Origin of the sequence: Pseudomonas sp. 22490, assembly GCF_052044465.1 — a bacterium.
GTDB lineage: Bacteria > Pseudomonadota > Gammaproteobacteria > Pseudomonadales > Pseudomonadaceae > Pseudomonas > Pseudomonas aeruginosa.
The window spans coordinates 172,572-228,545 of sequence record NZ_JBQENS010000001.1 but is presented as its reverse complement, the minus strand read 5'-3'; the positions used below and the strand labels follow the sequence as shown (position 1 = coordinate 228,545).

Annotated in this window: 49 protein-coding genes and 2 tRNA genes (1 of these 51 cut by a window edge); 13 read left to right on the top strand and 38 right to left on the bottom strand. The window is 66.7% G+C overall.

Features of this window, described 5'->3' with window-relative positions; genetic code table 11:
* Nucleotides 1-1,190, bottom strand: partial view of a benzoylformate decarboxylase gene (gene mdlC / locus ACTJJX_RS00950; protein WP_003099962.1) — the 5' portion only. The gene continues 397 nt to the left of window position 1, outside the view; only the first 1,190 of its 1,587 coding nucleotides appear in the window; the start codon lies at nt 1,188-1,190; its stop codon lies beyond the left edge, outside the window.
* A 100-nt stretch (nt 1,191-1,290) separates the two neighbouring features.
* On the opposite strand from mdlC, the gene ACTJJX_RS00945 reads away from it, so the two are divergent.
* Nucleotides 1,291-2,187: a LysR family transcriptional regulator gene (locus ACTJJX_RS00945; protein WP_003095545.1), complete on the top strand. Its 897-nt coding sequence runs from the start codon at nt 1,291-1,293 to the stop codon at nt 2,185-2,187.
* Nucleotides 2,188-2,201: 14 nt separating this feature from the next.
* Here the strand turns inward: ACTJJX_RS00945 and ACTJJX_RS00940 are convergent, their stop codons facing one another.
* A complete protein-coding gene (locus ACTJJX_RS00940) occupies nt 2,202-3,536 on the bottom strand; it encodes an MFS transporter (protein WP_016852191.1) in 1,335 nt (444 codons plus the stop codon).
* Between the two features lie 377 nt (nt 3,537-3,913).
* Here ACTJJX_RS00940 and ACTJJX_RS00935 point away from each other — a divergent pair, with 377 nt between their 5' ends.
* Both ACTJJX_RS00935 and ACTJJX_RS00930 read left to right on the top strand, forming a co-directional pair.
* Nucleotides 3,914-4,969 carry an aromatic ring-hydroxylating dioxygenase subunit alpha gene (locus tag ACTJJX_RS00935; protein ID WP_003099966.1) on the top strand — a complete coding sequence of 352 codons (1,056 nt, stop codon included), beginning with the start codon at nt 3,914-3,916 and terminating at the stop codon, nt 4,967-4,969.
* Between the two features lie 14 nt (nt 4,970-4,983).
* Complete coding sequence (locus tag ACTJJX_RS00930) at nt 4,984-5,937, top strand: PDR/VanB family oxidoreductase (protein ID WP_016852192.1); 954 nt, start codon at nt 4,984-4,986, stop codon at nt 5,935-5,937.
* On the opposite strand, the gene ACTJJX_RS00925 is transcribed toward ACTJJX_RS00930, so the two are convergent.
* The 8 genes from ACTJJX_RS00925 to ACTJJX_RS00890 all read right to left on the bottom strand — a co-directional run bounded on the left by ACTJJX_RS00925 (nt 5,934) and on the right by ACTJJX_RS00890 (nt 13,975).
* Nucleotides 5,934-6,647, bottom strand: coding sequence for a GntR family transcriptional regulator (locus tag ACTJJX_RS00925; protein ID WP_003099978.1), 714 nt, complete (start codon nt 6,645-6,647; stop codon nt 5,934-5,936). The genes ACTJJX_RS00930 and ACTJJX_RS00925 overlap by 4 nt on opposite strands.
* Nucleotides 6,648-6,710: 63 nt before the next feature.
* The gene (locus tag ACTJJX_RS00920) at nt 6,711-7,472 is read right to left on the bottom strand and encodes an SDR family oxidoreductase (RefSeq protein WP_003095557.1); all 762 of its coding nucleotides are present in this window, start codon (nt 7,470-7,472) and stop codon (nt 6,711-6,713) included.
* A 356-nt stretch (nt 7,473-7,828) separates the two neighbouring features.
* Nucleotides 7,829-8,761: an ornithine cyclodeaminase family protein gene (locus ACTJJX_RS00915; protein WP_003099980.1), complete on the bottom strand. Its 933-nt coding sequence runs from the start codon at nt 8,759-8,761 to the stop codon at nt 7,829-7,831.
* A 70-nt stretch (nt 8,762-8,831) separates the two neighbouring features.
* Entirely contained in the window at nt 8,832-9,548 is a 717-nt protein-coding gene (locus tag ACTJJX_RS00910; RefSeq protein WP_003095563.1) for an ABC transporter ATP-binding protein, read from the bottom strand.
* Nucleotides 9,545-10,417: an ATP-binding cassette domain-containing protein gene (locus tag ACTJJX_RS00905; protein WP_003095566.1), complete on the bottom strand. Its 873-nt coding sequence runs from the start codon at nt 10,415-10,417 to the stop codon at nt 9,545-9,547. The genes ACTJJX_RS00910 and ACTJJX_RS00905 overlap by 4 nt, the downstream gene beginning before the upstream one ends.
* Nucleotides 10,414-11,691, bottom strand: a complete 1,278-nt coding sequence (livM, locus tag ACTJJX_RS00900) for a high-affinity branched-chain amino acid ABC transporter permease LivM (RefSeq protein WP_003161297.1) — start codon at nt 11,689-11,691, stop codon at nt 10,414-10,416. Before livM ends, ACTJJX_RS00905 begins: the two co-directional genes overlap by 4 nt.
* Before the next feature lie 10 nt (nt 11,692-11,701).
* Nucleotides 11,702-12,616, bottom strand: a complete 915-nt coding sequence (locus ACTJJX_RS00895) for an ABC transporter permease subunit (protein WP_003095571.1) — start codon at nt 12,614-12,616, stop codon at nt 11,702-11,704.
* Between the two features lie 234 nt (nt 12,617-12,850).
* Nucleotides 12,851-13,975 (bottom strand): branched-chain amino acid ABC transporter substrate-binding protein, encoded by a 1,125-nt coding sequence (locus ACTJJX_RS00890; protein ID WP_003116179.1) that lies wholly within the window; start codon nt 13,973-13,975, stop codon nt 12,851-12,853.
* A gap of 619 nt (nt 13,976-14,594) precedes the next feature.
* Here ACTJJX_RS00890 and ACTJJX_RS00885 point away from each other — a divergent pair.
* Together ACTJJX_RS00885 and ACTJJX_RS00880 are read left to right on the top strand one after the other, a co-directional pair.
* Nucleotides 14,595-15,533: a LysR substrate-binding domain-containing protein gene (locus tag ACTJJX_RS00885; protein ID WP_012614609.1), complete on the top strand. Its 939-nt coding sequence runs from the start codon at nt 14,595-14,597 to the stop codon at nt 15,531-15,533.
* Nucleotides 15,534-15,589: 56 nt separating this feature from the next.
* Nucleotides 15,590-17,215, top strand: a complete 1,626-nt coding sequence (locus ACTJJX_RS00880; protein WP_003099990.1) for a methyl-accepting chemotaxis protein — start codon at nt 15,590-15,592, stop codon at nt 17,213-17,215.
* A gap of 46 nt (nt 17,216-17,261) precedes the next feature.
* Here ACTJJX_RS00880 and ACTJJX_RS00875 read toward each other — a convergent pair whose 3' ends face one another.
* Nucleotides 17,262-17,957, bottom strand: a complete 696-nt coding sequence (locus ACTJJX_RS00875) for an NUDIX domain-containing protein (RefSeq protein WP_003095579.1) — start codon at nt 17,955-17,957, stop codon at nt 17,262-17,264.
* Nucleotides 17,958-17,971: 14 nt separating this feature from the next.
* Nucleotides 17,972-18,574, bottom strand: coding sequence for an adenylyltransferase/cytidyltransferase family protein (locus tag ACTJJX_RS00870; RefSeq protein WP_003125444.1), 603 nt, complete (start codon nt 18,572-18,574; stop codon nt 17,972-17,974).
* Between the two features lie 109 nt (nt 18,575-18,683).
* On the opposite strand from ACTJJX_RS00870, the gene ACTJJX_RS00865 reads away from it, so the two are divergent.
* The 4 genes from ACTJJX_RS00865 to choE all read left to right on the top strand — a co-directional run bounded on the left by ACTJJX_RS00865 (nt 18,684) and on the right by choE (nt 22,458).
* Nucleotides 18,684-19,343, top strand: a complete 660-nt coding sequence (locus ACTJJX_RS00865; protein WP_003116175.1) for a nicotinamidase — start codon at nt 18,684-18,686, stop codon at nt 19,341-19,343.
* A 2-nt stretch (nt 19,344-19,345) separates the two neighbouring features.
* Complete coding sequence (pncB, locus tag ACTJJX_RS00860) at nt 19,346-20,545, top strand: nicotinate phosphoribosyltransferase (protein WP_016852194.1); 1,200 nt, start codon at nt 19,346-19,348, stop codon at nt 20,543-20,545.
* 28 nt (nt 20,546-20,573) lie between these two features.
* Entirely contained in the window at nt 20,574-21,401 is an 828-nt protein-coding gene (gene nadE, locus ACTJJX_RS00855) for an ammonia-dependent NAD(+) synthetase (protein ID WP_003099998.1), read from the top strand.
* A 133-nt stretch (nt 21,402-21,534) separates the two neighbouring features.
* Entirely contained in the window at nt 21,535-22,458 is a 924-nt protein-coding gene (gene choE / locus ACTJJX_RS00850; protein ID WP_016852195.1) for a cholinesterase ChoE, read from the top strand.
* A 68-nt stretch (nt 22,459-22,526) separates the two neighbouring features.
* Here the strand turns inward: choE and azu are convergent, their stop codons facing one another.
* On the bottom strand, nt 22,527-22,973 hold the full coding sequence (gene azu, locus ACTJJX_RS00845) for an azurin (RefSeq protein ID WP_003095591.1): 447 nt from the start codon (nt 22,971-22,973) through the stop codon (nt 22,527-22,529).
* A 275-nt stretch (nt 22,974-23,248) separates the two neighbouring features.
* Between azu and ACTJJX_RS00840 the strand changes: the two genes are divergently transcribed.
* Nucleotides 23,249-23,836: a TIGR00730 family Rossman fold protein gene (locus ACTJJX_RS00840; RefSeq protein ID WP_016852196.1), complete on the top strand. Its 588-nt coding sequence runs from the start codon at nt 23,249-23,251 to the stop codon at nt 23,834-23,836.
* Nucleotides 23,837-23,848: 12 nt separating this feature from the next.
* Here the strand turns inward: ACTJJX_RS00840 and ACTJJX_RS00835 are convergent, their stop codons facing one another.
* From ACTJJX_RS00835 to ACTJJX_RS00815, 5 genes are all read right to left on the bottom strand, one after another.
* Nucleotides 23,849-24,544, bottom strand: a complete 696-nt coding sequence (locus ACTJJX_RS00835; RefSeq protein WP_003123562.1) for a peptidoglycan DD-metalloendopeptidase family protein — start codon at nt 24,542-24,544, stop codon at nt 23,849-23,851.
* A gap of 186 nt (nt 24,545-24,730) precedes the next feature.
* Complete coding sequence (locus tag ACTJJX_RS00830) at nt 24,731-25,582, bottom strand: mechanosensitive ion channel family protein (protein WP_016852197.1); 852 nt, start codon at nt 25,580-25,582, stop codon at nt 24,731-24,733.
* A 250-nt stretch (nt 25,583-25,832) separates the two neighbouring features.
* Nucleotides 25,833-26,768: a transglutaminase family protein gene (locus ACTJJX_RS00825; RefSeq protein WP_016852198.1), complete on the bottom strand. Its 936-nt coding sequence runs from the start codon at nt 26,766-26,768 to the stop codon at nt 25,833-25,835.
* On the bottom strand, nt 26,768-29,266 hold the full coding sequence (locus ACTJJX_RS00820) for a circularly permuted type 2 ATP-grasp protein (RefSeq protein WP_016852199.1): 2,499 nt from the start codon (nt 29,264-29,266) through the stop codon (nt 26,768-26,770). The genes ACTJJX_RS00825 and ACTJJX_RS00820 overlap by 1 nt, the downstream gene beginning before the upstream one ends.
* 261 nt (nt 29,267-29,527) lie before the next feature.
* A complete protein-coding gene (locus ACTJJX_RS00815) occupies nt 29,528-31,771 on the bottom strand; it encodes a YgiQ family radical SAM protein (protein ID WP_003100007.1) in 2,244 nt (747 codons plus the stop codon).
* A gap of 211 nt (nt 31,772-31,982) precedes the next feature.
* Here ACTJJX_RS00815 and ACTJJX_RS00810 point away from each other — a divergent pair, with 211 nt between their 5' ends.
* On the top strand, nt 31,983-33,884 hold the full coding sequence (locus ACTJJX_RS00810) for a diguanylate cyclase (RefSeq protein WP_003100009.1): 1,902 nt from the start codon (nt 31,983-31,985) through the stop codon (nt 33,882-33,884).
* Nucleotide 33,885: 1 nt separating this feature from the next.
* On the opposite strand, the gene alr is transcribed toward ACTJJX_RS00810, so the two are convergent.
* From alr to rnr, 8 genes are all read right to left on the bottom strand, one after another.
* Nucleotides 33,886-34,962, bottom strand: coding sequence for an alanine racemase (alr, locus tag ACTJJX_RS00805; protein ID WP_003100010.1), 1,077 nt, complete (start codon nt 34,960-34,962; stop codon nt 33,886-33,888).
* 68 nt (nt 34,963-35,030) lie between these two features.
* Nucleotides 35,031-36,425: a replicative DNA helicase gene (dnaB, locus tag ACTJJX_RS00800; protein WP_003100012.1), complete on the bottom strand. Its 1,395-nt coding sequence runs from the start codon at nt 36,423-36,425 to the stop codon at nt 35,031-35,033.
* 128 nt (nt 36,426-36,553) lie between these two features.
* Nucleotides 36,554-37,000 carry a 50S ribosomal protein L9 gene (gene rplI, locus ACTJJX_RS00795; protein ID WP_003095627.1) on the bottom strand — a complete coding sequence of 149 codons (447 nt, stop codon included), beginning with the start codon at nt 36,998-37,000 and terminating at the stop codon, nt 36,554-36,556.
* Nucleotides 37,001-37,021: 21 nt separating this feature from the next.
* Nucleotides 37,022-37,891, bottom strand: a complete 870-nt coding sequence (locus ACTJJX_RS00790; RefSeq protein WP_003095630.1) for a hypothetical protein — start codon at nt 37,889-37,891, stop codon at nt 37,022-37,024.
* Nucleotides 37,892-37,927: 36 nt separating this feature from the next.
* Nucleotides 37,928-38,158 (bottom strand): 30S ribosomal protein S18, encoded by a 231-nt coding sequence (gene rpsR, locus ACTJJX_RS00785; protein WP_003095634.1) that lies wholly within the window; start codon nt 38,156-38,158, stop codon nt 37,928-37,930.
* A 29-nt stretch (nt 38,159-38,187) separates the two neighbouring features.
* Nucleotides 38,188-38,607 (bottom strand): 30S ribosomal protein S6, encoded by a 420-nt coding sequence (gene rpsF, locus ACTJJX_RS00780; protein ID WP_003095636.1) that lies wholly within the window; start codon nt 38,605-38,607, stop codon nt 38,188-38,190.
* 214 nt (nt 38,608-38,821) lie between these two features.
* Nucleotides 38,822-39,568: a 23S rRNA (guanosine(2251)-2'-O)-methyltransferase RlmB gene (gene rlmB, locus ACTJJX_RS00775; protein ID WP_003095638.1), complete on the bottom strand. Its 747-nt coding sequence runs from the start codon at nt 39,566-39,568 to the stop codon at nt 38,822-38,824.
* Nucleotides 39,565-42,279: a ribonuclease R gene (rnr, locus tag ACTJJX_RS00770; RefSeq protein WP_012614611.1), complete on the bottom strand. Its 2,715-nt coding sequence runs from the start codon at nt 42,277-42,279 to the stop codon at nt 39,565-39,567. The genes rlmB and rnr overlap by 4 nt, the downstream gene beginning before the upstream one ends.
* A gap of 204 nt (nt 42,280-42,483) precedes the next feature.
* Here rnr and ACTJJX_RS00765 point away from each other — a divergent pair.
* Nucleotides 42,484-42,570, top strand: a tRNA-Leu gene (locus tag ACTJJX_RS00765).
* Between the two features lie 129 nt (nt 42,571-42,699).
* Nucleotides 42,700-42,786 (top strand) — tRNA-Leu (locus ACTJJX_RS00760).
* A 155-nt stretch (nt 42,787-42,941) separates the two neighbouring features.
* Here ACTJJX_RS00760 and ACTJJX_RS00755 read toward each other — a convergent pair.
* From ACTJJX_RS00755 to ACTJJX_RS00700, 12 genes are all read right to left on the bottom strand, one after another.
* Nucleotides 42,942-44,234: an adenylosuccinate synthase gene (locus tag ACTJJX_RS00755; protein ID WP_003095642.1), complete on the bottom strand. Its 1,293-nt coding sequence runs from the start codon at nt 44,232-44,234 to the stop codon at nt 42,942-42,944.
* Nucleotides 44,235-44,285: 51 nt separating this feature from the next.
* Nucleotides 44,286-45,470 (bottom strand): ATP phosphoribosyltransferase regulatory subunit, encoded by a 1,185-nt coding sequence (locus ACTJJX_RS00750; RefSeq protein WP_003116169.1) that lies wholly within the window; start codon nt 45,468-45,470, stop codon nt 44,286-44,288.
* A 34-nt stretch (nt 45,471-45,504) separates the two neighbouring features.
* Entirely contained in the window at nt 45,505-45,690 is a 186-nt protein-coding gene (locus ACTJJX_RS00745) for a DUF2065 domain-containing protein (RefSeq protein WP_003095647.1), read from the bottom strand.
* A 95-nt stretch (nt 45,691-45,785) separates the two neighbouring features.
* The gene (gene hflC / locus ACTJJX_RS00740) at nt 45,786-46,655 is read right to left on the bottom strand and encodes a protease modulator HflC (protein ID WP_003106429.1); all 870 of its coding nucleotides are present in this window, start codon (nt 46,653-46,655) and stop codon (nt 45,786-45,788) included.
* Nucleotides 46,655-47,857, bottom strand: coding sequence for an FtsH protease activity modulator HflK (hflK, locus tag ACTJJX_RS00735; protein ID WP_003106427.1), 1,203 nt, complete (start codon nt 47,855-47,857; stop codon nt 46,655-46,657). Before hflK ends, hflC begins: the two co-directional genes overlap by 1 nt.
* Before the next feature lie 94 nt (nt 47,858-47,951).
* Nucleotides 47,952-49,253 carry a ribosome rescue GTPase HflX gene (gene hflX, locus ACTJJX_RS00730; protein ID WP_003095652.1) on the bottom strand — a complete coding sequence of 434 codons (1,302 nt, stop codon included), beginning with the start codon at nt 49,251-49,253 and terminating at the stop codon, nt 47,952-47,954.
* A gap of 12 nt (nt 49,254-49,265) precedes the next feature.
* The gene (gene hfq / locus ACTJJX_RS00725; protein ID WP_003095657.1) at nt 49,266-49,514 is read right to left on the bottom strand and encodes an RNA chaperone Hfq; all 249 of its coding nucleotides are present in this window, start codon (nt 49,512-49,514) and stop codon (nt 49,266-49,268) included.
* A gap of 105 nt (nt 49,515-49,619) precedes the next feature.
* On the bottom strand, nt 49,620-50,591 hold the full coding sequence (miaA, locus tag ACTJJX_RS00720) for a tRNA (adenosine(37)-N6)-dimethylallyltransferase MiaA (protein WP_003106415.1): 972 nt from the start codon (nt 50,589-50,591) through the stop codon (nt 49,620-49,622).
* Nucleotides 50,592-50,648: 57 nt separating this feature from the next.
* On the bottom strand, nt 50,649-52,550 hold the full coding sequence (gene mutL, locus ACTJJX_RS00715; protein WP_003106411.1) for a DNA mismatch repair endonuclease MutL: 1,902 nt from the start codon (nt 52,548-52,550) through the stop codon (nt 50,649-50,651).
* Entirely contained in the window at nt 52,550-53,977 is a 1,428-nt protein-coding gene (gene amiB, locus ACTJJX_RS00710) for an N-acetylmuramoyl-L-alanine amidase AmiB (protein WP_003123571.1), read from the bottom strand. The genes mutL and amiB overlap by 1 nt, the downstream gene beginning before the upstream one ends.
* Before the next feature lie 8 nt (nt 53,978-53,985).
* Nucleotides 53,986-54,453, bottom strand: a complete 468-nt coding sequence (gene tsaE, locus ACTJJX_RS00705) for a tRNA (adenosine(37)-N6)-threonylcarbamoyltransferase complex ATPase subunit type 1 TsaE (RefSeq protein WP_016852200.1) — start codon at nt 54,451-54,453, stop codon at nt 53,986-53,988.
* Complete coding sequence (locus tag ACTJJX_RS00700) at nt 54,441-55,949, bottom strand: bifunctional ADP-dependent NAD(P)H-hydrate dehydratase/NAD(P)H-hydrate epimerase (protein ID WP_003123572.1); 1,509 nt, start codon at nt 55,947-55,949, stop codon at nt 54,441-54,443. Before ACTJJX_RS00700 ends, tsaE begins: the two co-directional genes overlap by 13 nt.
* Nucleotides 55,950-55,974 lie beyond the last annotated feature (25 nt).

Below are 55,974 nucleotides of genomic sequence, written 5' to 3'. Positions count from 1 at the left end.
AAGAAGTAGCTGCCCGGCTCGCGCATCTCCACGCGCTGCCAGAAGGCGGTCACGGTGGAAGTCGACTCCTTGACGAAGATGGCGTCGCGCGGCGCCAGCGCATCGATCACGTCGAACACGGTTTCCGGACGCAGCGGTCCGCCCTCCTCGGCCAGCGCCGGCGGTCGCGGCAGCGCCTCGGGCAACGGCCGCGCACTGGGGCGGACCTGTTCGAGCAGTGCCTCGAGGGTCAGCGCGATGTCGCCGACCAACGCGTCGCCCATCGGCGCCCGTGCCGCTTCGCCGGGATCGCAGGTGACCTGCACCAGCTCGGCGCCGGCCGGCAGGTAATCGCCGGGGGCGAACTGGTGATAGCGGAACACCGGCGCGCCGACCACCAGGATCAGGTCGTGGCCGTCCAGCAGCCGGCTGATCCCGGCGATGGCCGCCGGCAGCACGCCGCGGAAGCAGGCATGACGGGTGGGGAACGGACAACGCGAGGCCGACGGCGCGACCCAGGCCGGCATCCGCAGCTTCTCCGCCAGTTCCACGGCCAGGCCGTTGGCATTCGCCCCGTCGACGTCCGGACCGAGCACCAGCACCGGGTTGCGCGAGCGCGACAGGCGCTCGCCGAGTTCGGCCAGCAATGCCGGCGCGGGCAGCGCGGCGCCGCTGACCTGGCGCGCAGCCAGGTGTTCGACGCCGGCCGGCGCCGGTTGCGCCCAGTCGTCGTAGGGAATCGACAGGTACACCGGCGCCCGCGGCGGCAGGCTGGCGGTCTGGATCGCCTGGCTCAGCGCGCGCGGTACATCCTGGGCGCAGGCCGGCTCGTGGCTCCATTTCACCAGCGGCTTGGGCAGTTGTCCGGCATCGACGTTGGCGAGCATCGCCTCGACCCCGATCATCGAGCGCACCTGCTGCCCGGCGGTGATGACCAGGGGGCTATGGGAGTACCAGGCGTTGGTCAGGGCACCCATACCGTTGCCGGTGCCAGCCGCCGCATGCAGGTTGACGAAGGCCGGGCGGCCGCTGGCCAGGGCGAAGCCATCGGCCATGCCGACCACCGCGCCCTCGTGCAGGCCGAGGATGTAGCGGAAATCCTCGGGGAAGTCCTTGAGGAACGGCAGCTCGTTGGAGCCGGGGTTGCCGAAGACGGTGGTCAGGCCGTGGCGACGGAGGATCTCGTAAGACGCGGAATGGACGGTTTTCATGCAGGCCTTCAAGCTCGTTTCCTGGATTTGCGCTACTGTTGCAGCCGCTCGATAATCAATCAAATCGATACTCTTTCTATAAAAAATAGAACTGGTCTATATGAGTCCGATCGATCTCAACCTGATCCGCACCTTCGTCACCCTCTACGAAGCCGGCAGCGTGACCCTCGCCGCGGAGCGCCTGTTCGTCACCCAGCCATCGGTGAGCTACGCCCTGGCGCGCCTGCGCGAACTGTTCGACGACGCGTTGTTCACCCGCACCCGCGACGGCATCCAGCCGACCTTCGTCGCCGAGCAGCTCTACGGCACCTTCCGTGAGTCGCTGACGCGCATCGAGGGCGCGGTACAGAGCGTTCGCCACTTCGATCCGGCAACCACCGAGCGACGTTTCCGCATCGCCCTCACCGATCTCGGCGAAGTGGGTTTCCTCTCGCTGATCCTCGAACGCCTGACCCGCGACGCGCCGTTCGCCGAAGTGGAAGTGCTGCCGCTGCAGGTGGACGAGGTCGGCGCCTGGCTGAGCAGCGCCAAGGTCGACGCGGCGATCTGCCGCCAGCCGGTGCCCGGCGCGCGCAGCCAGCGGGTCCTGCACGAGCGCTACGTGTGCCTGCTCAGCGACCGCCACCCGCGGATCGGCGACAGCCTGAGCCTGGAGCAGTACCTGGCCGAGCGGCACATCGTGGTGACCCGTACCTCCGGCCACGGCATCGCCGAGGACGTGCTCGAGGCCATGCAGGTGCAGCGCCGCATCAGCCTGCGGGTGCCGCACTTCTCGGTGCTGCCGAAGATCATTCCCGGTACCGAGCTGCTGACCATCCTGCCGGCGCAGATCGCCTATCGCTTCGTCGCCGAAGGCGGCATGCGCATGCTCGAACTGCCCTTCACCCTGCCACCGTTCGACGTCTCCCTGCACTGGCACGAGAGCAGCGAACGCTCGGCGGCGCTGAACTGGTTCCGCACCACCATCGCCGAGGCGATCATCGCCGCCCAACGCTGAAACGCCGGCGGCCCTCACGCAGCGTCTCCCAGCGTCGGCGAGCGCTCGCGACGCCGCGCACCGAGCAGCGGCAACACGGCGGCCGCGGCGACGAACACCGCCGCGAACGCCCCATAGAGGGACAGCGGCTGCCAGCCGTCGTCGAGCAGGAGCCCGGCCACCAGCGGCGAGAGGATCGCCCCGCCGCGACCGACGCCGATCCCCCAGCCGACCCCGGTGGCACGCACCGAAGCGTCGTAGAGGCTCGGCGCCAGGGCATACAGGCCGGCCACGCAGGCGTTGGCGCAAAGCCCGATCAGCAGTCCCAGCGGCAAGGCCGCGCCGGGCAGCCCGGCGCTCAGCGAGAACAGCGCGAGCAGAGCGGCGGTAAGCAGCATGAACAGCGCCAGCACCCGTTCCAGGCGAAAGCGCGCGGCAAGCCCGCCGAGCAAGGCGGCACCGAAGATCCCGCCGATGCTCAGCAGGGTGCCGCCGGTGATGCCCTGGGCGGTGGACAGGCCGGCGGCGACCAGCAGCTTCGGCGTCCAGCTCATGATGAAGTAGAAGCCGAACATCACCAGGAAAAACAGCGCCCAGAGCAGCAGCGTGGTACGTCGCTGGGCAACGCAAAGCAACCGGGCGAGGCGGCTACCGTGCTCCGCTCCGCCACCGGGCGGGCTCGGCAGTTCGGCGAGCGCCGCGCGGCCCAGGTGCCGGGCCAGCGCGTTGACCCGTTGCAACGCCCGCGGCGGCCGGCGCGCCAGGAGGAAGTCCAGCGACTCCGGCAGGCACAGGCAGACCAGCGGGATCACCGCCAGGGTCAGGCCAGCGCCGAAGACGAACACCGAGCGCCAGCCCCAGGCGCCGATCAGCCATACCGCGAGCAGTCCGCCAAGGGTCGCGCCGAGCGCGTAGCCGGTGGATTGCAGGCTTACCGCCAGGCCGCGCCAGCGGCGCGAGGCGTACTCGCTGGCGATCACGTTGCTGCTGGCGAGGATGCCGCCGATACCCAGTCCGGTCAGCCCGCGCAGCAACGCCAGTTGCCAGGCCGCCTGGCTCAGCGCCGAGGCGAGCATGCCCAGGCCCGACAGCGCCAGGCAGGCGAGGATCAGCGGGCGGCGCCCCCAGCGGTCGGCCCAGGGCGCGATGAACAGCGAGCCGGCGGCCATGCCGAAGAGGCCGGCGCTGAGCAGCAGGCCGATCTCGGCGCCGCCAAGGTTCCATTCGGCGGCCACCGAGGATGCGGTGAAGGCCATCACCAGCACGTCGAAGCCATCGATCAGGTTGAGCACGATGCACACAGCCACCGCCAGCCACTGGAACGGCCGCATCGGTTCGTCGTCGAGAGCGCGGCGCAAGTCCCGGTTCATGGGCGGCCCTCCCCGAGCGGACAGGAAAGAAGCGACGGCAGGCGGGAGCGAGGCGCGGGAATGCAGGAATCCATCATCGGGAAGACCCTTTTCTTGTTGTTGTAGGCACGGCAAGCGCAGGCACCCTGGCACCGTTGCGTCGATGCCGCAATCCTATTGGATCCATTTGTGCGACAAGAAAACGGATGGCCAGTGGATATCCCACTGTCAGCGAAATCTGAGAAAGGCTCTGGAACGAGATAATTGAGCGATTTATTCCTGAATTTTTTTATGTGCGACTATCGAACGGATTATTTTTTGTACAGAAGCGGTTGACTTGGAAAAGTTGCCTCGCGAATCATTGGATCCAATTACAAGAACAACGAGAGGATCCGACGATGTTTCCGAAGAACGCCTGGTACGTGGCCTGCACCCCCGACGAACTGGCCGGCAAGCCGCTCGGCCGACGCATCTGCGACGAGCCGATGGTTTTCTACCGAGGCGAGGACGGCCGCGTGGCGGCCCTCGAGGATTTCTGCCCGCACCGTGGCGCGCCGCTGTCGCTGGGCTTCGTCGAGGACGGCGTGCTGGTCTGCGGCTACCACGGCCTGGCGATGGGCGAGGACGGTCGCACCCGCGCGATGCCCGGCCAGCGGGTCCGCGGCTTCCCCTGCATCCGTCGCTTCCCGGTGCAGGAGCGGCACGGCTTCGTCTGGGTCTGGCCGGGCGCGGAAGAACAGGCCGACGCCGCGCTGATACCCCGCCTGGAATGGGCGGAAAGCCCCGATTGGGCCTATGGCGGCGGGCTGTACCACATCCACTGCGACTATCGCCTGATGATCGACAACCTGATGGACCTGACCCACGAGACCTATGTCCATGCGTCCAGCATCGGCCAGAAGGAAATCGACGAGGCCGCGCCGACCACGCGGGTGGAAGGCGACGAGGTGATCACCAGCCGCCACATGCAGAATGTCATGGCCCCGCCGTTCTGGCGCATGGCCCTGCGCGGCAACGGCCTGGCCGACGACGTGGCGGTGGACCGCTGGCAGATCTGCCGCTTCACGCCGCCCAGCCACGTGCTGATCGAGGTCGGCGTGGCCCACGCCGGCCACGGCGGCTACCAGGCGCCGGCGGAGCGCAAGGCGGCGAGCATCGTGGTCGACTTCATCACCCCGGAGAGCGCCACTTCCATCTGGTACTTCTGGGGCATGGCGCGCAACTTCCAGGCCCACGACCAGGCGCTTACCGAGAGCATTCGCGAAGGCCAGGGAAAGATCTTCGGCGAAGACCTGGAAATGCTCGAGAGCCAACAGCGCAACCTGCTGCGCCATCCACGGCGCGACCTGCTGAAACTGAACATTGACGCCGGCGGCGTGCAGGCCCGGCGCATCATCGAGCGCCTGCTGGCGGACGAGCGCCAGGCCGCCGCCCCCAACCGCGCCCAGGCCTGACGGGAGCCTTCGCCATGATCGAGGTCATCGTCGGCGCCATCCGCCTGGAGGCGCAGGATATCCACAGCTTCGAACTGTTCCGGGCCGACGGGGCGGCACTGCCGTCCTTCGAGCCGGGCGCGCACATCGACCTGCACCTGCCCAACGGCCTGGTCCGCCAGTACTCCCTCTGCGGCCCCGCCGAACGGCCGCGCCACTACCGTATCGCCGTACTCCGCTGCCGCGACTCGCGCGGCGGCTCGGCCACGCTGCACGCCGAACTGCGGGTCGGCCAGCGGCTGCGCATCGGCGAGCCGCGCAATCTCTTCCCGCTGTCGCCGGAGCCCGGTCCGCGCCTGCTGTTCGCCGGCGGCATCGGCATCACGCCGCTGCTGGCGATGGCCGAACGCCTGGCCCGCGATGGCGCCAACTTCCAGTTGCACTACTGCGCGCATTCCGGCGAGCGCGCGGCCTTCGTCGACTATCTTGACCGGTGCGCCTTCGCCGACCGCGTGTACTGCCACTTCGACCACGGCGACAGCAGCCGCCGCGCGGACCTTCGCGCCCTGCTGGCGGCCAGTCCACGCGACGCCCAGCTATACCTTTGCGGGCCGGCGGGCTTCATGCAGTGGATCGAAGAAAGCGCCCGCGAACTGGGCTGGGAAGCAAGCCGCTTGCATCGCGAGCACTTCGCCGCCGCGCCACGGGACGCCAATGCGGACGGCACCTTCGAAGTGCAGTTGGCGAGCAACGGGGCGCTGATCCGGGTCGCCGCCGGGCAGACCGTGCTGGCGGCCCTGCGCGAAGCCGGGGTGGACCTGCCGGCCTCCTGCGAGCAGGGCATCTGCGGCACCTGCCTGACCCGCGTGCTGGACGGCGAGCCGGAGCATCGCGACCTCTACCTCAGCGAAGAGGAGCAGGCCGCCAACGATTGCTTCACGCCCTGCTGTTCGCGTTCGCGCAGCCCACGGCTGGTGCTGGATCTCTAGTCGGCGGCGACGTCGCCGTGAAGCACGGTGACACCCTGCCGCGCCGGATCGAAGTAGTCGGCGTAGCGCAGGGTCGCGTTGGCGTGCTCGCGCATGATCGCCTCGGCGCGCGCCCCCTGGCCGTTGACCAGCGCGTCGACCACCGCGTGGTGCTGCATGTGGGCGAAGTTGAAACGGCGGAATTCCTGCTCGAGATTGTCGCGATCCACCGCCAGGGCGCTCACCGAGGCGAACGGCAGGTGGTCGTTGCGCGCCAGCGCCACGGCGATCGCCGGGTTGCCGCTGGCCTCGATGATGGTGCGGTGGAAACGCATGTTCATGCGCTGGTAGCGCTCCAGCTCCTCCAGCAGGACCTGGCCGTTGGCGAACAATCGGTCGCCCTCGGCCAGGCATTCCTCCAGGGTCGCCCGTGCCTCGGCGGACAGCCCGCGCTCGGCCGCCTGGCGTGCCGCCAGGCCTTCCAGAACGCCGCGCACCTCGACCGCGCCGGCGATATCCTCGCGGGTCACCGCGCGCACCCTGTAGCCGCGCCCGGTCTTGCACAGCAGGCCTTCCTGCTCAAGGGTACGCAGGGCGATGCGCACCGGCATGCGCGAGACCTGCAGGCGTTCGGCGGTGGGAATCTCGACGATGCGCTCGCCGGCGGCGAGTTCGCCGGAAGCGATCAGCTTGCGTAGCTCGGCCAGCACGCGTTGGCCCGGTTTGCTCATGGAATTCGCTTATTCGATCGGGACGACCGGGGCATCATAGCGTGCCCCGGCCGCCTCCGCCGGTCAGCTTTCGCGGTGGATGGCGAAGCCGGCCCAGGACTGGCTCACCGGCATGATCTCGAGGCTGTTGATGTTCAGGTGGGCGGGCTGGTTCATGATCCAGAAGATGGTCTCGGCGATGTCTTCCGGCTGGATCGGATGGGCTCCGGCGTAGGTCTTGTCGTAGCGCGCCTGGTCGCCGCCGAAGCGGACCAGGGAGAACTCGCTCTCGCACAACCCCGGCTCGAGGTTGGTCACGCGCACCCCGGTGCCCTGCAGGTCGCAACGCAGGTTCAGGGAGAATTGCTCGACGAAAGCCTTGGTGCCGCCGTAGACATGGCTACCCGGATAGGGCCACTTGCCGGCCACCGAACCCAGGTTGACGATGCTCGCCCCGGCGCCGTGGGCGATCAGCCGCGGCAGCAGCAGGCGCGTGCTGTAGAGCAGGCCCTTGATGTTGGTGTCGACCATGGTGTCCCAGTCGTCCAGGTCGCAGGACTGCGCCGGGTCGGTGCCCAGCGCCAGGCCGGCGTTGTTGATCAGGCCGCGCAGGGTGGCGAACTCTTCCGGCAGGTTGTCCACGGCCGCGCTCATCGCCGCGCGGTCGCGCACGTCCAGGGTCAGCGGCAACACCCGGGTCTTCGCCGAAAGCTCACCGGCCAGGGCTTGCAGACGCTCCTCGCGACGGCCGGTGAGCACCAGCGACCAGCCGGCCTCGGCGAAACGACGGGCGCAGGCTTCGCCGAAGCCTGAGGTGGCGCCGGTGATGAACAGGGTGGACGACATGGGCATCTCCTCGTACGGGGCGGAAAAACGATGTCCGGGGATTCTAGAGCCTCGCCGTGCCCGGTTGGCCATACAGTTGCGCACGAGTTTGCCGAGGCGTCTGCTCAAAAAACGACCAACCTCGCGGAACCCGCACCGTGCCTGGGCCGCAGCGAACAGCCACCAACTTGTCCACAGGGCGTCGCACAGTTTTCCTGAACAACTGTGGCAGCGGGATGACCACGCGTTGGGGATAAGTACCTGGCGCGAGCGCTGTTCATTTTCTGACCAGCCACGCATAACCCTCGCCGATTCGGGGGTTTGGCGGTTCTTACCCACCTTATCCACAAGCCCCCGCACAGAAATCCTGAACAACCTCAGGCGGCGTTATCCACAACCCGGCGCGCGGCGACCAGGTCCTCCAGCGCATAACCCACCGACTTGAACAGGGTGATTTCCCCGGGATCGCCGCGCCGCCCTGCCCCGCCCAGCAAGTCGCGCAGTTCGGTGGATATCGCCTCGCGCCCGATGGCGCCTTCGGCGATCGCCTGCAACAGGTCGCCGGCCTCTTCCAGCGCGCCTGCGCGGGTATCCACCACGACCCGCGCGCGCGCCACCGCCAGGGCGTCGGTCTCGCGCATGGACGGCAGGAAGGCGCCGACCAGGTCGAGATGGACGCCCGGCTTCAGCCATGCGCCGCGCACCAGCGCTTCGCGGGAGGTGGTAACGCAACTGACGCAGTCGGCCGCCTCCACCGCCGCGCGCAACCCGTCGGCCGCTCGCGCCGGGTAGCCCTCCTCGCGCAGCCGGGCGGCCAGCGCGGCGGCCTTGGCCGGATCGCGGCCCCAGATGTCGATGTGGCGATAGTCGCGCACGCAGGCGTGGGCCCGCACCATGTGCGCAGCCAGGGTTCCGCAGCCGACCACCAGCAGGCGCCGCGCATCGTCCCGCGCCAGGTAGTCGGCGGCCAGCGCCGAGCTGCAGGCGGTACGCCGGGCGGTCAGCTCCGAAGCCTCCAGCAACGCCAGTGGGCGACCGTCTTCGCCGTCGAACAGAGCGAACACCGCGGCCACCGCCGGCAGGCCACGCGCCCCATTGCCAGGGAACACCGTCACCAGTTTCACGCCGATCCCCGCGCCGGCTTGCCACACCGGCATCTGTAGCAGCGAGGCCTGCGCCGGCAAGGCATGGCAGTTGCGCAGCGGCGCGCTGCAAGGCTTGGCCAGGCCGATGCGCAACGCCTCGATCAGTTGTGGATAAGCCAGGCGCTCGGCGACCTCGGCGTTGCTGAAAAAGCGCAGGCTGTGCATAAGTCGAGTTTCCTCCGTGGCTCCAGGGCAGCGCCCGCCCCGGCGGCCAGGCAGCCGGGGCGGGGCGCGCTCAATGTCCGCCGAGATAGGCGTTGCGCACCTCCTGGTTGCCGAGCAGTTCTTCGCCGCTGCCGCTCATGCGGATTTCCCCGGTGACCATCACGTAGGCGCGGTCGGAGAGCTTCAGCGCATGGTTGGCGTTCTGCTCGACGAGGAAGATGGTCATGCCGCTCCTGGCCAGCTCGCGCAGGGTCTGGAAGATCTGCTTGACCACGATCGGCGCCAGGCCCAGGGAGGGCTCGTCGAGCAACAGCAACTTCGGCCGGCTCATCAGCGCGCGGGCGATGGCGAGCATCTGCTGCTCGCCGCCGGACATGGTCATGGCGCGCTGGTTGCGCCGCTCCTTCAGGCGCGGGAACAGCTCGAACATGCGCTGCATGTCCTCCTCGGCGTGGTCCATGCCGATGGGAATGGTACCCATCAGCAGGTTTTCCTCGACGCTCATGTCGGGGAACACCCGGCGTCCTTCCGGCGACTGCGCGATGCCGTTGGACGCCACGTAGTGCGCCGACTTCTGGCGGATGTCCTGGCCGCGATAGAGGATCTGCCCGGCCGCCGCACGCGGCTGGCCGAAGATCGACATCAACAGCGTCGACTTGCCCGCGCCGTTGGCGCCGATCAGGCTCACCGTCTCGCCCTCGTTGACCTGCAGCGAGACCTTCTTCAGCGCCTGGATCGGCCCGTAGAACACGTCCACCTCACGGAATTCCAGCAACGCCGCGCTCATGACAGCTCCTCTTCGTCGGCACCGAGATAGGCGGCGATCACCTTCTCGTCATGGCGGATCTGTTCGGGGTTGCCACGGGCGATCACGTCGCCGTGGTCGAGCACGATGATGTGGTCGGAGATGTTCATCACCATGCCCATGTCATGCTCGATCAGCAGTACGGTGATCCCGTGGTGGTCGCGCAGGTAGCGGACGATGTTGCTCAGGGCGTGGGTCTCGGCCGGGTTGAGGCCGGCGGCCGGTTCGTCCAGGCAGATGAGTTCCGGCCGCGTGCACATGGCCCGGGCGATCTCCAGGCGCCGCTGCTGGCCGTAGGACATCTCGCCGGCCAGGCGGTTGGCGCAGTCCACCAGGTCGACCACCTCCAGCCAGTAGAACGCGTGGTCCAGCGCCTCGCTCTCGGCGCGGCGATAGCCGGGAGTGTTTAGGATGCCGGCGAGCAGGTTGCGGTTGACGAACATGTGCTGCGCCACCAGCAGGTTCTCCACCACCGACATGTCCTTGAACAGGCGGATGTTCTGGAAGGTCCGCGCCAGCCCGGCGCGGTTCACCAGGTGGGTGCCGCCGAACATCTTGTAGTAGAGGCGACTGCCCAGTTGCGGCGGCTTGACGAAGTCGTCCAGCTGGAACGGCTCGCCGAGCACCTGGATGACGTCCGTGGTGCGCCCCTGGGTGTTGAGCAGGATGTTGCCGCCGGTGGCCTTGTAGAAGCCGGTGAGACAGTTGAACACGGTGGTCTTGCCGGCGCCGTTGGGGCCGATCAGCGCGGTGATCGAACCGCGCTCGACGTCGAGGTTGACGTCGTTGAGCGCCTTGATGCCGCCGAAGTGCATCATCAGGTGCTCGACGCTGAGGATCTTGTCGCTCATGGCGCCACCCCCTTGCGCGGGGCGAAGCCCACCCGGCTGATGCGGATCAGCCCGCGCGGCCGCCAGATCATCATCACCACCATGAGTATCCCGAGCAGCAGCACGCGGATGTCGGCGAAGCTGCGCAGCAGCTCCGGCGCCACGGTGAGGACGAAGGCGGCGATCACCACCCCGACCGTCGAGCCCATGCCGCCGAGCACGACGATGGCGAGGATCAGCGCCGACTCGAAGAAGTTGAACGAGGACGGGTTGACGAAGCCCTGGTAGCTGGCGAAGAACACCCCGGCCAGTCCCGCGGTGGAGGCGCCGAGCATGAACGCCGAGAGTTTCACCAGCACATGGTTGAGGCCCATCGCGCGACAGGCGATCTCGTCCTCGCGCAGCGCCTCCCAGGCGCGCCCGACCGGCATCCGGGTCAGCCGGTGCTTGATGTAGAGCACCAGCAGCACGACCAGGAACAGCACCACGTAGATGAACAGGAACTTCATGTTGGGGTTGTAGGCGATGCCGAGGAACTCGTGGATCGGCACCCCGCCATCCTTGGCCCGGCGGCCGAACTCCAGGCCGAGGAAGGTCGGCGCCGGCGCCGGCATGCCGTTCGGCCCGCCGGTGAAGGACAGCCAGTTGTTCAGTACCAGGCGGATGATCTCGCCGAAGCCCAGGGTGACGATCGCCAGGTAGTCGCCATGCATGCGCAACACCGGGAAGCCGAGGATCGCCCCGGCCACCGCGGCGGTCAGCGCGGCCAGCGGCAGGACGGTCCAGAAGCCCAGGCCGAGGTACTGGTAGCCCAGCGCCAGGCCATAGGCGCCAATGGCGTAGAAGGCCACGTAGCCGAGGTCGAGCAGCCCGGCGAGGCCGACCACGATGTTCAGGCCCAGGCCCAGCAGCACGTAGATCAGGCCGAGGATGACCACCGCCAGCAGGTACTTGCTGGCGAAGAACGGGAAGATCACCGCGGCCACCAGGATCAGCGGCACGATCCAGCGCAAGCGGGTCTTGTAGCCCGGCGGCAGGACGTGGACGCCGCTGCCAGCCCCCTCGAAGCGCTCCAGCACGGCGCGCCCGCCGCGGGTCTGCAGGTAGAGGCTGAGCAGGAAGCGCCCGGCCATCACGATCGCGATGATCCAGCCGACCCGCTCGTAATGCAGGTTGAAGCCGTAGCCGTCGAGGACCACGCCGACGATGGGACCGAACACCACCAGGGCGATCAACCCGGAGAGCACGGCATCGACGACGCACTGCTTGAGATCGATGGAAGTCTCGTTGCTCATCGTCGTCCCCTTACACCTTGGCGATCTGCGGGCGGCCGAGCAGGCCCTGGGGACGGAAGATCAGGATCAGTACCAGCAACGAGAAGGCGAACACGTCCTTGTAGTCGGTGTTGACCATCCCCGAGAACTGCGCCTCGGCCACTCCCAGCACCAGGCCGCCGAGCATCGCCCCGGGCAGCGAGCCGATGCCGCCGAGCACCGCCGCGGTGAACGCCTTGATGCCGATGATGAAGCCGGCGTAGAAGTCGAAGGTGCCGTAGTTCATGGTGATCAGCACCCCGGCCAGGGCGGCCATCGCCGCGCCGATGACGAACACGTAGGAGATCACCCGGTCGGTGTTGATCCCCAGGATCGAAGCCATCTTGCGGTCCTGCTGGGTCGCCCGGCACATGCGCCCGAGCTTGGTGTAGCGGATCACGTAGGTCAGCACCGCCATGCCGATCAGCGAAGCGATCAGGATGAACAGCTTGGTGTAGGTGAGCTGGACGAAACCGTCGCCGACGTGGAATTTCAGGGCGCCGTCGAGCAGGGTCGGGATCCCCTGCTGGCGCGGTCCCTGCGCCACCTGCACGTAGTTCTGCAGGATCAGCGACATGCCGATCGCCGAGATCAGCGGCGCCAGGCGCGTGGAGTTGCGCAGCGGCTTGTAGGCGATGCGCTCGATCACCCAGCCGTAGGTGCAGGTCACCAGCACGGTGAACAGCAAGGTGCCGAGGATCAGCAGCGGGAAGTTCTGCAGGCCGAAGAAGGCCAGCAGGGCAAGGGCGATGGCCGACAGGTAGGCGGAGATCATGTACACCTCGCCGTGGGCGAAGTTGATCATGCCGATGATGCCGTAGACCATGGTGTAGCCGATGGCGATGAGGCCGTAGACCGAGCCGAGGGTCAGCCCGTTGATCATTTGCTGGAGGAAGATGCCGTCCATTTTTCAGTCTCTTCAGGGCGAATCGCGACGGCCTTTGTAAGGCGCGCCGGCGCTCGCCGGTGAAAGCGGACGGGTGCTACTGAAACGGCCCCGGATCGCGGGACTCCAGACCGACCACACGCAGACGTCTTCGGTGAATCCGCACTACGGCGGCAAGCACGGGCGAGCACTTCAGCAGCTCCCGGACTTACCCATGCGCCGGGCCTGTGCCCGGCGCATGGCGGTCGAGCGCGATCAGGGCAACTGGTGGTACTTGCCCTTGTCGTCCCACTCGTAGACCACGTAGTCGGAGACTTTCAGGTCGCCCTTCTTGTCCCATTCCTTCTTGCCCATCACGGTCTGCACCGGATGCGACTTCAGCCACTCGGCGGCCTTGGCCGGATCGTTGGCGCCGGCGCCGTTGAAGGCCGCCGCCAGGGACTGGATCGAGGCGTAGGAGTAGAGGGTGTAGCCTTCCGGCTCGAAACCGCCGGCACGGAATTTCTCCACCACCGCCTTGCCGTCGGGGATCAGCCGCGGGTCGGCGCCGAAGGTCATCAGCACGCCCTTGACGTACTGCGGACCGCCGGCGGTGGTCGCCAGTTCGTCGGTGACCACGCCGTCGTCGGACATGAACTTGGCGGTCAGTCCCTGTTCGCGCATCTGCCGTACCAGCGGACCGGCTTCCGGATGCAGGCCGCCGAAGTAGACGACCTCGGCACCGGAGGCGCGGATCTTGGTGACCAGCGCGTTGAAGTCCTTCTCGCCGCGAGTCAGGCCCTCGTAGAGAACCTCTTTCACGCCGAGCTTGTTCAGTTGCGCCCTGGTGGCGTCCGCCAGGCCCTGGCCGTAGGTGTCCTTGTCATGGATCACCGCGACCTTCTTGGCCTTGAGCACGTTGACGATATAGTCGCCGGCGACCACGCCCTGCTGGTCGTCGCGGCCGCACATGCGGAACATCCCGGAGAGTCCGCGCTCGGTGACCTGCGGGTTGGTGGAACCGGGGGTGATGGCGATGATCCCGGCCTCGTCGTAGACCTCGGATGCGGGGATGGTCGAAGAAGAGCAGAAATGGCCGACCACGGCGATGGCCTTGTCCTGGTCCACCAGGCGGTTGGCCACGGCCACGGCCTGCTTCGGTTCGCAGGCGTCGTCGGCCTTGACCAGCTTGATCTTCTCGCCGTTGATCCCACCCGCCGCGTTGATGTCTTCCGCCGCCTGGGACGCGCCGCGCCAGTATTGCTCGCCGAAGGAGGCGTTGGCGCCGGTATGCGGTCCGGCCACGCCGATCACGACGTCGGCCAGCGCATGCGTGGAAAGACCCATCACGGATGAAACCGCGAGAGCCAGGATGCCTTTTCTGAACAGCTTCTTGGACATGGGGTGTTGCTCCTGAGGATGATGTTGGCGCTCGTAACTACGATGTTGTTGTTGTGTTTCGCTCAACAGGCAGAGCAAGCGGCGTGCCATTCGTTTTTTTCCTGAGTGGCCGGCCACAAGAACTTTAGCCCTCCTTTCCGTTTTTATCTTTGTTATTGGAAATCAGTCATTTAGGCATTTCTCCGAATCCCCTTCGGAGAGCTACAGCCCAGGCTTCACAAGGCCTGAACCGTTCCTAGGAATAACTCTACAACGATATTGAAGCGGTTAGAAACTGCACGTCACTGGTGCGTTCCACGCACTAATTGAGGTCCTCTTTTTCAATGAAAGTGCAGGACAGAGCGGTTTTTAAAATTAATATGAACATGAACTTCCCGTAATTCGGTACTTGGCGGAAAAAGTCGATTCGAATACGACATGAACATATCCGTTAGCGACGCCACGTTCGGCGCAAAACCCTGTGACGGATTCGTCATAAGCCAGCGAATGCTCTATCGCGAGACTTGCCGGCAGTAATAAGCGTCGCGCGGCACTCCGGCAAGCGAGCTTTCCTCCCCACGTCATTCCGTTTATTCATATAACGCGTTCCGCCCGCTCCACCCGCGCCAGGAAACCCGCCATGCTGAACAAACGCCGCCTGCCGTCGATGACCGCCCTGCAATGCTTCGAAGCGGTAGCCCGGCACCTGAGCTTCACCCGCGCCGCCGAAGAGTTGAGCCTGACCCAGAGCGCCATGAGCAAGCAGGTCGCGCAACTCGAGGAGCAACTGCAGCACGCCCTGTTCCGCCGGGTGCGCAAGCGCTTGCAACTGACCCCGGCCGGCGAGCTGTACCTGGCCGAGGTACGACGCATCCTGCAACAGGTAGAGCTGTCCACCCGCTTCCTGCTTTCCTACGGCGGCGAGACCGAAGTGCTGCGAGTGGCGACCCCGCCGACCTTCGGCGCGCGCTGGCTGATCCCGCAACTGAACGGCTGGCGCCACCGCCACCCGAACATCCACCTCGACCTGCGCCAGGAACTGGAACCGGACGACCTGCGCCAGGGCCATTGCGACCTGGCGTTCTTCTTCGGCCCCGGCACCCTGCCGGGCGCCGAGTGCATCCGCCTGTTCGGCGAACAACTGGTGGCGGTCTGCGCGCCATCCCTGTTGCCGGCCGGCGGACTGGACGAACCGACCCAACTGGCGGAGCTGGTGCTGCTGCAGAACGCCAGCCGCGCGGAGGCCTGGCACGACTGGTTCGCCAGCCTGGAGCGAAATTGCCAGGGTTGCTACCACGGTCCACGCTTCGACACCTTCTACATGTGCATCCGCGCCGCCCAGGCCGGTTGCGGGGTAGCCCTGCTACCGCGCTTCCTGGTCGAGGAGGAACTCGCCGAAGGCAAGCTGGCGATCGCCTGGCCGCACGCCCTGCCCAGCCAGGAGGCCTACTACCTGGCCTATCCCGAGCATGCCGCGGAAGTCCCCAAGGTGCGCCATTTCATCGAGTGGATGGTAGAGCGCCTGGAGCAGGAGCAACCCTCAGCGGGCCCCCGCCAGACGCGCCACGGCCCGGTTTGACGTTTCCGCTGCGCGGAACCATCTTTACTCTCACTCGGTTCACCTCGGAACGTCCCATGCTCACTGGCGTCACGGTTCGAATCCGCCTGCTGGTCCTGGCGCTGCTACCGCTGACGATGCTCGTCACGGTCATCGCGATGGCGCTGGCCAACGCCAGTCGACTCGATGCCAGCTTCCAGGACCTTTTCAACAACCGGATGAAGCCCATCAGCCAGCTCAAGATCGTCGCCGACGCCGTTGCGGTCAGCGTGGTCGACGCCCTGCACAAGTACCGTGCGGGGGTCTTCGATGAAGAGCGCCTGCAGCAGGAGTTGAGTGGGGCGCTGTCGCGCATCGAGAAGTCGTGGGCCGACTATTCCGCAGACCACCGGACTGCCGCCGAGAAGGAAATCATCGAGTCGCTGGTCCCCACCCTGGAACGGGTCAAGCGGATGACCCTGGCATACGGCGAGCAGGCCAGGGCCGGAAGCCTGCGAAACGTCGAGGCCGGCACGTTCAATCGCGAGATGTATGGTGCGTTCGATCCGCTGGGAACCGCGCTGTCGACGCTGATCGACCTGCAGCTCAGTGAAGGCGCCAAGCTCAACGAGCAGATGGAGAAACGCTACGACTCCATGCGCACCACCTTCCTGCTCATCGGCGCCGCAGCCCTGGTCCTCATCGTCGCCGCGGCCTGGTTCATCAGCCTGTCGATCATGCGCCCGCTTTCCGATCTGCGCGGGGTGATCCGCCGCGTGCAGGACTCCTCGAATCTCACGCTCCGCGCCGATGCGCGCGGGCGCGACGAAGTGTCCGATACGGCGCGCGCCTTCAATATGATGCTGGAAAGCCAGCAGGCGCTGCTTCGGCATCTCGCCGAGACAGCCAGGAAGCTCACCATCACCTCGGACGAGATGAGTGCCATCAGCAACCAGGTCAGCCATGTCGCCACGTCCCAGGGCGACCAGACCGACATGGTCGCCACGGCGGTACACCAGATGAGCATGGCGGTCCAGGACGTGGCGCGGAACGCCCAGGCCGCCGCAGCCAGCGCGGAATCGGCGAACAGCGAGGCGCACACCGGAACCGGACTCGTGCATGCGAACCTCGACGCCATCCAGGGCCTGTCGGTCATGGTCGGAGAGGCGGGAGCCGTCATCGACACGCTACGCAACAAGACCGAGGAAATCAGCACCGTTCTGGAAGTCATCCAGAACATCGCCCAGCAAACCAACCTGCTCGCCCTCAATGCCGCGATAGAAGCCGCACGGGCGGGCGAGGCCGGACGCGGGTTCGCGGTGGTCGCCGATGAAGTGCGCAGCCTGGCCACCAATACGCACAAGGCCACCGAAACCATCCGCGAGATGATCGAAGCCCTGCAGGCAGGCGCCAGCAGCGCGGTCAGCGTGATGCAGCAGTCACGCGAGCAGGCCCAGGTCAGCGTCCAGCGCGCCCACGAGGCGGGAAAGGCGCTCGGTCTCATCGCCCAGGCGGTCGAAGGTATCGCCCAGAGCAACGCGCAGATATCCACGGCGACGGAAGAACAGACCGCCACCGCGAGCGAGGTCAGCCAGAACATCGACTCGCTCAATGCCAGCATCGGCGAAGTCGCCGAGGGCGCGGTGAAGACCTCCACCTCCAGTGTCGAGCTGGCGAAGCTGGCAAACGGACTGGAGCAGCAGATCCAGCGCTTCACCGTCTAGCAAGCGCGGCAGGGAGCGGCCTCACCGGCCCTGCCGCACCCGTTTGTCAGGACGCCAGCAGGCTGCGGTCGAAAACGAAGGCGCCGCCCGGCTTCGGGGTGAAATGCAGGACGTGTTGCGGGCGCCCCATGGGCGGACGCTGGCGTTCGCCGGTGTCCTCGACCCAGCCAGCCTCCTTCATCCGCTCCAGGCGCCCGCGCAGGCTGGAATGCTGGACTTCCTGGCCGATGGCGCACTCGAAGGCCTTCAGCGCCTCGGCCACGGTGAAGCGCGGCGCCAGCAGGAACAGCGGCAGGGCGCTGTACACCGACTTGCTCGCCAGGCGCTCGCAGGCCTGCTGTACCAGTTGGGCGTGGTCGAACGGCAGGGCGAAGCGCTCGCTGCGAACGTCGCGCAGCGGCACGAAGTCGAGGTCGTCGTCCTCCACCCGGGTGTCCGGACCGACCAGCACCAGGTAGAACACGCTCAGCGACCAGCCGCGCGGGTCGCGTACCGCGTTGCCGACCGTGGCCACCTGCTCGATGTAGGCCGGCTCCAGCCGCGCCTTGTCGCGCAGGGCGCGCACCGCCGCGTCGTCGAGGCTGTGGTCGGCGCTGCGGCCGTTGACCAGCACGCCGGGCAAGGCCCACTGGCCGGCGAAAGGCGCCTGGGCGCGGCGGATCAGCAACAGCTCCAGTCCGTGCCCGGGGTTCAGGCGCAACGCCACGATATCCACGCTGGCCAATACTTCCGCTGAACTCATCGTCACTCCTCTCTTCAGCCCGCCTGGCGTTCGCCGCCATAGCAGTGCAGTTCGTCCTTCACTTCCGGCAGGCACCAGGCCTCCGGTACCGCCAGCCCTTCACGCAGGCGCTGGCGGATCATCGAGCTGTGCAGCGGCAGCCGCTCCTCCGCCACCAGCCGGCCGAAGCGCCAGCACAATTCGGCGGCGCGTTCGAAGCGCGGCAGCTCCGCCTCGTTGTCGGCGCCGATCAGCAGGGCGATCCGCGGTGACGCCAGGCCGCTACGCGCGGCCAGCGCTTCCAGCAGGTCGATGCTGTAGACCGCCGGACAATCAGGCATCAATCCTGCTTCGATCGGTTCGCAATACACCCGCCGCGGATCGATCCGCCGGGCCAGCCGCGCCAGCCAGCGGCAGCGCAGCTCGAAATCGCCCATGCGCTTGCCGAAGGCGTGGCGGTGGCTCGGCACCAGGGCGACCCGTTCGGCGCAAAGCAGCGCCCGGCGGATCACCGACTCATGGCCGGGGTGCGGCGGGTCGAACGCCCCACCGTAGACCGCGAGGGCGAAGTCGGGGGCGCGTCCGCCGCTCATCCCGGCAGGCAGTCGGCGAATCCGGTAACTTATTTCATCACGCATAGAAAATACCTTCCACTGCGAAATTTTGTAGTACAAGTGCTTGACGACTTATTTCACGTGATGAATTATGTACCCACATTCAGCCCCAACCCGTCAAGCGGAGGCTTCCATGAATCGTCCCAGCAAGATCGCCAGCTTCGATGTCGACGCCCAGAAAGGCTTCACCCCGCTGTGCCCGGACGAACTGCCGGTGCCCGGCGGCGACGCCATCGGCGCCGCCCTCAACCAACTGGCCAGCCGCGCCGCGCTGCGCCTGGGCAGCAAGGACGCGCACAGCCCGAAGGCTGCCTGGGTAGTGGAAAGCGCCGAGCAGATGCTGCGGCCGCTGGCCTATCCGGATGCCGACCTGACCTGGGTGAACCACTGCGTACCGGGTACGCCGGGTTTCGAGCTGCTCGACGAACTGCCGCGGCCGATCGACTACGACTTCTTCGTCTGGAAGGGCGTGGAGCCGGACCTGCATCCCTACGGCGCCTGCTACCACGATCTGGCGGAACGCCGCAGCACCGGGGTCATCGAATACCTGAGGCAGAATGGCGTGAGCCATGTGCTGGTGGGTGGCCTGGCGCTGGACTACTGCGTGAAGAACACCGCCCTGCAACTGCGCCGCGCCGGTTTCGAGGTGCTGCTCTACCTGCCCGCCTGCCGGGCCATCGCCGAGGACACCGCGCAGCGGGCCTGCGACGAGATGCGCGACGCCGGGGTGATCCTCTGCGCCGACCTGGAACGACTGGATAGCGCCCTCGCCGGCGCCGACAAGGAGAAGTGAACATGGCCGAAAGCGTCTTTGCCGAGCGCATCGTGCAGAACCTGCTCGATACCGATTTCTACAAGCTGACCATGATGCAGGCGGTGCTGCACAACTACCCCAACGCCGAAGTGGAGTGGGAATTCCGCTGCCGCAACGCCGAGGACCTGCGTCCGTACCTGGCGGAGATCCGCTACCAGATCGAGCGCCTCGCCGAAGTCGAGGTAACCGCCGACCAGCTCGCCTTCCTCGAACGCATCCCGTTCATGAAGCCGGACTTCATCCGCTTCCTCAGCCTGTTCCGCTTCAACCTGCGCTACGTGCACACCGGCATCGAGGATGGCCAACTGGCAATCCGCCTGCGCGGCCCATGGCTGCACGTGATCCTCTTCGAGGTGCCGCTGCTGGCCATCGTCAGCGAGGTGCGCAACCGTTATCGCTACCGCGAGGTGGTCCTGGAACAGGTCGGCGAGCAGCTCTATCGCAAGCTCGACTGGCTCTCCGCCCAGGCCAGCAGCGAGGAACTCGCGGAATTCCAGGTCGCCGACTTCGGCACCCGCCGGCGCTTCTCCTACCGCACCCAGGAGGAAGTGGTGCATATCCTCAAGCGCGACTTCCCCGGGCGCTTCGTCGGCACCAGCAACGTGCACCTGGCCCGCGAGTACGACCTCAAGCCGATCGGCACCATGGCCCACGAATGGCTGATGGCCCACCAGCAACTCGGCCCGCGGCTGGTCGACAGCCAGCAAGCGGCGCTGGACTGCTGGGTCCGCGAGTACCGCGGACAGCTCGGCATAGCCCTGACCGACTGCATTACCATGGATGCCTTCCTCGACGACTTCGACCTGTACTTCGCCAAGCTCTTCGACGGCCTGCGCCACGATTCGGGCGACCCGCTGGCCTGGGCGGAGAAAGCCATCGCCCACTACCGCCGCCTGGGTATCGACCCGCTGAGCAAGACCCTGGTGTTCTCCGACGGGCTGGACATGCCCAAGGCGTTGCAGCTGTTCCGCGCGCTACGTGGCAAGATCAACGTCAGCTTCGGCATCGGCACCAACCTGACCTGCGACATCCCGGGGGTCGAGCCGATGAACATCGTCCTGAAGATGACGGCCTGCAACGGCCATCCGGTGGCGAAGTTATCCGACGCCCCGGGCAAGACCCAATGCCGCGACGAGAACTTCGTCGCCTACCTCCGCCACGTCTTCAACGTGCCGGCCTAATCCTTTCGCACCTAACGGGAGCCCGAACATGCAACAGATCCAACGCGACATCGCCCAAGCCCTGCAGGTCCAGCCGCCGTTCCAGTCGGAGGCCGACGTGCAGGCGCAGATCGCCCGGCGCATCGCCTTCATCCAGCAGTGCCTGAAGGATTCCGGGCTGAAGACCCTGGTGCTGGGGATCAGCGGCGGCGTCGACTCGCTCACCGCCGGCCTGCTGGCCCAGCGCGCCGTCGAGCAACTGCGCGAGCAGACCGGCGACCAGGCCTACCGCTTCATCGCCGTGCGCCTGCCCTACCAGGTGCAGCAGGACGAGGCCGATGCCCAGGCCTCGCTGGCGACCATCCGCGCCGACGAAGAGCAGACCGTCAACATCGGTCCGTCGGTGAAAGCCCTGGCGGAACAGCTGGAGGCCCTGGAAGGACTCGAGCCGGCGAAGAGCGACTTCGTCATCGGCAATATCAAGGCGCGCATCCGCATGGTCGCCCAGTACGCCATCGCCGGCGCCCGCGGCGGCCTGGTGATCGGCACCGACCATGCTGCCGAGGCGGTCATGGGGTTCTTCACCAAGTTCGGCGACGGCGCCTGCGACCTGGCTCCGCTCAGCGGCCTGGCCAAGCATCAGGTACGCGCCCTCGCCCGCGCCCTCGGCGCTCCGGAGAACCTGGTGGAGAAGATCCCCACCGCCGACCTCGAGGACCTGCGCCCCGGCCATCCGGACGAGGCTTCCCACGGCGTCACCTATGCCGAGATCGACGCCTTCCTGCACGGCCAGCCGCTGCGCGAGGAAGCTGCGCGGGTGATCGTCGACACCTACCACAAGACCCAGCACAAGCGCGAACTGCCGAAGGCGCCCTGAGCCTCCCGGTCCGTGCGGCAGGCCCGTCGTCGACGGGCCTTTGTCGCGGGCGGGAATGTGCCTGTCGCAACCAGGTCTTCAAGTCCGCGCGGCGGCGCGCTAGAAGGAAGCTGTATCCCTGCGAAGGCCAGCCATGCGCACCCGTCTCCCCGCCCTGCTCCTCGGTGTCCTGCTGGCCGGCCAGGCCTGCGGACACACATCCCCGCTGCTCGCGCCGGTACGGCAGATCCACGCCTTCGGCGACAGCTATTCGGACAACGGCGAAAGCCAGCGACTGACCCGCGAGATGCTCGCCAAGGGCATCGCCGGCGCCCAGGCATTGCCCGGCGAAGTCTACTGGCAGGGCCGCTGGAGCAACGGCCCGACCGCCGTCGAGGTGCTCGCCCGCCAGCTTGGTGCGCAACTGGCCGACCATGCGGTGGGCGGCGCCAAGAGCGGAGCGGACAACTACTACAGCTGGATGAGCGCCTACCGCCATACCGGCCTCGCCGGCCAGGTCGACGCCTACCTCGCCACGCTGGACGGCAAGCCGGTCGATGGCCAGGCGCTGCACTTCATCTTCGTCTCCGCCAACGATTTCTTCGAGCACGAGGATTTCGCCGGCGAGCAGCCCCTGGAACAACTGGCCGGCAGCAGCGTGGCGAACATCCGCGCCGCGGTGCAGCGTCTCGGAGAGGCCGGCGCACGACGCTTCCTGGTGGTCAGTTCGACCGACCTGAGCGTGGTCCCGGCGGTGGTCGTCGGCAACCGGGTCGAGCGTGCGCAGCACTACCTGCAAGCGGTCAACGCCAGCCTGCCGATCCAGCTCGCCGCCCTGCGCAAGACCCGCGGCCTGGAGCTGAACTGGTTCGACCATCTCACCTTCAGCCGCCACTTGCGGCGCAACCCGGCACGCTACGGCCTGGTGGAGCTGGACGCGCCCTGCCAGCCGACCCAGCCCAGCGTCCGCCCGGCCTGCGCCAACCCGGACCAGTACTACTTCTGGGACGAGTGGCATCCGACCCGGCGCGTGCACCAACTGGCCGGCGAAGCGATGGCGGCGCGCTACGCGCGCTGAGCCCGGCGCGCGCCCATGAAAAAGCCCGGCAGCGGCCGGGCTTTTTCATGCAGCGGATCGCTCGCGCATCACTTCAGGGTCAGGGTGCCCTTCATCAGCGCGGAGTGGCCCGGGAAGGTGCAGAAGAACATGTACTGCTCGCCTTCCTTCAGCTTGGAGACGTCGAAGGTCACCGAGTCCTTCTCGCCCGAGCCGATCAGCTTGGTGTGGGCGATGACACGGCTGTCGTCGGGCTTCAGGTAATCCTTGTCCAGGCCGGAAGCCATGCCGTCGGTGACCACGCCCTGCATGTCGGCGGCGGTGCTCAGTACCCAGTTGTGGCCCATGACGTTCTTCGGCAGGTTGCCGGGGTGGGACAGGTTGACGGTGAACTGCTTGCAGCTCTTGTCGACGGTGATGGCATTGGTGTTGAACTGCATCTGGTCGTTACCCTGGATGTCCACCGAGCACTCGGCAGCCAGCAGCGGCGCACTGAGCAGGGACAGCAGGGATACCGCAGCGAGTTTACGTAGCATGGAGCAGCCTCCTAGGCAGGTTGGGCGATGAATCCTGAAAGAGCAGACTGCCCGATCGGGCACCGAGTTCCACTGATTCAGGTCAAACCCGAACCGGACGTGGCGGGGCATCGAGCGGGATCTGCCCGGCGTTTACTACGGGGAACTCCTGTTTTAGCACAGATGTGCCGCTTCGCGCCTGCGACGCAACGTCCGGCAACGCTTCGCACGGCTTGGTCGAAGCGCTCCCAGCCGCTACCCTGTGCGCCTTTTTCCACCCCCGACAGGAGTCGATCATGACCTTGCGTTCCGTCTGCGTATTCTGTGGCGCCAGCCCCGGCGCTTCCCCGGTCTACCAGGAAGCCGCCGTGGCCCTCGGCCGGCACCTGGCCGAGCGCGGCCTGACCCTGGTCTACGGTGGCGGCGCGGTCGGTCTGATGGGCACCGTGGCGGACGCCGCATTGGCCGCCGGCGGCGAAGTGATCGGGATCATCCCGCAGAGCCTGCAGGAGGCCGAGATCGGCCACAAGGGCCTGACCCGCCTGGAAGTGGTAGACGGCATGCACGCGCGCAAGGCACGCATGGCCGAACTGGCCGACGCCTTCATCGCCCTGCCCGGCGGGCTCGGCACCCTGGAAGAGCTGTTCGAGGTCTGGACCTGGGGCCAACTGGGCTACCACGCCAAGCCGCTGGGCCTGCTCGAAGTGAACGGTTTCTACGACCCGCTGCTGACTTTCCTCGACCACCTGGTCGACGAACGTTTCGTCCGCGCCGAACACCGCGGCATGCTGCAGCGCGGCGCCAGCCCGGCGGCGCTGCTCGATGCCCTCGCCGCCTGGACGCCGAGCGTGGCGCCGAAGTGGGTCGACCGCCCCCCGCAGTGATCCGCTCCTCTCTCAGGACGGCGGCAGCAGGCTCAGCGGGTCGAGCGGCCGGCCGTTCTGGCGGATCTCGAAGTACAGCTGCACCCGGTCGGCATCCGAGGAACCGGCCTCGGCGATCTTCTGGCCCTTGCCGACCATCTGCCCCTCCTTCACCAGCAAGCGGCTGTTGTGCGCGTAGGTGCTGGTGTACGAGGTACCGTGCTGGATGATCACCAGGTTGCCGTAGCCACGCATGTTGTTCACCGCGAACACCACCTTGCCGGCCAGCGAGGCCTGTACCGGCTGGCCCAGGGTGCCGGCGATGCGGATGCCCTTGTTGAGCTTGTCGGAACTGGAGAAGCGGCGGATCACTGGCCCCTTCATCGGCCACTGCCAGCCGCGCAGGGTCACCGACGGCGGCGGAGGCGGCGGCTTGCGCGCACGGCTGCTCGACGAGGAGCGGCTACTGGCGACGTAGGTCGACTTGCGCCCGTCGAAGCGCACTACCTGGCCGACCTTGACCGCGTAGGGCGGGCGGATGCCGTTGGCGCGCGCCAGGTCCTTGTAGTTCCAGCCGTGCCGGGTGGCGATCGAATAGAGGGTGTCGCCGCGCTTGACGCGATACTCGCCGCGCACGACCTTCGGCACCGACGCCCCCGGGCCGGGAGCCTTGGAGCTGCACGCGGATACCGCCAGCAGGACGGCGATCAAGAGCAATCTGAAGAACACACGGAATCCTTTTCCCGATGAAACCCGGCCGGCTGCGGCGACGGTTGCAGGCCCGCACTATACCTTGTTCGCCGGGGTGCCCGTTGGACTCGCCGATGGCCCGTTTTCTCCGCGCGGCCCGCCACCCGGTCCGCGCACAAACGCCAACGCCCCGCAGGACGGGGCGTCGGTGCCGAGCGGGAAACGTCAGGCGCCGGCGGACTGCTGCACGATCACCGTCTGCGCCGGCATCGGTGCCGGGAAGTCGGCGCCGAGGGCGTCCTTGATCACCTTGTTGGTATCGAAATAGACCTGCCAGTAATGGTCGTTGTGGCAATACGGGCGCACCGCCAGCACCGGCCCGACCAGGTTGAACTCGAGGATCTCCACGTCCACCGGCTGCTCGCCGAGCACGTTGGGAATCGCCGCGACGCGCTGCTTGAGCAGGGCGATGGCCGCCTGGTAGTCGGCGGCACCGGAAAGCTGCGCCTTCAACTCGACCCGGCGGAACGGGTTGTGGGTGAAGTTCTGGATGTTGTCGCCGAATATCTTGTTGTTGCCGACCATGGTCAGCACGTTGTCCGGAGTGTTGATCGCCGTGGTGAACAGGCCGATCTCCTTGACCGTGCCGGTCACTCCGCCGGCGCAGATGAAGTCGCCGACCTTGAACGGCCGCAGGACGATGATGAAGCCGCCGGCCGCCAGGTTCGCCAGCAATCCCGACCAGGCCATGCCGATGGCCAGGCCGACCGCCGCGATCAGCGCCGCCAGGCTGGTGGTCTGGATGCCGAAGAAACCGAGGATGCCCACCACCAGCAGCACGTTCAGGGTCACCGTGATGAACGAACCCACGTAGCGCAGCACGGTGGGATCGACCTTTTGCCGCTCGAGGGATTTCTGCACCATGCCGACGGCGAAGCCGATCAGCCAGCGGCCGATCACCCAGAAGGCGATGGCCGCGAGAATCTTGATGCCGAAGGCGAAGGCGTACTGGGACACCGTCGCCCAGAGCGCGTTGATCTTCTCGGTACCTACGTTGACGATCGTCGTGTCATCCATATCGCTCACCGTGCGCAAGGAAGGAGTCTGGCTCCGTACGAGAACCGCCCCTGGCACCGGAAAGGCAGGCTCCGGCCCTTGGCCCGACAACGTCCGTAGCGGATTCTGGAAAAGCTAGCACGGCGCCGCCAATTTGCCGGAGCACCGCTTCGTTGTCCCCAAACGGCGTGGGCGAGGCTGTGGACAACCTGGGTGAAAAGGTCCGGGAGTCCCGGGCGGCAGGGCCTCCGCGAGACCGATCACTTTTTGATCAGCCGGCTGTTTCCTGTAGCGGCAGCACCGTCACCCGCACCTCCGGGTCATGGCTACCGCCACCGAGGATCACCCCGCGCAACGGCGACACATCGGAAAAATCCCGCCCCCAGGCCAGGGTGATGTGCTCCAGGTCGGGCAACAGGTCGTTGGTCGGGTCGAAATCCACCCAGCCGTTCTCCGGGCAATACAGCGAGACCCAGGCATGCGAGGCGTCGGCACCGATCAGTCGCGCCTGTCCGGGCGGCGGGCGGGTCAGCAGGTAGCCGCTGACGTAGCGCGCCGCCAGTCCGCGCGCGCGCAGGCAGGCGAGCATCAGGTGGGCGAAGTCCTGGCAGACCCCGCGACGGCGCTCCAGCACTTCGTCCAGCGGCGTCGCCACCTGGGTGGCCTGCGCATCGAAGGCGAACTCGCGGAAGATCTTCTCCATCAGTGCCGCCGCCGCCACCAGCAACGGCCGTCCGGGCGGGAAGCAGTCGGCGGCGAACTCGGCGAATCGCCGCTGGATGCGCACATAGGGCGACTCGACGCGATAGCGGCAGGCTTCCAGCTCGGCGGCGGACAGCGCCCGCCCGGAAAATGCCAGCCCGGCGGCGACGGTTTCCCATGCCGGCGACGCGGTCAGTTGCGCCGGCGCATGGGCGAACACTTCGACCTGCAGTCGCGCGCTGACCCGCAGCGCCTCGTGGGGACGCTCGAAGGCCAGCCGGCTCAGCGGATTGCCGAATGCGTCGTGGCCATCCTCGCGCCGGCTCGGCCCCGGCTCGATCAGCAGTGCCCGCTCATGACAGGCCTGCCAGGCGCATTCGCGCGGCCAGAGATGCGCCAGTTGCCGCGACAGCGAGACCGGCGTCGCATAGCGGTAATGGGTGTCGTGCAGCACCTGGTAGCGGGCGCCCGGGAGCGGAACGGAGCGAAGCGCGGGTGCGGACATCAGGTGGATACCGTTCTCTGGCTGACATCGTCGACATGAGCGAAATAGCGCAAGCCTAGCCGATCGGAGACCTGTCCGGCGCAGGCGGCGATGTCGCGCAGCAGTCGCGCCAGCCCGACGAGCACCTCGTCGAGTCCTGCCGCGCCGAACAGCGGGCTTTCCAGGGCCGCCAGATCGAAGCTGCGCAGGCGTTCGCCCAGGGTCCTGAGTTCCCGCTCGCGTGGCGCGCCGAACTCCTCGTGCAGGCGCTCCAGCGAACGCTCCAGGGCCTGCAACTGGAAGCGCAGCGAGTGCGGGTTCTGCTCGTGCAACAGGAGCAGGTCGAGCACCGGGACCAGCTGCGGCGACGCCAGGTAGCGCGAGCGGTAGGTGATGCCGCTGTTACCCAGCTCCAGCAGCCACTCCAGCGCGCCGGCGTCCCAGGCGCTACCGCCGTCGAGGAAGGCGGCGATGCTCTCGGCGAAGAAGCGCACGCGCTCGATGCGCCGGCCGATCATCAGGAAACGCCAGCCGTCGTCGCGGGTCATGTCGTCGAGGGCGAAACCGGACAACGCGGCCAGGGACATCACTAGCCGGTTGAGGAAGTCCAGCGCTTCGCCGAGGTCGGTGCGTGCCGGATCGAGCGCCTGCATGTCGCGTTGCAGCTCCAGCAAGGCCAGCCAGTTCTCCCCGGACAAGCGCCCGCGCACCTGCGCCGCCGCCCAGTGCAGGCGCCGCAGGTTGGCGCACAGGCTCGCCGGCCAGTGCTCGTCGAGCAACGCCCGCAACAGGCACCTTTCCAACGGCTCGCCATCCTCGGGCAGCAGGCCGATGCCGCCGGCCAGGGCCAGGGCGCTGCGCAGCGCCTCTTCGTCGCCATCGGCATCCACGTAGCGCGACAGCACCACCCGCAGCAGGCGCGCGTGGTCGTCGCAACGCTCGGCATAGCGGCCGTACCAGAACAGGTTTTCCACCACCCGCGACGGCAGGTAGGGATCCTCGCGGACCAGGTCGCGCACGCCGAGCCGGCGCGGCCGCCACGGCTCGCCGCCGACCGCACGCTCGGCCAGTACCCAGGTGTCCTTGCTCGCGCCGCCGCGTTGCATCGACACCACCTCGGCATCCGCCGCCGAGGCTACGCGGGTCAGACCGCCGGGCATCACCCAGTAGCGTCCGTCGGCGGCGGCGACGGCGAACACGCGCATGCCGATGGCCCGCGACTGCAGGCCGACGCCGGCCTCGCCGTCGCGCCAGACCGGCGCCTGGGACAACTGCGCCAGGCGTTGCGCCACGTAGGCCTGCGGGCGCTCGCGCAAGCGCTCGCCGAGGGATGCCAGGCCGGCACCGTCGAGGGCGTGGCCGAACAGCGGTTCGCAGCGCTGGCCGGGAAAGGCCGGCTTGATCACCAGGTCGGGCAGTGCCGCGAGTATCGCCTCGAGGGCCTGCGGCTCGCCGCACCAGCGGGTGTCGAGCGAGGGCAGCGCCAACTCCTCGCCCAGCAGGCGGCGACAGGCCTGCGGCAGGAAGCCGAGCAGGCCGGGCGATTCCAGCACCCCGCTGCCCAACGCGTTGGCCACCAGTACGCGCCCCTGGCGTACCGCCTCGAGCAGGCCGGGAATGCCCAGCGCCGAGTCGGTACGTAATTCCAGTGGGTCGCAGAAATCGTCATCGAGGCGCCGCAATACCGCGTGCACCCGTTTCAGGCCGCCGAGGGTCTTGAGATAGAGGGTGGCGTCGCGCACCGTCAGGTCGTGCCCCTCGACCAGCGGAAAACCGAGCTGGCGCGCCAGGTAGAGATGCTCGAAGTAGGTTTCGTTGAAACGTCCGGGAGTCAGCAGCACCACCAGCGGCGTCTCGCCGTCGCCGGCGGCCTGGCTGGCGAGGGTCTCCTGCAGGGTGCGGAAATACCCGGCGAGATGCTGCACGCGCAGGTCGCGATAGAGTTCCGGCAAGGCCCGCGAGACGATCTGCCGGTTCTCCAGCGCATAGCCCGCGCCGGACGGAGCCTGGGTGCGGTCGGCAAGGACCTGCCAGCGTCCGTCGGCATCGCGCGCCAGGTCCACGGCATAGCTGTGCAGGAAAATCCCGCCGGGCGGCCGGATGCCGAGCGCCGGCCAGAGGAAGTTCGGATGGCCGAAGACCAGTTCGCTGGGCAGCAGCCCTTCGGCGAGCAGACGCTGGTCGCCGTACAGGTCGGCCAGCAGCGCATTGAGCAGCCGAGCACGCTGCGCCACACCAGCGGCGATCGGCTGCCACTCGGCGGCGGACAGCAGGTTCGGCAGAAGGTCCAGCGCCCAGGGGCGGTCGGTGCCCTTGGGATCGGCGTAAACGTTGTAGGTGACGCCGTTCTCCTGGATCTGCCGTTCCACCAGGGCCTGGCGCTGGCGCAATTGCTCAGGGCTGCTGCGCTCCAGTTGGCGGAACAGCCGCTGCCAATGGGGACGCACGCCGCCCTGGCGATCGAGCAACTCGTGGTAGGCCGTATCGGTGAACGGATAGTGGGCAAGCTGCTCGGGCATCGAAGGCTCGCGGGGCTGGGGTTGCGGTCACTGTAGCGGAGTCGGCGGCGCGACGCCGGAGCGAAGCGACGAGGCGTTGCCGGGTCCGCCACGACGGTTCTTCGTGAAGACCGGGATGCCCCGGAAGCGCAAGACTTGTGCCAGCGCCGTCAGGCCCGGGCGGCCAGGAGGTCGTGCCGCGGCAATGCACTGCGACGGTGCGCGACCGCAGGCAAGGTTGCAGCCGCGCACGCTTTGCGGGCGGCAGGGCCGCCCCGGCGATCAGCGCGGGATGTTCGGCTGGCGCGACTTCTTCTTGCCCTTGGCGAAGGCCGTCGCCTTGTTCTGCTGACCCTTGCTCCACGGCTTACCACCGTCGCTGGCGCGTGGCGGCAGGCCGGTATGCTGGGTCAGCAGCTTGCCGGCCTTCTTGCTGCCGGCCGGCGTCGAGTTCTTCCGCCGGGCGCTCTGGTATTCGCCGGTATCCGGCTGGTAGGTCGGGACCAGGTGGTGCTTGCCATTGCCGATCAGGTCGGCGCGCCCCATCCGCTCCAGCGCCTCGCGCAGCAGCGGCCAGCCTTTCGGGTCGTGGTAGCGCAGGAAGGCCTTGTGCAGGCGCCGCTGCTGGTCGCTCTTGACGATGGTCACGCCATCGCTCTTGTAGGTGACCTTGCGCAGCGGGTTCTTGCCCGAGTGATACATAGCGGTGGCAGTGGCCATCGGCGAAGGATAGAACGCCTGGACCTGGTCGGCGCGGAAGCCGTTGCGCTTGAGCCACAGGGCCAGGTTCATCATGTCTTCGTCGGTGGTCCCGGGATGGGCGGCGATGAAGTACGGGATCAGGTACTGCTCCTTGCCGGCTTCCTTCGAGAACTTCTCGAACATCTGCTTGAAGCGGTCGTAGGTGCCGATCCCCGGCTTCATCATCTTGTCCAGCGGACCGCGCTCGGTGTGCTCCGGGGCGATCTTCAGGTAGCCGCCGACGTGGTGGGTCACCAGTTCCTTGACGTACTCGGGCGACTCGACGGCGAGGTCGTAGCGCAGGCCGGAGGCGATCAGGATCTTCTTCACCCCCGGCAGCGCCCGGGCCTTGCGGTACAGCTCGATCAGCGAGCTGTGGTCGGTATCGAGGTTCTCGCAGATGCCGGGGAACACGCAGGATGGCTTGCGGCAGTGCCGCTCGATGTCCGGGCTCTTGCAGGCGATGCGGTACATGTTCGCCGTCGGTCCGCCAAGGTCGGAGACCACGCCGGTGAAGCCGGGCACCTTGTCGCGCATCTCCTCGATCTCGCGGATGATCGAGTCGTGCGAGCGGTTCTGGATGATCCGTCCCTCATGCTCGGTGATCGAGCAGAAGGTGCAGCCGCCGAAGCAGCCACGCATGATGTTCACCGAGAAGCGGATCATCTCGTAGGCGGGAATCTTCGCCTTGCCGTAGGCCGGGTGCGGCACGCGGGCATAGGGCATGCCGAACACGTAGTCCATTTCCTCGGTGCTCATCGGAATGGGCGGCGGGTTGAACCAGACATCCACTTCGCCGTGCTTCTGCACCAGGGCACGGGCGTTGCCCGGGTTGGTCTCCAGGTGCAGCACGCGGTTGGCGTGGGCATAGAGCACCGGGTCGTTGCGCACCTTCTCGAAAGACGGCAGGCGGATCACGGTCTTCTCCCGGGTCAGCCTGGGGTTCGCCAGCAACTGCACGACCTTGGCTTCCTGCGGGTCCTCCTGCGCGCCCTTTTCCTGCTCGATGGCGCAGGCGGCGGTGTCCTGGGTGTTCACGTAGGGATTGATGATCTTGTCGATCTTGCCCGGCCGGTCGATCCGCGTGGAATCGATCTCGAACCAGCCCTCCGGGGTGTCGCGACGGACGAAGGCGGTGCCGCGCACGTCGGTGATCGCGCTCACCAGTTCGCCCTGGGCCAGGCGCTGGGCGATTTCCACCACCGCACGCTCGGCGTTGCCGTAGAGCAGGATGTCGGCCGTGGCGTCCATCAGGATCGAGCGGCGGACCTTGTCCTGCCAGTAGTCGTAATGGGCGATGCGCCGCAACGAGGCCTCGATCCCGCCGAGGATCACCGGCACATGGCTGTAGGCCTCCTTGCAGCGCTGGCTATAGACCAGGCTGGCGCGGTCCGGGCGCTTGCCGGCCAGGCCGCCGGGGGTGTAAGCGTCGTCGGAACGGACCTTCTTGTCCGCGGTGTAGCGGTTGATCATCGAGTCCATGTTGCCGGCCGCCACGCCGAAGAACAGGTTCGGCTCGCCGAGCTTCATGAAGTCGTCCTTCGACTGCCAGTCCGGCTGGGCGATGATGCCGACGCGGAACCCCTGGGCCTCCAGCAGGCGGCCGATGATGGCCATGCCGAAGGACGGGTGGTCGACGTAGGCATCGCCGGTGACGATGATGATGTCGCAGGAGTCCCAGCCGAGCTGATCCATCTCTTCCCTACTCATAGGCAGGAAGGGCGCCGGACCGAAACACTCGGCCCAGTACTTGGGATAGTCGAACAGCGGCTTGGCGGCTTGCATCACGGGCACCAGGGGGTATCTCTAGGAATGGGGGGTCGCGTAAACGCGGGCGCGGAATATAGCACAAAAAATGAGCAATTCCGACGTTTTCACTGGGTATTGCCTATCGTCGGCTGGCCTCGCAAACCGCCATCATTTCGCCACCTTCTTTCTATACTCCATCCATCGTCATCTCACCCGGCCTCCACCAGAGGCCCCCGGGAGATTCATCGTGCGCCATCCTCTTGCCCAGTTCGCGGTCGTCTTCCTGCTATTGGCCAGCGCCGCGTCGAACGCAGCGCCGGGGCTTCCTACGGGCCCGGCCAGCGGCGCCTGGTTGAACGGCTCGCTGGACCTGCTCGAAGACCCCGATGGCAACCTGGCGGTGGAGGACCTCGAACAAGCGGAGCAGGCCGGCCGCTTCGTCGCCGCCGCCGGCCGCACCAGCGTCGGCCTCAGCCGCAGCGCCTGGTGGCTGCGCCTCGACCTGCCGAGACGCGAGGCGGTATCCGGCGGCTGGTGGCTGGAAGTCGCCAGCGCCAGCCTGCACGACCTGCGCCTGTATCTCCCCGACGAGCGCGGCGGGTTCCGTGAACATCGCAGCGGCGAAGCGGTGCCCTTCGCCGAGGGCCGCGACCACGCCTACCGTCATCCGCTGTTCCGGATCCCTCCCGGCGATGGGCCGTTGCGCGTCTACCTGCGCAGCTACGATCCCGGCGGCAACGCCTTTCCGCTGAGGCTCTGGAGCCACGACGAACTGCTGGAATACCGCAGCCAGGGCAACCTGCTGTTCGGCATGGCCTACGGGCTGATCCTCGCCCTGCTGCTGTACAACCTGTTCCTCTTCACCAGCCTGCGCGATCGCGCCTATTTCTGGTACGTGCTGACCGCTGCCAGCGCGCTGGTGCTGACCCTGAGCATCAGCGGCCATGGTTTCGAGTATTTCTGGCCCGAGCGGGCGGTGCCCTGGTGGCTTGACCGCCTGGCGCTGCTGGCGATCTGGGGCATCTGCGTGATCCGCTTCAGCCAGAACCTGCTGCAAAGCCGGCAGCACGCACGCTGGGCCCATCACCTGCTGAACGCCTGTTGCCTGCTGTTCCTTGCCTGCCTGGCGTTCAACGCCGCCGGCTGGCGCTGGCAGGCGGCCGGCGTGCTGGCGCTGACCCTGCTGGCCAACCTGCCGATCGCCATCGGCCTGGCAGTGCAGCGCTGGCGCCAGGGTTCGGCCACGGCGCGCCTGTACCTGGTCGGCTTCGGCCTGGTGCTCGGCAGCGTCAGCCTTGGCGTGATGCGCGCCACCGCGCTGGTCCAGCCGACCTCGGCCAACGCCATGGTCTTCCCGCTGGCGCTGACCCTGGAGGCCCTGCTGTTCTCCCTGGCGCTCGCCTCGCGCATCCAGGATCTGAAGCAGGAAAGGGCCCTGGCCCTGGACCAGGCCGACCAGGAAAAGAACGCGCGCCTGGCCCTGCTGCACAGCGCCCAGCGCGACCTGGCACGCGCCGTGGAAGTCCGTACCAACGAGTTGAGCGAGGCCAATCGCCAGTTGCAGATGCGCGAAGCGCAACTGCAGTACGCCGCCCATCACGACCCGCTGACCGGGCTTGGCAACCGCAGGCACCTGATGGAGTTCGCCGAAAGCGCCCTGGACGACGCGCGCCGCCACGGCAACAGCATGGCGCTGCTGCTGATCGACCTGGATCACTTCAAGCCGATCAACGATACCCATGGCCACGATGCCGGCGACTTCGTCCTGCAGAACGTGGCCCAGCGGCTGCGCCATTGCGTGCGCACCGAGGATTGCGTGGCACGCCTCGGCGGCGACGAATTCGCCGTGCTGGTCGGCGGGTCGAATGCCGAGCAGCATGCCCGCGACATCGCCGAACGCCTGCTGCGAGAACTGGCGAAACCGGTGGAGTTCGCCAAGCAGTGGCTGGTGATCACACCGAGCATCGGCGTCGCCCTGTTTCCCGGCGACGCCCTGCAGTTCGGCAAACTCTACAAGGCCGCCGACCAGGCGCTGTACCGGGTCAAGGGCGCCGGGCGCGCCGGCTATGCGATGGCTGCCGACGATGAACGCGAGACCGCGCCGGCGCTCCCCTGGCCGACCGCCCTGGCACCGGAGCGTATCTCCTGAATCAGTGGCTGTAGCGTCGCGGAACCCGAGCCGTGACCTTGCTCAGAAGCTCGTAGCCAAGGGTGCCGCAGGCACGGGCGACCTCGTCCACCGACAACCCGGCGCCCCACAACTCCACCGGGTCGCCAACGCGAGCCTCCGGCAGGTCGGAGAGGTCGACCGCCAGCATGTCCATCGAGACCCGCCCGGCCAGGGTCGCGCGGCGTCCCCCGACCAGTACCGGAGTCCCGGCTGGCGCGGTACGCGGATAGCCGTCAGCGTAGCCGCAACTGACCGTGCCGATCCGCGCCGGCCGCTCGGCGATCCAGGTGGCGCCGTAGCCGACGCTCTCGCCCACGGCCACCTCGCGCAGTGAAATCAACTGCGCGCCCAGGCTCATGGCCGGCCTCAGGCCCAGTTCGGCGGCGCTCAGGTCGGCCAGCGGGGTCGACCCGTAGAGCATGATTCCCGGCCGCAGCCAGTCCATGTGGGCGGCCGGGATAGTCAGCACCGCCGCCGAATTGGCCAGGCTGCGCTGGTCGAAATCCAGGTCGAGCAGGCCGAGGAAACTCTCCAGCTGCTGCTCGGTGAGCGGATGGTTGCGTTCGTCGGCGCAGGCGAAATGGCTGATCAGGTTCAGCTCGCGCACACCAGGATGGTTGCGCAGGCGCGCATGCCAGGCGCGCAGCGCGGCAGGATCGAAGCCTAGGCGGTGCATGCCGGAGTCGAGCTTGAGCCAGACGTTGAGTGGAATATCCAGGCCGGCGGCGAGGAACGCCTCGCCCTGTTCCGCGCCCTGGATCACCAGGTCCAGGCGCAATTGCCCGGCGAGGGCGTATTCGCTCGCCTCGAAGCAGCCTTCCAGCAACAGGATGCGCGCGCTGGCGTGCAAGGCGCGGACTTCCGCGGCCTCCTCCAGGCAGGCCACGGCGAAGCCATCGGCATCGTCGTGCAACGCGGTAACCACTTCGCGCGCACCGTGGCCATAGGCGTTCGCCTTGACCACCGCGAACGCCTGGCGCTGCGGCGCGCAGCGCTTGGCCAGGGCATAGTTGTGGCGAATGGCGGAAAGGTCGACGGTGGCAACGAGGGGACGCATGGCATCGGGTCCTGCAACTGAAACGGGTGCCTATGGTAAGGCGCCCGCCGGGCAAGACCCAAGCCGGGTCATTCGTCCTCGAAGTTGTACATGCCGGCGGCAAGGTTCTCGAAGCGCGTGTATTTGCCGATGAAGGCCAGGCGCACCGTACCGATCGGACCGTTACGCTGCTTGCCGATGATGATTTCGGCGACGCCCTTGAACTCGGTCTCCGGGTGGTACACCTCGTCGCGGTAGACGAACATGATCACGTCGGCGTCCTGCTCGATCGCCCCGGATTCGCGCAAGTCGGAGTTCACCGGGCGCTTGTTGGGTCGCTGCTCCAGGGAGCGGTTGAGCTGCGACAGGGCAATCACCGGGCAGTTGAATTCCTTCGCCAGGGCCTTCAGCGAGCGGGAAATCTCGGAAATCTCGTTGGTCCGGTTGTCGCCGCTGGAGCCGGGTATCTGCATCAGTTGCAGGTAGTCGATCATGATCAGCGCCAGGTCGCCGTGCTCGCGCACCAGGCGACGGGTCCGCGCGCGCATTTCCGAGGGACTGATGCCAGCGGTATCGTCGATGAACAGCTTCTTGTCGTTGAGCAGGTTGATCGCCGAAGTCAGGCGCGGCCAGTCCTCGTCGTCGAGCTTGCCGGAACGCACCTTGGTCTGGTCGATACGCCCGAGCGACGAGAGCATACGCATCACGATCGAGTCGGAGGGCATCTCCAGGGAGTACACCAACACGGCCTTGTCGGTGCGCATCACCGCGTTCTCGACCAGGTTCATGGCGAAGGTGGTCTTACCCATCGACGGACGCCCGGCGACGATGATCAGGTCGGCCGGCTGCAGGCCGCTGGTCTTCTCGTCGAGGTCGGTGAAACCGGTGGACACCCCGGTCAGCGCCTCGGTGGTGTTGAACAGGTAGTCGATGCGGTCGATGGTCTTGACCAGGATATCGCTGATCCCTACCGGCCCGCCGGTCTTCGGTCGCGCTTCGGCGATCTCGAAGATCTTCCGCTCGGCCTCGTCGAGGATCTCGTTGGCGCCGCGCCCTTCCGGGTGGAAGGCGCTGTCGGCGATCTCGTTGCTGATGCCGATCAGTTGGCGCAGGGTGGCGCGCTCGCGGATGATCTGCGCGTAGGCCTTGATGTTGGCGACCGAGGGAATGTTCTTCGCCAGTTCGCCGAGATAGGCCAGGCCGCCGACCTGGGCCAGTTGTCCTTCCTTCTCCAACTGCTCGGAGAGGGTCACCACGTCGATCGGCTGGTTGGCCTCGGCCAGCTTGTAGATGGCGCGGAAGATCAGGCGATGGTCATGGCGGTAGAAATCGCCGTCGGACACCGAATCCGACACACGCTCCCAGGCGTTGTTGTCCAGCATCAGGCCACCCAGCACGGCCTGCTCGGCCTCGATCGAGTGCGGCGGCACCTTCAGGGCTGTGGTTTCCAGGTCGTATTGCTCGGGGCTGGTGATCTCGTTCATAGACTCGACGCAAGAAAAAGGAACAGCGGAAAAAACAACGGGCACGGTGCCGTTGCCGGTACCGTGCCCGATGTTAGCGGACTGCCGCGGACACGCATATGCCCGCCCAGCCCTACCGATCGGATCGCTTACTCAGCGACGATGATCAGCTTCAGAGTGGTTTCCACGTCGGTGTGCAGGTGCACGGCGACGTCGAACTCACCGGTGTTGCGCAGCGCGCCGTTGGGCAGGCGAACTTCGGCTTTTTCCAGCGGGTAACCGGCAGCGGAAACGGCTTCGGCGATGTCGCGGGTGCCGATCGAACCGAACAGCTTGCCTTCGTCGCCAGCGTGGGCGCCGAGGGTTACCACCAGCTCGGAGAGCTGGGCAGCACGGGCTTCGGCAGCGGCCTTCTTCTCGGCGGCAGCCTTTTCCAGCTCGGCGCGGCGTGCTTCGAACGCAGCGACGTTCTCGGCGGTGGCGACGGTGGCCTTGCCCTGCGGCAGCAGGAAGTTACGGGCGTAACCGCCCTTGATGTTCACCTTGTCGCCCAGGTTGCCCAGGTTGGCGACTTTTTCCAGCAGGATGACTTCCATTTGAGTCTTACCTCTTAACTTTTAACCTTCACCGTTCGTGGAACCCTGGCGCCGGGCCAGGCGTCCACGAAAATCAAACAGACTGTCGACAACCGCCAAAAGACAGATCAGGTTCCCCAGCAGCAATACAGCCAGGTACAGGCCCACCAGCCAACCACCCGCGAGGCGCTTCAGGGCGATCAGGCCATGCCCGAGCGCCACGCCGGCGATGATCAGCGGCACGCTGCACAACGGACCGAGCACCGCGGCCTGCACTTCCAGCGCCGGGACCACGACGGCCCCCAGCAGCAGGATCACGGCAACCGCCGGCGCCAGCCGCAAACTCCGGAATTCGCGGCCGAAGCCGCCCGGGTTGTACAGCGAAGCCTGCCAGTACCGCGCGAGCATCAGGCAGAGCAGGCAGGTCACCTGCAGCGAGGAAGCCATGACCCCGGTCAGGGTCGGCACCAGCGCCACCTGCAACTTGTCCAGCTCTTCGCCCGACAGCTGGGACTCCCCGCGAAGCTGGGTCAGGACCTTGGTGACTTCCGTCGCCAGGGCGCCGATCAGCTCGCTGGAGGTATGCCCCAGCACCAGCGCGAATACCACGCCAACTGCAACACTGCCCAGCAGCACATGGCTCCAGGACGTGCTGGCGCGCAGGATCTGCGCCAGCGTCAGGGTACCGAGCAGGACCAGAAGGATGCTCGGATCGCCCAGGTACCACCAGAACATCGCCGGTAGCACCGCCCAGGCCAGGACGCCGAAGGCGTCGCCGAATCCGCGCCGCAGCAGCACCAGGCTACCGGCGGCGGCACTCAGCCAGAACAACAGTGGAACAACCGCGGAGCCTGCCACGGCGAGCGTGGCCTGCATGCGGCCGCGCATGGTGAACTCAGCCAGTGCGCGCATGCGATCTATCCCTTACCAGCGTTCGACTGCCCGATCTCAACGGCCGTGGCTGTCGGTGTAAGGAAGCAGGGCCAGGTAGCGGGCGCGCTTGATAGCGGTCGCCAGCTGACGCTGGTACTTGGCCTTGGTGCCGGTGATACGGCTCGGAACGATCTTGCCGGTTTCGGAAACGTAGGCCTTCAGGGTGTTGAGATCCTTGTAATCGATCTCTTTCACGCCTTCGGCGGTGAAGCGGCAGAACTTACGACGACGGAAGAAACGTGCCATGTGATTGGCTCCTCAATACTGGTCCGGAATTACTCGTCAGCGTTATCGCTATCGCTGTTGTCGTCGCCATCGGCGCCTTCAGCGTTATCGTTCGGACGCTCACGACGCTCGCGACGCTCGTTGCGGCTTTCTTCAGCCTTGAGCATCTCGGACTGCTCGGTGACAGCTTCGTCGCGACGCATGACCAGGTTACGGATCACGGCATCGTTGTAACGGAAGTTGTCTTCCAGCTCAGCCAGGGCCTTGGCGCTGCACTCGACGTTCATCAGAACGTAGTGGGCCTTGTGCACGTTGTTGATGGCGTAGGCCAGCTGACGACGGCCCCAGTCTTCCAGACGGTGGATCTTGCCGCCGTCTTCTTCGATGGCCTTGGTGTAACGCTCGACCATGCCACCGACTTGTTCGCTCTGGTCCGGGTGAACCAGGAACACGATTTCGTAATGACGCATAAATGCTCCTTACGGGTTGCAGCCTGCCGCAGAACGGTCAGGCAAGGAGTGAATGTTTTCTTGGCTTGCCTGGTGGAGAGGCGAACGAACGCCTGCCCGCGCGGCAAGGGGCGACATTCTAGAGAAGGGCAACCGGCGAAGCAAGGAAGATTGGCGAATATTTGTACAGCGGATGGAATGGCGCGGGGCCGCGCCGCGGCGGCCCCGCACGCGCTCACTCCAGCGGGGTGCGCTGGCGGAGGATCTCGAACAGGCAGACGCCGGTGGCGACCGAGACGTTCAGGCTGCTGACGCTGCCGGCCATCGGCAACCTGGCGAGGAAGTCGCAGTGCTCGCGGGTCAGCCGGCGCATGCCCTTGCCTTCCGCGCCCATCACCAGCACGGTCGGCCCCTTGAGGTCGAGCTGGTAGAGGGTCTTGTCCGCCTCGCCAGCGGTGCCGACCACCCACAGGCCGCGCTGCTGGAGCTTTTCCAGGGTGCGCGCGAGGTTGGTCACCGCCACCAGCGGGATCACCTCGGCGGCGCCGCAAGCGACCTTGCGCACGGTGGCGTTGAGGGTCGCGGACTTGTCCTTGGGCACGATCACCGCCTGCACCCCCGCCGCATCGGCGGTACGCAGGCAGGCGCCGAGGTTGTGCGGATCGGTGACGCCATCCAGGGCCAGCAGCAGCGGCACGCCCTCGCTCCGCTCGAGCAGTTCCTCGAGCATGTTTTCGCCCCAGACCTGGCTGGGGCTGACTTCCGCGACCACGCCCTGGTGGACGCCTTCCGCCCACTCGTCGAGTTCGCGCCGATCGCGCTGCCCTACCGGAATACGGAACCCGGCGGCCAGCTCGGTGAGCACCTGGACCCGCGGATCATGCCGCCCCTCGGCCAGCCACAACTGCTTGACCCGCTTCGGGTGATGACGCAACAACGCTTCCACCGCATGCACGCCGTAGACCTTTTCCCACTGACTCATGACTTGGCCTTACGTTTGCGCGCCCCGGTGGCGGCCGGAGCGTTGTCGGCCTTCGGCTTGGAAGGCCCCTTGCGATGCTTGGTCGGCTTGCCCGGCTTGGCGACAGCGGCGGGCTTGCCGTCCTTGGCCTTGCCCTTCGCGCTCTTGCCCGCAGGAACGACCTTGCCCTTCTTCCCGCCCTTGTCCTTGCCGCCGACACGCGCCTCGGCGAGCAGCGCCTGCTTCACCTCGCGACTCTTGCGCACGTCGGTGTTGCCGAGCATCTCCGCGGCCTGCGCCAGCAGCTCCGGCGCGACCGGCGGCAGCGCCTGCACCTTGCCGGCCTTGCGCCGCGGCACCACCGCGGCGTCGGGACTGGCCAGCGCCGGCTCCAGGTCGACCTCGGGCACGGATGCGCCCTTGCGCCCCTTCGGCGCCTTGCCGGCGTTCGTCGACTTGTCGCCGTTGCGCTTCTTGCGTCCGATCGGCGCGCTCAGCACGTTTCCGGCCAGCTCGAAATCGATCTTCCGCTCGTCCAGGTCGACCCGCGCCACTACCACTTCCGTGGTGTCGCCGAGACGGAAGCTGCGCCCGGTGCGTTCGCCGCTGAGGCGATGGTGCACGGCGTCGAAATGATAGTAGTCGCCGGGCAGCGCGGTCACATGGACCAGGCCTTCGACGAAGATGTCGGTCAGCTCGACGAACAGACCGAAACCGGTGACCGCAGTGATTACGCCAGGGAAGGTCTCGCCGACCCGCTCGCGCATGTATTCGCACTTCAGCCAGTTGGTCACGTCGCGGGTGGCCTCGTCGGCACGCCGCTCGGTCATCGAGCACTGCTCGCCCAACTGGTCCAGGCGCAATTCGTCGTACGGATAGATACGCGCCTTGGGCATGCTCGCCGCGCCGGCCCGCTGCACGTGCGGAGTCTCCGCCTTGGAGCGGATCACACTGCGGATCGCACGATGCACCAGCAGGTCCGGGTAGCGCCGGATCGGCGAGGTGAAGTGGGTGTAGGCGTCGTAGTTGAGGCCGAAGTGGCCATTGTTGTCCGGGCTGTACACCGCCTGGCTGAGCGAACGCAGCATGACCGTCTGGATCAGGCGGAAGTCGGCGCGGTCGTGGATCTTCTCCAGCAACTCCTGGTAGTCGCCCGGGGTCGGCGCGGCCTTGCCGCGGCCGAGGCTCAACCCCAGCTCGCCGAGGAACTGGCGCAGGTTGTTGAGTTTCTCCTGCGGCGGGCCGTCATGCACCCGGTACAACGCCGGGATGGCGTGCTTCTGCAGGAAGCGTGCGGTCGCCACGTTGGCGCAGAGCATGCATTCTTCGATCAGGCGGTGCGCATCGTTGCGCTGGGTCGGGCGGATTTCCGAGATCTTCCGGTCGGCGCCGAAGACGATGCGGGTTTCCTGGGTCTCGAAATCGATCGCGCCGCGGACATGGCGGCCGGCCAGCAGCGCTTTATACAACGCATACAGCTGCTGCAGGTGCGGCACCACGCCGGGCAACTGCTGGCGCAGGTTCTCGGCCTCGACGCTGTCGGGGTGCTCGAGCAACTGGCTGACCTTGGTGTAGGTCAGGCGGGCATGGGAGTGGATCACCGCTTCGTAGAACTGGTAGCCGGTCAGCTTGCCAGCCTTGGACAGGGTCATCTCGCAGACCATGGCCAGCCGGTCGACCAGCGGATTCAGCGAGCAGAGACCATTGGACAGCACCTCCGGCAGCATCGGGATCACCCGCTCGGGGAAATACACCGAGTTGCCGCGCCTGGCCGCCTCTTCGTCCAGCGCCGAACCGACCTTCACGTAGTGCGAGACATCGGCGATCGCCACGAACAGGCGCCAGCCGCCGCCGCGCTTGGCCTCGGCGTACACCGCGTCGTCGAAGTCGCGGGCATCCTCGCCGTCGATGGTGACGAAGGGCACCTGGCGCAGGTCGATACGCTTTTCCTTGTCCTTCTCCGCCACTTCCGGCTTGAGCTTGGCCGCTTCCTTCTCCACCGCGGCCGGCCAGACGTGGGGGATATCGTAGCTGCGCAAGGCGACTTCGATCTCCATCCCCGGCGCCATGTAGTCGCCGAGCACCTCGACGATCTCGCCCTGGGCCTGGCGGTGGATGCTCGGCCATTGCTCGATGCGCACCTGGACGAACTGGTTGTGCCTGGCCTTGCCGGCCTTGCCCGGCGGGATCAGGACTTCCTGCTGGATCTTCGGGTTGTCCGCGACCACCACGCCGATGCCGCTTTCCTCGAAGTAGCGGCCGACCACGATCTCGTGGGCCCGCTCGATCACCTCGACCAGCTGGCCTTCGCGGCGTCCGCGCCGGTCATGGCCGGATACCCGGGCCAGGGCGCGGTCGCCGTCGAACACCAGGCGCATCTGGGTGGGACTGAGGAACAGGTCGTCGCTGCCATCGTCGGGGATCAGGAAGCCGAAGCCGTCGCGGTGCCCGCTGATGCGGCCGCGGATCAGGTCCAGCTTGTCCACCGGCGCATAGGCGCCACGACGCGTATAGATAAGCTGCCCGTCGCGCTCCATGGCGCGCAGGCGACGACGCAAGGCCTCTTCCGGCTCCTCGCCGGCGAGCCCGAACTCGTCGAGCAACTGGGAGCGAGTCGCCGGAGCGCCCCGCTCGGATAGGTGAGCCAGGATCAGTTCCCGGCTGGGGATGGGGTTTTCGTACTTTTCCGCTTCGCGAGCGGCCTCGGGATCGAGGTTTTGCCAATCGGCCATTAGAGGTAGGTCACCTTTTCTTCTTTAGCGTTTGCTGCCATTGCTCTATTGAAGCGCGAAAACGCTTCGTCGGTCAGCTTCGGCAACAGAATAATTTTTATCGCATCAGGGGTTTACAAGCAGAATACGTACTCGTATAGTTCGCGCCCACAACGTTGCTGAGACGTTGTAACACGGAAACGATGAGCGATCATCGACTCCAGTGCCCAGGTGGCGGAATTGGTAGACGCACTAGGTTCAGGTCCTAGCGGTGGCAACACCGTGGAAGTTCGAGTCTTCTCCTGGGCACCATATTTCAGACAAAGCCGATCATTAGACCGTTTTTGTTTCAGCAGTTCAGCCACTACCAGGCATTGAAACTGCGACAAGGTTTGCAACACCCAAGTCGATGAGCGATCATCGCACAATGCTGAAAAGCATGCCCAGGTGGCGGAATTGGTAGACGCACTAGGTTCAGGTCCTAGCGGTGGCAACACCGTGGAAGTTCGAGTCTTCTCCTGGGCACCATCTTCAAGACAAACAGCCGAGCATCGCTCGGCTTTTTGTTGTCCGCGATTTTCCCTTCGAGCCACGCCACCCTCCCCCGCTCACCGCGGCGCCGACCCCGGAAATGAAAACGGGCCGCATGCGCAGCCCGTTCCGTCATCGCCCCGCTATCCGCCTCAGGCGAATGGATGGCGCAGGATGATGGTCTCGTTGCGGTCCGGACCGGTGGAGATGATATCGATCGGCGCACCCACCAGCTCTTCCACGCGCTTGATGTAGGCGCGGGCGTTGGCCGGCAACTCTTCCAGGGTCTTCGCACCCACGGTCGACTCGCTCCAGCCGGGCATTTCCTCGTAGACCGGCTGCAGGCCGATGTAGCTGTCGGCATCGGTCGGCGCTTCCAGCACATCGCCATCGGCATTCTTGTAGCCGACGCACAGGCGCACCACATCCAGGCCATCGAGCACGTCGAGCTTGGTCAGGCACAGGCCGGAGATGCTGTTGATCTCGATGGCGCGGCGCAGGATCACGGCATCGAACCAGCCGCAGCGACGAGCGCGACCGGTGGTGGCGCCGAACTCGTGGCCGCGCTTGGCCAGGTAGGCGCCGACGTCGTCGAACAGCTCGGTCGGGAACGGACCGGAGCCGACGCGAGTGGTATAGGCCTTGGTGATACCCAGTACGTAGTCCAGGTACAGCGGGCCGAAGCCGGAACCGGTGGCGGTACCGCCAGCGGTGGTGTTGGAACTGGTCACGTAGGGGTAGGTGCCATGGTCGATGTCCAGCAGCGATCCCTGGGCGCCTTCGAACATGATGTCCTTGCCGTGCTTGCGCAGGTCGTGCAGGGTCGCAGCGACATCGGCCATCATCGGCTTGAGCAGCTCGGCATACTCCATCGCCTCGTCCAGGGTCTTCTGGAAGTCGATGGCCGGCTCCTTGTAGTAGTGCTGCAGGACGAAGTTATGGTAGTCCAGCAGCTCGCCCAGCTTGGCGGCGAAGCGCTCGCGGTGGAACAGGTCGCCGACGCGCAGGCCGCGACGTGCCACCTTGTCCTCGTATGCCGGGCCGATGCCACGACCGGTGGTGCCGATCTTGGCTTCGCCGCGGGCCTTCTCGCGCGCCTGGTCGAGGGCGACGTGATAGGACAGGATCAGCGGACAGGAAGGACTGATGCGCAGGCGCTCGCGCACCGGCACGCCCTTCTCTTCCAGCTTGGTGATTTCGCGCAGCAGCGCATCCGGCGCCAGCACCACGCCATTGCCGATCAGGCACTGCACGCCTTCGCGCAGGATGCCCGATGGAATCAGGTGCAGGACGGTTTTCTCGCCATCGATCACCAGGGTGTGGCCAGCGTTGTGACCACCCTGGTAGCGAACTACGGCAGCCGCCTGCTCGGTGAGCAGGTCGACGATCTTGCCCTTGCCCTCATCACCCCATTGGGTGCCCAGGACTACGACATTCTTACCCATAACACTTGTCCCCATCGTGGAAGTTCGATGCCGGCCGCGGCCGGCGGAATCTCAGGACGCCAGCGGCGCCACCTGCCAATTGCCATCGCGCAGCGCCAGCTGCCGGTCGCAGCCCGCCTCGCGCGCAGAAGCCGCATCCTGCCCGGGCAGAGCCTGGACGACACGCTGCCCGTCGCGGCGCAGTCGTTGCACCACCTGCCAGAGCCCGGCCCCTTCGGCCGGCGCCCAGATACCCGATACAGCCTGGTCCAACCGGGCCTGGCCGAGAGTGACCAGGCTTTTCAGATCGGTGGAGAAACCGGTGGCCGGGCGGGCGCGCCCGAAATCGGCACCGATATCATCATAGCGACCGCCCTGGGCGATGGACTGGCCAACGCCGGGCACGAAGGCCGCAAACACCACGCCGGTGTGATAGTGATAGCCACGCAGCTCGCCGAGGTCGAAATACAGCGGCAAGCCGGGGAAACGTCCAGCCAGCGAATCGGCGATCTCGATCAGCTCGTTCAGCGCCACCTGGACATCGGCCGGCGCCGCCGCCAGACGGGCACGGCCCTGCTCCAGCGCATCGCGGCCGCCGCATAGCTCGGCCAGCGCACGCAACATGCCGCGCAGCTCGGCAGGCAGGTCTGCAGTCAGCGCCTCGACCTCGTCCACCGCCTTGCGCTGCAAGGCATCGAACAACTGCTGCTCGACTTCGCCGGACAGCCCTGCCGCGCGCGCCAGGCCGCGGTAGATACCGACATGGCCGAGGTCCATGTGCACGTCCGGCACTTCCGCCATCTCGAGCATTTCCAGCATCAGGCTGATCACCTCGACATCGCTGGCAGGGCTCGGATCGCCGTACAGCTCGGCGCCCAGCTGGATCGGACTACGCGAAGTGGACAGCGCGCGCGGCTGCGCATGCAGCACACTGCCGGCATAGCACAGGCGGCTCGGCCCCTCGCGGCGCAGGCTGTGCGCATCCATCCGCGCCACTTGCGGCGTAATGTCGGCACGGAAACCCATGAGCCGGCCGGACGCCGGGTCGGTCACCTTGAAGGTGCGCAGGTCAAGATCCTGTCCCGCGCCGGTGAGCAGCGACTCCAGGTATTCGATATGCGGGGTCACGACGAACTCGTAACCCCAGCGGTGGAACAGATCCAGCACCTGACGGCGGGCTGCTTCGATGCGCGCCGCCTCCGGGGGCAGCACCTCTTCGATCCCATCTGGCAGCAGCCAGCGGTCTACCGTTGCCATTTCGCCTCTCCCCTTTCAGCCGGGCGGCACATCATCAGTGAATCCAGTAAAGAAGCAGGGTGCCGAGCAGCATGCTGCCCAGCCCCACGAGACGCAGGTGACGGTCGCTCAGCCGGCCGATGCCGGTGACCGCCTCGCGCCATTGTCGCGGACACAGGAACGGCAGGATGCCTTCCAGCACCAGCACGAGACAAAAAGCGATGCCGAATTCCTGCCACATGATTCTCGCGGACGCAAAAAAGCCGGGATTTCCCGGCTGGCTCATCATAACACGATTTCTCCGGCGGGCGCTGCCGCCCGCCGGAGAACCGAGTATTACTTGTTGGCCTTGTTCAGATAGCGGAAGAACTCGCTGCTCGGATCGAGCACCAGTACGTCGCGCTTCTCGGCGAAGCTTTCGCGATACGCCTTCAGGCTACGGTAGAAGGAATAGAACTCCGGATCCTGGTTGTAGGCCTTGGCGTAGATCGCGGCAGCCTTGGAGTCGCCGTCACCGCGGGTCTCTTCCGACTCGCGGTAGGCTTCGGCAACGATTACCCGGCGCTGGCGATCGGCGTCGGCACGAATGCCTTCGGCCAGTTCGCGACCCTTGGCGCGGTGCTCGCGGGCCTCGCGCTCACGCTCGGTGCTCATCCGCTCGAAGACGCTGCGGTTGACTTCCTTCGGCAGGTCGATGGCCTTGACCCGCACGTCGATCACCTCGATACCCAGCTCCTTCTGCGCCATGCGGTTCAGCGAAGCGGTGATGTCGCCCATCAGCGCGTCGCGCTCGCCCGATACCACTTCATGCAGGGTACGCTTGCCGAACTGGTCGCGCAGACCCGCTTCGAGACGCCGCGACAGGCGTTCGTCGGCGATCTGCTTGAGGCCCGAGGTAGCGGTGTAGAAGCGCTCGGCATCCGCCACCCGCCACTTGGCATAGGCATCCACCATCACCGCTTTCTTTTCCAGGGTCAGGAAGCGCTGGGTCGGGGCATCCAGGGTCAGCAGGCGAGCGTCGAACTTGCGCACCTGGTTGACGTACGGGATCTTGAAGTGCAGGCCCGGCTTGACGTCGGACTCGACCACCCGGCCGAAGCGCAACATGACCGCGCGCTCGGTCTGCTGGACTACGTAGACGCTGTTCCACAGGACGATGGCGGCGACGACACCGACGATCAGAGCGATCAAAGACTTGTTGCCCATCAGCGGCTCTCCCTCGTACGCGCGTCTTGCTGGCGCAGATCGTTGACGATCCGCGACCCCAGGTCGGAAGCGCTGGCGCTGCCACCACCGGCGGAAGCACCGGCCCCCGTAGCGGGCGCGGCGTTACGACCATCGATCATCTTGTCCAGCGGCAGGTAGAGCAGGTTGTTCTGCCCCTGCTGACCGGTCACCAGCACCTTGCTGGTCTGGCTGAAGACTTCCTGCATGGTGTCCAGGTACAGACGCTCGCGCGTCACTTCCGGAGCCTTGCGATATTCCACCAGCAGCTTGGAGAAGCGATCCGCCTCGCCCTGGGCGCGCGAAATCACCTCGTCGCGGTAACCGTTGGCTTCTTCGATGATGCGCTGGGCCTGGCCACGTGCCTCCGGCACCACGCCGTTGGCATAGGCTTCGGCCTGGTTCTTCTCGCGCTGCTCGTCCTCGCGGGCCCGGATCACGTCGTCGAACGCTTCCTGCACCTCACGCGGTGCCTGGGCGCTCTGGATGTTCACCTGGGTCACGGTGATACCGGTCCTGTAGGTATCCAGGAAGCGTTGCAGGCGCTCGCGCACCTCGGTCGCCATCTGCTCGCGACCTTCGGTGAGGATCCGGTCCATGGTGGTGGAGCCGGCGACATGCCGCAGCGCGCTCTCGGTCGCCTGCTGCAGGCTGACCTCGGGCTGGTCGACGTTGAGCACGAAGTCCTGCAGGTTGCTGATCTTGTACTGCACGGTCAGCGGCACTTCGACGATGTTCTCGTCCTCGGTGAGCATCTGCCCCTGCTTGCTGTACGCACGCTCGCGGGTGACGTTCTCCTGGAAGCGCTTGTCGATCGGCGGGAAGTAGAAGTTCAGGCCGGGACCGACCGTCTCGTAATACTTGCCGAAGCGCAGGATGACCGCCTGCTCCTGCTCGTCCACCACATAGATGGCGTTGTACAGCCAGAGCACGGCGAGGATCGCCAGGCCGATGCCGAACAGGCCCAGGCCACCGCCCTTGCCGCCGGAACCGGAGCCGGAACCGTTGCCACTGCGTTTTTTTCCACCGAACAGCCCGTTCAGGCTGTCCTGAAGCTTGCGGAAAGCCTCATCCAGGTCGGGCGGCCCCTTGCGGTCACCACCGCCGCCACCACCACCGCGGCGGCCTCCCCACGGGTCTCGATCGTTGTTGTTCGAGTTGTCACCCGGCTCGTTCCAAGCCATAGCGCTCTCCATCTAGTAACGCGAAACGCGCCTGCGGCGCGGCCACCCATGCTACCGAATGCCCTGCCCGCTGCCAAAAGCAGCGATACGGGCTTTATTGCAAAGTGTGTTGCGCAACGAACTCCGCCGGCTGCCAGCCAGCGCGGCTCGCCAGGCGGTTCAACTCGGCCCGCGGCAGGCGCACCTGCAGCAGGGTACAACCCTCCTCATCGTGCGCCTCGGACTGCACCGCGCCCAGTTCGAACAACTGGGCGCGCAGGCGCCCGAGCCGCTGGGGCAGGCGCAAGGTTCCGACGAACAGGTCCTCGCCAAGCAGCTCGGCGATGGCCTGGCGCAACAGGTCGAGGCCTTCGCCAGTCTGCGCCGACAGCCAGACGCGCACCGGCTTGCCGGAGTCGTCGCGCTGGATGTGCGGCTCGACCGAGGGTAGCAGGTCAACCTTGTTATAGACCTCGAGCATCGGCAATTCGTTGGCGCCGATCTCGCCGAGCACCGCCAGCACCTGCTCGACCTGCGCATCCCGTTCGGGCTCGTAGGCGTCGATCACGTGCAGCAGGAGGTCGGCGTTGCTCGACTCTTCCAGCGTAGCGCGGAAGGCCTCCACCAGCTTGTGCGGCAGGTGGCGGATGAAGCCCACCGTGTCGGCCAGCACCACCGGCCCGAGATCGTCCAGTTGCAGGCGACGCAGGGTGGGGTCGAGGGTGGCGAACAACTGGTTGGCGGCATACACCTCGGAGGCGGTGAGCGCATTGAACAGGGTCGATTTGCCGGCGTTGGTATAGCCGACCAGGGAGACCGCCGGGATATCCGCGCGCTTGCGCCCGCGTCGAGCCTGCTCGCGCTGGCTGCGGACCTTCTCCAGGCGCTGCTTGATCTGGCGGATGCGCACGCGCAGCAGGCGTCGGTCGGTTTCCAGCTGGGTCTCGCCCGGACCGCGCAGACCGATACCGCCTTTCTGCCGTTCGAGGTGGGTCCAGCCGCGTACCAGCCGCGTGCTCATGTGCTCCAGTTGCGCCAGTTCCACCTGCAACTTGCCTTCGTGGGTACGTGCGCGCTGGGCGAAGATGTCGAGGATCAGCCCGGTCCGATCGAGTACGCGGCACTCGAACGCACGCTCGAGGTTGCGCTCCTGGCTGGGCGTCAAGGTGTGGTTGAAAATCACCAGCTCGACGTTTTCGGCCTTGACCAGGTCGTGCAACTCCTCGACCTTGCCACTGCCGATAAGATATTTGGCGCTCGGCTGGTGGCGGGAGACGCTGACGAATGCCACCGTTTCCGCGCCGGCCGAACGCACCAGCTCCTGGAACTCCTGCGGGTCTTCACGCGCCTCGGGGTTCTGCCCTTCCAGATGCACCAGAACAGCCTGTTCCCCACCACCTGGGCGCTCAAAGAACAAAGCGGACTCCCGTCAAGCGTTGCCCGGCTCGGCCGGCTGGTCACCGCTCGGCAGACGCACCGGACGGCTCGGTACCACGGTGGAGATCGCGTGCTTGTAAACCATCTGGCTGACGGTGTTCTTCAGCAGGATGACAAACTGGTCGAAGGACTCGATCTGGCCTTGCAGCTTGATGCCGTTGACCAGATAGATGGAAACCGGGACGCGTTCTTTCCGCAGGGTATTGAGGTAAGGGTCTTGTAGCGAATGCCCTTTTGACATGTGCCGCACTCCTTTAAGGATCGTAGTTTGAAGTAGTCGAATAGGGTGACTTGGCGCCGTCCAAACTCCGGAGTCGTTCCGGAAACAGACGGACAAATTAAGGTCTCAGGCCAATATGGAGACCGTTTTCAGGTATTTCAAGGCACGCGGCAGATTGTCACCTGCTAGGCTGTCCATCCAGTGTAGATGGCTCCAGCTTCGCAGCCAGGTGAACTGGCGCTTGGCCAACTGGCGGGTAGCGATGATGCCGCGCTCGGTCATTTCAGCGTAGGACAGCTTGCCATCCAGGTAATCCCACACCTGACGGTAACCCACGGCTCTAATAGACGGTAATCCTGCATGCAAGTCACTTCTGGCATGCAGTGCTTCGACCTCGGCGATGAAACCCTGTTCCAGCATCTGGCGAAAACGCTGCGCAATCCGCGCGTGCAACACCTGGCGCTGCTCGGGAGCAATCGCCAGCTGAGCGACAGTATACGGCAATTGATTCCTGCCTGACGCGTCAAAATCCGCCTTTTCAGCGCTTTGCCGGCGACGCAGGTCGCTCATCGACACCCCGCCGAGGCGATACACCTCGAGCGCCCGCATCAGTCGCTGCGGGTCGTTGGGGTGGATACGCGCAGCCGATTCCGGGTCGACCTCGGCGAGTTGCCGGTGCAGCGCCTCCCAACCTTCGGCCTGGGCCTCGGCCTCGATCGCCGCGCGCACCTCGGGATCGGCGCCGGGCATGTCGGCCAGGCCCTCGAGCAACGCCTTGTAATAGAGCATGGTGCCCCCCACCAGCAGGGGAATCCTGCCGCGCGCGGTGGCCTCGGCCATCGCCGCCAGGGCGTCGGCGCGAAATTCCGCGGCCGAATAGCTCTCCGCCGGGTCGCGGATATCGATCAGGCGGTGCGGATAGCGCGCCAGCAGCTCCCGGGAAGGCTTGGCCGTACCGATATCCATGCCGCGGTAGATCAGCGCCGAGTCGACGCTGATCAGCTCGCAGGGCAGCGCATCGGCCAGCGCCATCGCCAGGTCGGTCTTGCCGGCGGCGGTCGGCCCCATGAGAAAGATGGCGGGAGGCAGGGAAGACATCGGAAAGCTCTTGGACAAAGCGCATAGCTTCGGGCTTTGCGCCCGAAGCTGCAAGGCTCAGCGTCCGCGCAGGAAGAGCTTGTCCAGCTCGTCCAGGCCCAGTTGGGTCCAGGTCGGACGCCCATGGTTGCACTGGCCGCTGCGCTCGGTGATTTCCATGTCGCGCAACAGGGCGTTCATTTCCGGCAGGGTCAGGCGCCGGTTGGCGCGCACCGCACCATGGCAGGCCATGGTGCCGAGCAACTCGTTCAGGTGCGCCTGGATACGGTCGCTGGTGCCGTATTCCAGCAGGTCGGCGATGACATCGCGCACCAACTGGGTCGCCTCCGCCTGCTTGAGCAGCGCAGGGATCTGCCGGATCGCCAGGCTTTCCGGCCCCAGGCGCTGCAGCTCGAAGCCCAGGCGCTGGAACCAGCTGGAATGCTCTTCCGCGCAATCCGCCTCGCGCTCGCTGACCGCGATCGACTCCGGCACCAGCAACGGCTGCCCACGCAAGCCTTCGCTGGCCATCGCCACCTTGAGGCGCTCGTAGGTGATCCGCTCGTGGGCCGCGTGCATGTCCACCAGCACCAGGCCGTGGGCGTTCTCGGCGAGGATGTAGATGCCCTTGAGCTGCGCCAGGGCGTAACCCAGCGGCGGGATGTCCTGGGCGCTCTCGGGCAACGCGGCTGGCGCCTCGCCCGCGGGTAACGGCGCGAAGTAGGCCTTGTAGGCGCCACCGGCCTCGGCCAGAGAGGGCGGCGCCTCCGGCCGGGTATAGGCGGAATAGCCGGAGGAGCCGCCGGAGGCCGATGAGCCGCCACTCCAGCCCACCCGTGCCGCCGGACTCTCCAGCACGCTCTCGGCCAGGCGCATCTCGCCCTGCGGGCCGAACTCGCCGGCGGCAGCGCCGGTCGGACGCGGCTCGGTCAGGCTGGTCGCCCCCGGCGGCGCGAGCTGGTCGTCGGGACGGACCTCGCCCAGCGCACGATGCAGGGTGCCATAGAGGAAGTCATGGACCATCCGGCTGTCACGGAAGCGAACTTCGTGCTTGGTCGGGTGCACGTTGACGTCCACCACCGCCGGATCGACTTCGAAGAACAGCACGAAGGTCGGATGCCGGCCGTTGTACAGCACGTCGCGATAAGCCTGGCGCACCGCGTGGGCGACCAGCTTGTCGCGCACCATGCGCCCGTTCACATAGAAGTACTGCAGGTCCGGCTGGCTGCGGGAGAAGGTCGGCAAGCCGACCCAGCCCCACAGGTGCAGGCCGTTGCGCTCGACCTCGATCGGCAGCGCCTGCTCGAGGAATGCCTGGCCGCACACCGCGCCGACCCGGCGCGCGCGGGCCAGCTCGTCTCGCGCCTCGTGCAGGGCGAAGATGGTCTTGCCGTTGTGGCGCAGGTGGAAAGCCACGTCGAAGCGGGCCAGCGCCAGGCGCTTGATGACCTCCTGCAGATGGTCGAACTCGGTCTTCTCGGCACGCAGAAACTTGCGCCGCGCCGGGGTGTTGAAGAACAGGTCGCGAACCTCGACGCTGGTCCCCACCGGGTGCGCCGCCGGCTGTACCCGCGGCTGCATGTCACGGCCCTCGGTTTCCACCTGCCAGGCTTCGCCGGCGTCGGCGGTACGCGAGGTCATGGTCAGGCGCGCTACCGAACTGATCGAGGCCAGCGCCTCGCCACGGAAGCCGAGGCTCATCACCCGCTCCAGGTCTTCCAGCTCGCGGATCTTGCTGGTGGCGTGGCGAGCCAGGGCCAGCGGCAGGTCGTCGGCGGGGATGCCGCGACCGTCGTCGCGCACTCGCAGCAACTTGATGCCGCCCTGCTCGACCTCCACATCAATGCGCCGGGAACCGGCGTCAAGGCTGTTTTCCAGGAGTTCCTTGGCCACCGAGGCGGGACGCTCGACCACCTCACCGGCGGCGATCTGGTTCGCCAGCCGCGGACTCAGCAGCTGGATACGCGGTGCTTCACTCATCACTGGGCCGCCAGGGCGGTGCTCGGGATGGACAGGGCCTGGCCGACTTTCAGGTTGTCGCTGGACAGGCTGTTGCTGCTACGCAGCGCGGCCATGCTCACTTCATAGCGCTGGGCGATCATCGCCAGGGTCTCTCCGGGCCGCACCACGTGCTCGCGCGGCCCCATGGAGAGCTTGCCCTGGGCGCGCAAAGAGGCGATGTAGGTGCCGGGCGGCGGGCTCTGCTGGAAATACTGGCGGATGCCGCTGGTGATCGAACGCGCCAAAGCCTGCTGATGGCTGGCGCTGGCCAGCTTGCGCGACTCGTTGACGTTCGAGATGAAGCCGGTTTCCACCAGGATCGATGGGATGTCCGGCGACTTCAGCACCATGAACCCGGCCTGCTCGACACGACGCTTGTGCAGCGAAGTGATGCGGCCGACATTGGTCAGTACCTTGTGGCCGACATCCAGGCTCGACGAGAGGGTGGCGGTCATCGACAGGTCGAGCAGCACGCCGGCGAGCATCTGGTCCTTGTCGCCGAGGCTGACGCTGCCATCGCCGCCGATCAGGTCGGAACGGTTCTCGCTGTCGGCCAGCCAGCGCGCGGTTTCCGAAGTGGCGCCGCGGTCGGACAGGGCGAACACCGAGGCACCGAAGGCGCTGCGGCTCGGCGCGGCGTCGGCATGGATCGAGACGAACAGGTCGGCGCCCTTCTTGCGGGCGATCTCGGTGCGCTTGCGCAGCGGGATGAAATAGTCGCCGGTACGGGTCAGCTCGGCCCGGTAACCGCGCACCTGGTTGATCTGGCGTTGCAGCTCGCGAGCGATCGACAGGGTGATGTTCTTCTCGTGCAACCCGCCCGGGCCAAGGGCGCCAGGGTCTTCACCGCCGTGGCCGGCGTCGATGGCGATGACGATATCGCGGGTGCCGCCCTTGGTTGGCAGCGGCAGCTTGGCCACCGGCTGGGTCGGCGTCACCGGGGTGACCGGCACGCTCGGGGTCGGCGTCGCGGGCACGTCCGGGGTCAGGTCGGCGCCCTGGTCGTAGAGATCGACCACCAGGCGGTTGCCGTATTGCTGGTTGGGCGGCAGGACGAAGCTTTTCGGGGTGACCTGCGCCGACAGGTCGAGGACCATGCGCAGGTCGTTGGGCGTGCGCTGGGCGGAGCGCACCGCGGTGATCGGGGTGTTGCCGAGCTTGAGACCGTTGAGCTGGGTCGCCAGTTGGGCGCCGCTGACGTCGATGACGATACGGTTGGGAGCGGCCAGGGTGAACAGGCTGTGCTGCACCGGACCGGAGAGATCGAAGACCAGACGGGTGTTGTCCGGAGCGCGCCAGATCCGCACGCTCTTGATTTGCGCGGCGGCCAGAACCTCGCCGACCTGGCAGGCCAGCAGAATCATCACCCCAGTCAACAACGTCCGCAGACGCAAGCCCCAACCCATCGTTTTTCTCATGCTCCCATGGTCAGGGTGGCACACCAGGCTTCGCCCCGCGCACCGTGCGGTACCAGGCGCAGTGTCCGTCCACCCGCTTGGGCAGTAATGGTAATGTCCAGATCGGCGGTTGGCAAAACGCCCGCACCGCGCTCGGGCCACTCGATCAGACAGAGTGCGCTGCCGTCGAAATAGTCGCGGATGCCGAAGAACTCCAATTCCTCCGCATCGGCGAGCCGGTACAGGTCGAAATGGTAGGCGCGCAGCTCGCCGATTTCGTAAGGCTCGACCAGGGTAAAGGTCGGGCTTTTCACCGAGCCGGCATGGCCGAGGCCGCGCAGGATGCCGCGCGAGAGGGTGGTCTTGCCGGCGCCGAGGTCGCCATGCAGGTAGATCACCCCCTGCCCCCCGCTGGCCCGGGCGATGCGCCTGCCCAGTTCGAGCATCGCGTCATCCCCTTCGGCGGACAGGATCACTTCAGACACGGACTGCACTCCTCGAGCAACTGACGAACGGTAGGTATGAGATCGGTCGCCGCCAGTCCACGCCCCTGGGCGCCGAGCCGCTCACCGGCGGCGGCATGCAGCCAGACCGCCAGGCAGGCCGCCTCGAACGCCTCCACGTGCTGGGCCAGCAAGGCACCGGTGATGCCCGACAGCACGTCACCCATGCCGGCACCAGCCATCGCCGGATGCCCCTGGGAACAGACGGCAAGTCGTCCGTCCGGCGCGGCGACCAGGCTGCCGGCGCCCTTCAGCACCACCACCGCCTGGTAGCGACACGCCAGTTCCAGCGCCGCCGCCGGGCGATCCGCCTGCACCTCGGCGGTCGAGCGACCCAACAGGCGCGCGGCCTCGCCGGGATGCGGCGTCAGAATCCATGTCCGCGGCCCTGCTCCGACCGGTTCCAGGGCCAGCAGGTTCAACGCGTCGGCATCCCAGACCTGCGGCAACGGTCGCGACCGGACAGCGCTCAGCAGGCTACGCCCCCAGGCGCGCTGGCCAAGACCGGGACCGAGCACCAGCACGCTGGCGCGTTCGGCAAGGGCCAGCAGTTGGTTCGCCGACGCCACGCCATGGGCCATGACCTCGGGACAACGGCTCAGCAACGCCGGCACATGTTCGACGCGGGTCGCCGCCGAGACCAGCCCGGCGCCGCAGCGCAGGGCGCTTTCCGCGGCCAGTAGCACGGCCCCGCCCATGCCGGTGTCGCCGCCGACCACCAGCAGGTGGCCGAACAGCCCCTTGTGCGCGGTCCGCGGCCGCGCTGCCAGACTCGGCAGGGCATTTCGTGCCAAACGGTGGGCCCGGGGCTGGAGCCCTTGCAACACGACGGCGTCGCTGCCGAGTTCGTCGAACACCAGCTCGCCGACCCGTGCCGGCGCCTCGCCAGTGAACAGCCCGATCTTCAGGCCGATGAAAGTCACTGTCAGATCCGCCCTGATCGCTTCCCCCAATACCGCACCGGTGTCGGCGCTCAAGCCGGAAGGAATATCCACCGCCAGCACCGGCAGGTCGGCGGCGTTGGCCAAGCGGATGGCCTGCGCAAAGGGCTCGCGCACGGCACCTGCCAGGCCGGTGCCGAGCAATGCATCCACTACTACGCCCTCGAGCACGGCGCACTCACTCCAGGGCTCCACCACGACCCCGGTCGCCAGCGCGGCGGCATGCGCCTGCGCCGCGTCGCCGGCAAGCCGCTGCGGCGCCGCGACCGCCAGCACCCGCACTCGCCAACCCGCACGTTGCGCCAGCGCCGCGATCAGGTAGCCGTCGCCGGCATTGTTGCCGTGCCCGGCGAGCACCGTCAGCGCCGCGGCCTCCGGCCAACGGCGGCGCAAGGCACGCCAGGCGGCGTGGGCGGCGCGCTGCATGAGTTCGAAGCCCGGCGTGCCGGCGGCGATCAGGCGCGCATCGAGGTCGCGCACCTGGGCGGCGGAATAGAGGGCGAGTGGCAGGTCGTCGTGCTGGAAGGTCATGGTCATCGGATCGATTCGGCGTCAGGCGCGC

Bases quoted from the DNA above. Each gene is read 5' to 3' on its own strand.
- ACTJJX_RS00945 (WP_003095545.1), top strand. From the start codon at position 1,291: ATGAGTCCGATCGATCTCAACCTGATCCGCACCTTCGTCACCCTCTAC.
- ACTJJX_RS00940 (WP_016852191.1), bottom strand. From the start codon at position 3,536: ATGAACCGGGACTTGCGCCGCGCTCTCGACGACGAACCGATGCGGCCG.
- ACTJJX_RS00935 (WP_003099966.1), top strand. From the start codon at position 3,914: ATGTTTCCGAAGAACGCCTGGTACGTGGCCTGCACCCCCGACGAACTG.
- ACTJJX_RS00930 (WP_016852192.1), top strand. From the start codon at position 4,984: ATGATCGAGGTCATCGTCGGCGCCATCCGCCTGGAGGCGCAGGATATC.
- ACTJJX_RS00925 (WP_003099978.1), bottom strand. From the start codon at position 6,647: ATGAGCAAACCGGGCCAACGCGTGCTGGCCGAGCTACGCAAGCTGATC.
- ACTJJX_RS00920 (WP_003095557.1), bottom strand. From the start codon at position 7,472: ATGTCGTCCACCCTGTTCATCACCGGCGCCACCTCAGGCTTCGGCGAA.
- ACTJJX_RS00915 (WP_003099980.1), bottom strand. From the start codon at position 8,761: ATGCACAGCCTGCGCTTTTTCAGCAACGCCGAGGTCGCCGAGCGCCTG.
- ACTJJX_RS00910 (WP_003095563.1), bottom strand. From the start codon at position 9,548: ATGAGCGCGGCGTTGCTGGAATTCCGTGAGGTGGACGTGTTCTACGGG.
- ACTJJX_RS00905 (WP_003095566.1), bottom strand. From the start codon at position 10,417: ATGAGCGACAAGATCCTCAGCGTCGAGCACCTGATGATGCACTTCGGC.
- livM (WP_003161297.1), bottom strand. From the start codon at position 11,691: ATGAGCAACGAGACTTCCATCGATCTCAAGCAGTGCGTCGTCGATGCC.
- ACTJJX_RS00895 (WP_003095571.1), bottom strand. From the start codon at position 12,616: ATGGACGGCATCTTCCTCCAGCAAATGATCAACGGGCTGACCCTCGGC.
- ACTJJX_RS00890 (WP_003116179.1), bottom strand. From the start codon at position 13,975: ATGTCCAAGAAGCTGTTCAGAAAAGGCATCCTGGCTCTCGCGGTTTCA.
- ACTJJX_RS00885 (WP_012614609.1), top strand. From the start codon at position 14,595: ATGCTGAACAAACGCCGCCTGCCGTCGATGACCGCCCTGCAATGCTTC.
- ACTJJX_RS00880 (WP_003099990.1), top strand. From the start codon at position 15,590: ATGCTCACTGGCGTCACGGTTCGAATCCGCCTGCTGGTCCTGGCGCTG.
- ACTJJX_RS00875 (WP_003095579.1), bottom strand. From the start codon at position 17,957: ATGAGTTCAGCGGAAGTATTGGCCAGCGTGGATATCGTGGCGTTGCGC.
- ACTJJX_RS00870 (WP_003125444.1), bottom strand. From the start codon at position 18,574: ATGCGTGATGAAATAAGTTACCGGATTCGCCGACTGCCTGCCGGGATG.
- ACTJJX_RS00865 (WP_003116175.1), top strand. From the start codon at position 18,684: ATGAATCGTCCCAGCAAGATCGCCAGCTTCGATGTCGACGCCCAGAAA.
- pncB (WP_016852194.1), top strand. From the start codon at position 19,346: ATGGCCGAAAGCGTCTTTGCCGAGCGCATCGTGCAGAACCTGCTCGAT.
- nadE (WP_003099998.1), top strand. From the start codon at position 20,574: ATGCAACAGATCCAACGCGACATCGCCCAAGCCCTGCAGGTCCAGCCG.
- choE (WP_016852195.1), top strand. From the start codon at position 21,535: ATGCGCACCCGTCTCCCCGCCCTGCTCCTCGGTGTCCTGCTGGCCGGC.
- azu (WP_003095591.1), bottom strand. From the start codon at position 22,973: ATGCTACGTAAACTCGCTGCGGTATCCCTGCTGTCCCTGCTCAGTGCG.
- ACTJJX_RS00840 (WP_016852196.1), top strand. From the start codon at position 23,249: ATGACCTTGCGTTCCGTCTGCGTATTCTGTGGCGCCAGCCCCGGCGCT.
- ACTJJX_RS00830 (WP_016852197.1), bottom strand. From the start codon at position 25,582: ATGGATGACACGACGATCGTCAACGTAGGTACCGAGAAGATCAACGCG.
- ACTJJX_RS00825 (WP_016852198.1), bottom strand. From the start codon at position 26,768: ATGTCCGCACCCGCGCTTCGCTCCGTTCCGCTCCCGGGCGCCCGCTAC.
- ACTJJX_RS00820 (WP_016852199.1), bottom strand. From the start codon at position 29,266: ATGCCCGAGCAGCTTGCCCACTATCCGTTCACCGATACGGCCTACCAC.
- ACTJJX_RS00815 (WP_003100007.1), bottom strand. From the start codon at position 31,771: ATGCAAGCCGCCAAGCCGCTGTTCGACTATCCCAAGTACTGGGCCGAG.
- alr (WP_003100010.1), bottom strand. From the start codon at position 34,962: ATGCGTCCCCTCGTTGCCACCGTCGACCTTTCCGCCATTCGCCACAAC.
- dnaB (WP_003100012.1), bottom strand. From the start codon at position 36,425: ATGAACGAGATCACCAGCCCCGAGCAATACGACCTGGAAACCACAGCC.
- rplI (WP_003095627.1), bottom strand. From the start codon at position 37,000: ATGGAAGTCATCCTGCTGGAAAAAGTCGCCAACCTGGGCAACCTGGGC.
- ACTJJX_RS00790 (WP_003095630.1), bottom strand. From the start codon at position 37,891: ATGCGCGCACTGGCTGAGTTCACCATGCGCGGCCGCATGCAGGCCACG.
- rpsR (WP_003095634.1), bottom strand. From the start codon at position 38,158: ATGGCACGTTTCTTCCGTCGTCGTAAGTTCTGCCGCTTCACCGCCGAA.
- rpsF (WP_003095636.1), bottom strand. From the start codon at position 38,607: ATGCGTCATTACGAAATCGTGTTCCTGGTTCACCCGGACCAGAGCGAA.
- rlmB (WP_003095638.1), bottom strand. From the start codon at position 39,568: ATGAGTCAGTGGGAAAAGGTCTACGGCGTGCATGCGGTGGAAGCGTTG.
- rnr (WP_012614611.1), bottom strand. From the start codon at position 42,279: ATGGCCGATTGGCAAAACCTCGATCCCGAGGCCGCTCGCGAAGCGGAA.
- ACTJJX_RS00755 (WP_003095642.1), bottom strand. From the start codon at position 44,234: ATGGGTAAGAATGTCGTAGTCCTGGGCACCCAATGGGGTGATGAGGGC.
- ACTJJX_RS00750 (WP_003116169.1), bottom strand. From the start codon at position 45,470: ATGGCAACGGTAGACCGCTGGCTGCTGCCAGATGGGATCGAAGAGGTG.
- ACTJJX_RS00745 (WP_003095647.1), bottom strand. From the start codon at position 45,690: ATGTGGCAGGAATTCGGCATCGCTTTTTGTCTCGTGCTGGTGCTGGAA.
- hflC (WP_003106429.1), bottom strand. From the start codon at position 46,655: ATGGGCAACAAGTCTTTGATCGCTCTGATCGTCGGTGTCGTCGCCGCC.
- hflK (WP_003106427.1), bottom strand. From the start codon at position 47,857: ATGGCTTGGAACGAGCCGGGTGACAACTCGAACAACAACGATCGAGAC.
- hfq (WP_003095657.1), bottom strand. From the start codon at position 49,514: ATGTCAAAAGGGCATTCGCTACAAGACCCTTACCTCAATACCCTGCGG.
- miaA (WP_003106415.1), bottom strand. From the start codon at position 50,591: ATGTCTTCCCTGCCTCCCGCCATCTTTCTCATGGGGCCGACCGCCGCC.
- mutL (WP_003106411.1), bottom strand. From the start codon at position 52,550: ATGAGTGAAGCACCGCGTATCCAGCTGCTGAGTCCGCGGCTGGCGAAC.
- amiB (WP_003123571.1), bottom strand. From the start codon at position 53,977: ATGGGTTGGGGCTTGCGTCTGCGGACGTTGTTGACTGGGGTGATGATT.
- ACTJJX_RS00700 (WP_003123572.1), bottom strand. From the start codon at position 55,949: ATGACCATGACCTTCCAGCACGACGACCTGCCACTCGCCCTCTATTCC.